60 protein-coding genes and 1 pseudogene (1 of these 61 cut by a window edge) are annotated in these 55,717 nt (G+C 69.1%); 42 read left to right on the top strand and 19 right to left on the bottom strand.

Going from position 1 to position 55,717, the window contains the following annotated elements; all coding sequences use genetic code 11:
* Positions 1-24, bottom strand: partial view of a helix-turn-helix transcriptional regulator gene (locus tag IRT45_RS24165; RefSeq protein WP_194808177.1) — the start only. It extends 321 nt beyond the left edge of the window; the window shows 24 of its 345 coding nt (coding positions 1-24); the start codon lies at positions 22-24; the stop codon falls past the left edge of the window.
* A 96-nt stretch (positions 25-120) separates the two neighbouring features.
* On the opposite strand from IRT45_RS24165, the gene IRT45_RS24160 reads away from it, so the two are divergent.
* The 9 genes from IRT45_RS24160 to IRT45_RS24120 all read left to right on the top strand — a co-directional run bounded on the left by IRT45_RS24160 (position 121) and on the right by IRT45_RS24120 (position 9,194).
* Positions 121-1,326 carry an MFS transporter gene (locus IRT45_RS24160; protein WP_194808176.1) on the top strand — a complete coding sequence of 402 codons (1,206 nt, stop codon included), beginning with the start codon at positions 121-123 and terminating at the stop codon, positions 1,324-1,326.
* A 132-nt stretch (positions 1,327-1,458) separates the two neighbouring features.
* Positions 1,459-2,805, top strand: a complete 1,347-nt coding sequence (locus tag IRT45_RS24155) for a pentapeptide repeat-containing protein (protein WP_194808175.1) — start codon at positions 1,459-1,461, stop codon at positions 2,803-2,805.
* Between the two features lie 298 nt (positions 2,806-3,103).
* On the top strand, positions 3,104-4,219 hold the full coding sequence (locus IRT45_RS24150; RefSeq protein ID WP_194808174.1) for an alcohol dehydrogenase catalytic domain-containing protein: 1,116 nt from the start codon (positions 3,104-3,106) through the stop codon (positions 4,217-4,219).
* Between the two features lie 186 nt (positions 4,220-4,405).
* Positions 4,406-5,161, top strand: coding sequence for a 4-hydroxy-tetrahydrodipicolinate reductase (dapB, locus tag IRT45_RS24145; RefSeq protein ID WP_375540146.1), 756 nt, complete (start codon positions 4,406-4,408; stop codon positions 5,159-5,161).
* The gene (locus IRT45_RS24140) at positions 5,158-5,646 is read left to right on the top strand and encodes a hypothetical protein (protein ID WP_194808173.1); all 489 of its coding nucleotides are present in this window, start codon (positions 5,158-5,160) and stop codon (positions 5,644-5,646) included. The genes dapB and IRT45_RS24140 overlap by 4 nt, the downstream gene beginning before the upstream one ends.
* A 30-nt stretch (positions 5,647-5,676) precedes the next feature.
* Positions 5,677-6,129 (top strand): flavodoxin family protein, encoded by a 453-nt coding sequence (locus IRT45_RS24135; protein WP_030513190.1) that lies wholly within the window; start codon positions 5,677-5,679, stop codon positions 6,127-6,129.
* A gap of 122 nt (positions 6,130-6,251) precedes the next feature.
* Positions 6,252-6,908: a response regulator transcription factor gene (locus IRT45_RS24130; protein WP_194808172.1), complete on the top strand. Its 657-nt coding sequence runs from the start codon at positions 6,252-6,254 to the stop codon at positions 6,906-6,908.
* Positions 6,872-8,173 carry a sensor histidine kinase gene (locus IRT45_RS24125; protein WP_194808171.1) on the top strand — a complete coding sequence of 434 codons (1,302 nt, stop codon included), beginning with the start codon at positions 6,872-6,874 and terminating at the stop codon, positions 8,171-8,173. Before IRT45_RS24130 ends, IRT45_RS24125 begins: the two co-directional genes overlap by 37 nt.
* Positions 8,163-9,194 (top strand): hypothetical protein, encoded by a 1,032-nt coding sequence (locus tag IRT45_RS24120; RefSeq protein ID WP_194808170.1) that lies wholly within the window; start codon positions 8,163-8,165, stop codon positions 9,192-9,194. The genes IRT45_RS24125 and IRT45_RS24120 overlap by 11 nt, the downstream gene beginning before the upstream one ends.
* A gap of 1 nt (position 9,195) precedes the next feature.
* Here the strand turns inward: IRT45_RS24120 and IRT45_RS24115 are convergent, their stop codons facing one another.
* Positions 9,196-9,642, bottom strand: a complete 447-nt coding sequence (locus tag IRT45_RS24115; RefSeq protein WP_039779530.1) for a hypothetical protein — start codon at positions 9,640-9,642, stop codon at positions 9,196-9,198.
* 147 nt (positions 9,643-9,789) lie between these two features.
* Here IRT45_RS24115 and dapA point away from each other — a divergent pair, with 147 nt between their 5' ends.
* The 4 genes from dapA to IRT45_RS24095 all read left to right on the top strand — a co-directional run bounded on the left by dapA (position 9,790) and on the right by IRT45_RS24095 (position 16,117).
* The gene (dapA, locus tag IRT45_RS24110; RefSeq protein ID WP_194808169.1) at positions 9,790-10,698 is read left to right on the top strand and encodes a 4-hydroxy-tetrahydrodipicolinate synthase; all 909 of its coding nucleotides are present in this window, start codon (positions 9,790-9,792) and stop codon (positions 10,696-10,698) included.
* Positions 10,695-12,752, top strand: coding sequence for a ribonuclease J (locus tag IRT45_RS24105; RefSeq protein WP_194808168.1), 2,058 nt, complete (start codon positions 10,695-10,697; stop codon positions 12,750-12,752). Before dapA ends, IRT45_RS24105 begins: the two co-directional genes overlap by 4 nt.
* A gap of 38 nt (positions 12,753-12,790) precedes the next feature.
* Complete coding sequence (locus IRT45_RS24100) at positions 12,791-13,414, top strand: TIGR03085 family metal-binding protein (RefSeq protein WP_194808167.1); 624 nt, start codon at positions 12,791-12,793, stop codon at positions 13,412-13,414.
* 114 nt (positions 13,415-13,528) lie between these two features.
* Entirely contained in the window at positions 13,529-16,117 is a 2,589-nt protein-coding gene (locus IRT45_RS24095) for a DNA translocase FtsK (RefSeq protein WP_063013929.1), read from the top strand.
* A 17-nt stretch (positions 16,118-16,134) separates the two neighbouring features.
* Here IRT45_RS24095 and IRT45_RS24090 read toward each other — a convergent pair whose 3' ends face one another.
* From IRT45_RS24090 to IRT45_RS24075, 4 genes are all read right to left on the bottom strand, one after another.
* Entirely contained in the window at positions 16,135-16,560 is a 426-nt protein-coding gene (locus tag IRT45_RS24090; RefSeq protein WP_194808166.1) for a TIGR03668 family PPOX class F420-dependent oxidoreductase, read from the bottom strand.
* A gap of 36 nt (positions 16,561-16,596) precedes the next feature.
* Positions 16,597-17,013, bottom strand: coding sequence for a nuclear transport factor 2 family protein (locus tag IRT45_RS24085; protein ID WP_194808165.1), 417 nt, complete (start codon positions 17,011-17,013; stop codon positions 16,597-16,599).
* A gap of 65 nt (positions 17,014-17,078) precedes the next feature.
* Positions 17,079-17,381 carry a YciI family protein gene (locus IRT45_RS24080; RefSeq protein ID WP_194808164.1) on the bottom strand — a complete coding sequence of 101 codons (303 nt, stop codon included), beginning with the start codon at positions 17,379-17,381 and terminating at the stop codon, positions 17,079-17,081.
* Between the two features lie 17 nt (positions 17,382-17,398).
* Positions 17,399-17,941 carry an amino-acid N-acetyltransferase gene (locus IRT45_RS24075; RefSeq protein WP_194808163.1) on the bottom strand — a complete coding sequence of 181 codons (543 nt, stop codon included), beginning with the start codon at positions 17,939-17,941 and terminating at the stop codon, positions 17,399-17,401.
* A 119-nt stretch (positions 17,942-18,060) separates the two neighbouring features.
* Between IRT45_RS24075 and pgsA the strand changes: the two genes are divergently transcribed.
* The 10 genes from pgsA to IRT45_RS24025 all read left to right on the top strand — a co-directional run bounded on the left by pgsA (position 18,061) and on the right by IRT45_RS24025 (position 25,327).
* Positions 18,061-18,723: a CDP-diacylglycerol--glycerol-3-phosphate 3-phosphatidyltransferase gene (pgsA, locus tag IRT45_RS24070; protein ID WP_375540145.1), complete on the top strand. Its 663-nt coding sequence runs from the start codon at positions 18,061-18,063 to the stop codon at positions 18,721-18,723.
* Complete coding sequence (locus IRT45_RS24065) at positions 18,720-19,256, top strand: CinA family protein (protein ID WP_375540144.1); 537 nt, start codon at positions 18,720-18,722, stop codon at positions 19,254-19,256. The genes pgsA and IRT45_RS24065 overlap by 4 nt, the downstream gene beginning before the upstream one ends.
* Before the next feature lie 147 nt (positions 19,257-19,403).
* Positions 19,404-19,772 (top strand): helix-turn-helix domain-containing protein, encoded by a 369-nt coding sequence (locus IRT45_RS24060; protein ID WP_194808162.1) that lies wholly within the window; start codon positions 19,404-19,406, stop codon positions 19,770-19,772.
* 219 nt (positions 19,773-19,991) lie between these two features.
* The gene (gene pspA, locus IRT45_RS24055) at positions 19,992-20,804 is read left to right on the top strand and encodes a phage shock protein PspA (protein ID WP_036503267.1); all 813 of its coding nucleotides are present in this window, start codon (positions 19,992-19,994) and stop codon (positions 20,802-20,804) included.
* 437 nt (positions 20,805-21,241) lie between these two features.
* Positions 21,242-22,033, top strand: a complete 792-nt coding sequence (locus IRT45_RS24050) for a hypothetical protein (RefSeq protein WP_194808161.1) — start codon at positions 21,242-21,244, stop codon at positions 22,031-22,033.
* Between the two features lie 213 nt (positions 22,034-22,246).
* The gene (locus IRT45_RS24045; protein WP_030513209.1) at positions 22,247-22,420 is read left to right on the top strand and encodes a hypothetical protein; all 174 of its coding nucleotides are present in this window, start codon (positions 22,247-22,249) and stop codon (positions 22,418-22,420) included.
* 137 nt (positions 22,421-22,557) lie between these two features.
* Complete coding sequence (locus tag IRT45_RS24040) at positions 22,558-23,268, top strand: PIG-L deacetylase family protein (protein ID WP_194808160.1); 711 nt, start codon at positions 22,558-22,560, stop codon at positions 23,266-23,268.
* Between the two features lie 108 nt (positions 23,269-23,376).
* Complete coding sequence (locus IRT45_RS24035; protein WP_194808159.1) at positions 23,377-24,540, top strand: glycosyltransferase; 1,164 nt, start codon at positions 23,377-23,379, stop codon at positions 24,538-24,540.
* 51 nt (positions 24,541-24,591) lie between these two features.
* Positions 24,592-24,786: a DUF3046 domain-containing protein gene (locus tag IRT45_RS24030; protein WP_194808158.1), complete on the top strand. Its 195-nt coding sequence runs from the start codon at positions 24,592-24,594 to the stop codon at positions 24,784-24,786.
* A gap of 67 nt (positions 24,787-24,853) precedes the next feature.
* The gene (locus IRT45_RS24025) at positions 24,854-25,327 is read left to right on the top strand and encodes a nuclear transport factor 2 family protein (protein WP_194808157.1); all 474 of its coding nucleotides are present in this window, start codon (positions 24,854-24,856) and stop codon (positions 25,325-25,327) included.
* A gap of 89 nt (positions 25,328-25,416) precedes the next feature.
* Here the strand turns inward: IRT45_RS24025 and IRT45_RS24020 are convergent, their stop codons facing one another.
* Complete coding sequence (locus tag IRT45_RS24020; protein ID WP_194808156.1) at positions 25,417-26,826, bottom strand: MFS transporter; 1,410 nt, start codon at positions 26,824-26,826, stop codon at positions 25,417-25,419.
* Between the two features lie 96 nt (positions 26,827-26,922).
* On the opposite strand from IRT45_RS24020, the gene IRT45_RS37835 reads away from it, so the two are divergent.
* The 6 genes and pseudogenes from IRT45_RS37835 (at position 26,923) to IRT45_RS23995 (ending at position 32,458) form a co-directional block, all read left to right on the top strand.
* On the top strand, positions 26,923-27,957 hold the full coding sequence (locus tag IRT45_RS37835) for an Lrp/AsnC family transcriptional regulator (protein WP_309241129.1): 1,035 nt from the start codon (positions 26,923-26,925) through the stop codon (positions 27,955-27,957).
* A 283-nt stretch (positions 27,958-28,240) separates the two neighbouring features.
* Positions 28,241-29,284 carry a recombinase RecA gene (gene recA, locus IRT45_RS24010; protein WP_025351561.1) on the top strand — a complete coding sequence of 348 codons (1,044 nt, stop codon included), beginning with the start codon at positions 28,241-28,243 and terminating at the stop codon, positions 29,282-29,284.
* A gap of 831 nt (positions 29,285-30,115) precedes the next feature.
* A pseudogene (gene recX, locus IRT45_RS38080) lies at positions 30,116-30,709 on the top strand (recombination regulator RecX); the annotation flags it as partial.
* A 237-nt stretch (positions 30,710-30,946) separates the two neighbouring features.
* Positions 30,947-31,306 (top strand): hypothetical protein, encoded by a 360-nt coding sequence (locus tag IRT45_RS38075; protein WP_375540148.1) that lies wholly within the window; start codon positions 30,947-30,949, stop codon positions 31,304-31,306.
* Between the two features lie 550 nt (positions 31,307-31,856).
* Positions 31,857-32,261: a hypothetical protein gene (locus IRT45_RS24000; protein ID WP_194808155.1), complete on the top strand. Its 405-nt coding sequence runs from the start codon at positions 31,857-31,859 to the stop codon at positions 32,259-32,261.
* A complete protein-coding gene (locus IRT45_RS23995) occupies positions 32,258-32,458 on the top strand; it encodes a DUF6186 family protein (RefSeq protein ID WP_194808154.1) in 201 nt (66 codons plus the stop codon). The genes IRT45_RS24000 and IRT45_RS23995 overlap by 4 nt, the downstream gene beginning before the upstream one ends.
* 220 nt (positions 32,459-32,678) lie before the next feature.
* On the opposite strand, the gene IRT45_RS23990 is transcribed toward IRT45_RS23995, so the two are convergent.
* The 4 genes from IRT45_RS23990 to IRT45_RS23975 all read right to left on the bottom strand — a co-directional run bounded on the left by IRT45_RS23990 (position 32,679) and on the right by IRT45_RS23975 (position 35,924).
* Entirely contained in the window at positions 32,679-33,584 is a 906-nt protein-coding gene (locus tag IRT45_RS23990) for an amino acid ABC transporter permease (protein WP_194808153.1), read from the bottom strand.
* Entirely contained in the window at positions 33,581-34,267 is a 687-nt protein-coding gene (locus tag IRT45_RS23985; RefSeq protein WP_094024387.1) for an amino acid ABC transporter permease, read from the bottom strand. Before IRT45_RS23985 ends, IRT45_RS23990 begins: the two co-directional genes overlap by 4 nt.
* 66 nt (positions 34,268-34,333) lie before the next feature.
* Positions 34,334-35,164 (bottom strand): glutamate ABC transporter substrate-binding protein, encoded by an 831-nt coding sequence (locus IRT45_RS23980; RefSeq protein ID WP_194808152.1) that lies wholly within the window; start codon positions 35,162-35,164, stop codon positions 34,334-34,336.
* 31 nt (positions 35,165-35,195) lie between these two features.
* Positions 35,196-35,924: an amino acid ABC transporter ATP-binding protein gene (locus IRT45_RS23975; RefSeq protein ID WP_194808197.1), complete on the bottom strand. Its 729-nt coding sequence runs from the start codon at positions 35,922-35,924 to the stop codon at positions 35,196-35,198.
* Between the two features lie 287 nt (positions 35,925-36,211).
* Between IRT45_RS23975 and miaB the strand changes: the two genes are divergently transcribed.
* Together miaB and IRT45_RS23965 are read left to right on the top strand one after the other, a co-directional pair.
* A complete protein-coding gene (miaB, locus tag IRT45_RS23970; RefSeq protein WP_194808196.1) occupies positions 36,212-37,831 on the top strand; it encodes a tRNA (N6-isopentenyl adenosine(37)-C2)-methylthiotransferase MiaB in 1,620 nt (539 codons plus the stop codon).
* A 127-nt stretch (positions 37,832-37,958) separates the two neighbouring features.
* Positions 37,959-38,543, top strand: coding sequence for a hypothetical protein (locus IRT45_RS23965; protein WP_194808195.1), 585 nt, complete (start codon positions 37,959-37,961; stop codon positions 38,541-38,543).
* Positions 38,544-38,554: 11 nt separating this feature from the next.
* On the opposite strand, the gene IRT45_RS23960 is transcribed toward IRT45_RS23965, so the two are convergent.
* Together IRT45_RS23960 and IRT45_RS23955 are read right to left on the bottom strand one after the other, a co-directional pair.
* Positions 38,555-38,956 (bottom strand): nitroreductase/quinone reductase family protein, encoded by a 402-nt coding sequence (locus IRT45_RS23960; RefSeq protein ID WP_194808151.1) that lies wholly within the window; start codon positions 38,954-38,956, stop codon positions 38,555-38,557.
* 92 nt (positions 38,957-39,048) lie between these two features.
* A complete protein-coding gene (locus IRT45_RS23955) occupies positions 39,049-40,557 on the bottom strand; it encodes a DUF349 domain-containing protein (protein ID WP_194808150.1) in 1,509 nt (502 codons plus the stop codon).
* A 198-nt stretch (positions 40,558-40,755) separates the two neighbouring features.
* Between IRT45_RS23955 and IRT45_RS23950 the strand changes: the two genes are divergently transcribed.
* The 7 genes from IRT45_RS23950 (at position 40,756) to IRT45_RS23920 (ending at position 48,195) form a co-directional block, all read left to right on the top strand.
* Positions 40,756-41,517, top strand: a complete 762-nt coding sequence (locus IRT45_RS23950; protein ID WP_194808149.1) for a hypothetical protein — start codon at positions 40,756-40,758, stop codon at positions 41,515-41,517.
* Positions 41,514-42,437, top strand: coding sequence for a tRNA (adenosine(37)-N6)-dimethylallyltransferase MiaA (gene miaA, locus IRT45_RS23945; protein WP_194808148.1), 924 nt, complete (start codon positions 41,514-41,516; stop codon positions 42,435-42,437). The genes IRT45_RS23950 and miaA overlap by 4 nt, the downstream gene beginning before the upstream one ends.
* A complete protein-coding gene (locus tag IRT45_RS37830; protein WP_194808147.1) occupies positions 42,434-43,264 on the top strand; it encodes an RNA methyltransferase in 831 nt (276 codons plus the stop codon). Before miaA ends, IRT45_RS37830 begins: the two co-directional genes overlap by 4 nt.
* 63 nt (positions 43,265-43,327) lie before the next feature.
* Entirely contained in the window at positions 43,328-44,209 is an 882-nt protein-coding gene (gene dapF, locus IRT45_RS23935; protein WP_194808194.1) for a diaminopimelate epimerase, read from the top strand.
* A gap of 94 nt (positions 44,210-44,303) precedes the next feature.
* The gene (gene hflX / locus IRT45_RS23930) at positions 44,304-45,905 is read left to right on the top strand and encodes a GTPase HflX (protein WP_194808146.1); all 1,602 of its coding nucleotides are present in this window, start codon (positions 44,304-44,306) and stop codon (positions 45,903-45,905) included.
* 77 nt (positions 45,906-45,982) lie between these two features.
* Positions 45,983-46,897: a lysophospholipid acyltransferase family protein gene (locus tag IRT45_RS23925; protein ID WP_228534882.1), complete on the top strand. Its 915-nt coding sequence runs from the start codon at positions 45,983-45,985 to the stop codon at positions 46,895-46,897.
* 152 nt (positions 46,898-47,049) lie between these two features.
* Complete coding sequence (locus IRT45_RS23920) at positions 47,050-48,195, top strand: acyl-CoA dehydrogenase family protein (protein WP_039779477.1); 1,146 nt, start codon at positions 47,050-47,052, stop codon at positions 48,193-48,195.
* Between the two features lie 67 nt (positions 48,196-48,262).
* Here IRT45_RS23920 and IRT45_RS23915 read toward each other — a convergent pair whose 3' ends face one another.
* The 4 genes from IRT45_RS23915 to IRT45_RS23900 form a co-directional block, all read right to left on the bottom strand.
* On the bottom strand, positions 48,263-48,874 hold the full coding sequence (locus IRT45_RS23915; RefSeq protein ID WP_194808145.1) for a UdgX family uracil-DNA binding protein: 612 nt from the start codon (positions 48,872-48,874) through the stop codon (positions 48,263-48,265).
* Between the two features lie 24 nt (positions 48,875-48,898).
* The gene (locus tag IRT45_RS23910; RefSeq protein WP_194808144.1) at positions 48,899-49,456 is read right to left on the bottom strand and encodes a type 1 glutamine amidotransferase domain-containing protein; all 558 of its coding nucleotides are present in this window, start codon (positions 49,454-49,456) and stop codon (positions 48,899-48,901) included.
* A gap of 29 nt (positions 49,457-49,485) precedes the next feature.
* The gene (locus IRT45_RS23905; RefSeq protein ID WP_036503210.1) at positions 49,486-49,749 is read right to left on the bottom strand and encodes a hypothetical protein; all 264 of its coding nucleotides are present in this window, start codon (positions 49,747-49,749) and stop codon (positions 49,486-49,488) included.
* A 444-nt stretch (positions 49,750-50,193) separates the two neighbouring features.
* Positions 50,194-50,841, bottom strand: coding sequence for an NAD(P)H-dependent oxidoreductase (locus tag IRT45_RS23900; RefSeq protein ID WP_309241128.1), 648 nt, complete (start codon positions 50,839-50,841; stop codon positions 50,194-50,196).
* A gap of 142 nt (positions 50,842-50,983) precedes the next feature.
* On the opposite strand from IRT45_RS23900, the gene IRT45_RS23895 reads away from it, so the two are divergent.
* From IRT45_RS23895 to IRT45_RS23885, 3 genes are read left to right on the top strand one after another with little or no spacing between them, the layout of a single operon-like run.
* On the top strand, positions 50,984-52,078 hold the full coding sequence (locus tag IRT45_RS23895) for an iron-containing redox enzyme family protein (RefSeq protein ID WP_194808142.1): 1,095 nt from the start codon (positions 50,984-50,986) through the stop codon (positions 52,076-52,078).
* A gap of 27 nt (positions 52,079-52,105) precedes the next feature.
* Entirely contained in the window at positions 52,106-52,756 is a 651-nt protein-coding gene (locus IRT45_RS23890; protein ID WP_194808141.1) for a HemK2/MTQ2 family protein methyltransferase, read from the top strand.
* A complete protein-coding gene (locus tag IRT45_RS23885; RefSeq protein WP_309241127.1) occupies positions 52,740-52,967 on the top strand; it encodes a CDGSH iron-sulfur domain-containing protein in 228 nt (75 codons plus the stop codon). Before IRT45_RS23890 ends, IRT45_RS23885 begins: the two co-directional genes overlap by 17 nt.
* Positions 52,968-52,981: 14 nt before the next feature.
* On the opposite strand, the gene IRT45_RS23880 is transcribed toward IRT45_RS23885, so the two are convergent.
* Positions 52,982-54,505, bottom strand: coding sequence for an MFS transporter (locus tag IRT45_RS23880; protein ID WP_228534880.1), 1,524 nt, complete (start codon positions 54,503-54,505; stop codon positions 52,982-52,984).
* A 168-nt stretch (positions 54,506-54,673) separates the two neighbouring features.
* On the opposite strand from IRT45_RS23880, the gene IRT45_RS23875 reads away from it, so the two are divergent.
* On the top strand, positions 54,674-55,105 hold the full coding sequence (locus tag IRT45_RS23875) for a hypothetical protein (RefSeq protein WP_194808140.1): 432 nt from the start codon (positions 54,674-54,676) through the stop codon (positions 55,103-55,105).
* Between the two features lie 41 nt (positions 55,106-55,146).
* Here IRT45_RS23875 and IRT45_RS23870 read toward each other — a convergent pair.
* The coding region (locus tag IRT45_RS23870) for an IS5 family transposase (RefSeq protein ID WP_194808139.1) at positions 55,147-55,717 on the bottom strand (571 nt) is incomplete at its 5' end.

The following is a 55,717-nucleotide window of genomic DNA, read 5'->3' as shown; positions in this document are numbered from 1 at the left end:
CACGGTCTTGTTGCTATCGCTCATGATCTTTCTCACGGGAAATTCGGTTTGATGGGAATCAAACCATCGCTACGGTGGTTGAGTTCGATCGCAATCAAACTTACCTGATGGAGAGAATCGATGGCCGCAACTGTCACGGTCGCACCGGCCCAGCGGACCACGCAGTCCTGGGCCTATGCACTGATTCTGGTCGCCAGTGGAGTAGCGCTCGGTGTGTCCGGTGTGCCCGCCCCGCTCTACGGCCTGTACCAGAAGGAATGGCATTTCTCGCCGCTGACCACCACCATCGTCTTCGCCGTCTACGCCGTCGCCGCCCTGGCCGCGGTGCTGGTATCGGGCAAGATCTCCGACGTGGTCGGCCGCAAGCCGGTGCTGCTGGGCGCGCTCGCCACGATGGTGATCGGGCTGGTCGTCTTCCTGTTCGCCGACAACGTCGCGATGCTGCTGGTGGCCCGGGCGCTGCACGGTGTGGCCGTCGGCGCCACCGTGGTCGCCGGGGCGGCGGCACTGCTGGATCTGCGTCCGCAGCACGGTGCGCGATCGGGACAGCTGACCGGTGTGGCCTTCAATGTCGGTATGGCCGTGGCCATTCTGGGTTCGGCACTGCTGGCGCAGTACGTCCCACATCCGCTGCGCACGCCGTATGTGGTGATCACGGTGTTCTGCCTGCTGATCGGCGTCGGCGTGGTGGTGATGACCGAAACTCACACCGCCCGGATGTCGGGTCCGATCCGGATCGCGAAACCCGCCGTGCCGCAGGAGATCCGGGCCGACTTCTGGTTCTCGGCGCTCGGCGTGATGGCGGCCTGGTCGGTGCTCGGTGTGCTGCTGTCGCTGTATCCCTCGCTGGCCGCGGAGAAGACCGGCGTGCACAATCTGGTCTTCGGCGGTGCCGTGGTCGCCTCCACCGCGACGGCCGGGGCGCTGGCTCAGCTGTTCGCGACCGCGATTCCGGCGCGTCGCGCGGCCGTCGGCGGTGACACCGGGATGGCGATCGCGCTGCTGCTGACCATTCCGGCGCTGGCGACCCACAACTGGGTGGTCGTCCTGCTGGCCGGGGTCCTGCTCGGCACCACCTTCGGCCTGGGCTTCGGCGGATCGCTGCGGCATCTGTCGAATGTGGTGCCGCAGCACAAGCGCGGCGAGACCATGTCCGCCTACTACCTGCTGGCCTATACCGCGATGGCGCTGCCGACCGTCCTGGCAGGCTGGGCCGCCACCCGGTGGGGGATGGGCACGATCTTCCCGTGGTTCGTCGTGGTGGTCGCGCTGGCGTGCCTGACCGCGGCCGCGATCGGTGTGCGGGGGAGTCGCGCGGCAAACTGATCGCCGCGAAACAGGTTGGCGGACAAGACGATGCGGCGTTCACCCGAACCGTGGGCGCCATACTGTCTGTATGCGGCCTCGGCCGAGTCGCATCAGGCTGTGACGAAGTGAAATTCTCGCTACCATGCGCACATGGCTCGACGGGGGACATTTCTGCAGCGGCAAGCTCAGCGGATGCAGCGCTCGGCGCTGTTGGTGTCGGTCGTCTCGGTTGTTCTGGGCGGCTTGGCGATTGCGGGAATCGTCTGGTGGGCACTGTGGCTGGTGCTCGGCGCGAAGGCCGATACACCGAACCAATTGGATCTGACCAAGATTGCGTTGTCGGTCTCGGCCGGCGTCGGCGCCGCTGTGGCCTTGGTGGTTGCCTATCGGAAGCAGCGCGATGACGAGCGCGGACGCTTCGCCCAGCTCTTCGGTGCGGCGGCCGCGCAACTCGGCAGCGCCGATGTGGCGGTGCGTATCGCGGGTGCATACGCTATGGCCGGCGTTGCTGACGAGTTTTCGACCGGTGGTCGGCGGCAGCAATGTATCGACGTGCTGTGCGGGTATCTGCGGTTGCCCTACGACCCCTCCGACGGTGGCACACATCTGATCTCGCGCAAGGAGAAGGTTGACGCAGCGGGTACAGAGGTAGAGCGGCTGTATCAGCTGCGTCAGAACGATCGCGAGGTGCGGCGCACGATCGTGGCGGTCATCGCGTCGCGGCTGCGCCGCCAGGCCGAAATCTCCTGGTCGACGTACAACTTCAATTTCGATGATGCCGTGCTGGAAGATGTGAACTTCCGTGGCGCGAGATTCGTCGGAAAACACACTCATTTCCGCGGCACTCGTTTCACCGGCAGCCGCTCGGCGGACTTCACCGAAGCCGAGTTCACCGGCCAGCACGTCACCTTCCATGCCGCGACGTTCGACAGTGATGCGGTGTTTCGGAAGGCTCGATTCGTTACCACAGCACATTCGGACCATAGCTCCAGAGCCGGAACGAGCTTCGTGGATGCCGTGTTCAATCGACGTGCCGACTTCAGGAAAGCCGAATTCGCCGGGCCGGAAACGAGATTCACCCGCGCGCGTTTCGCCGGGAAACTCACATCGTTCACCGGGGCCCACTTCGCGGCCGACACCACGACCTTCCGGGATACCCACTTCGCATGCGACCGGACGTACTTCGACGACGTCCACTTCGTGGGCGAGCGCACGAGCTTCGACGACACCGTGATCGGCGGGTCGCGGATCACGTTCACCAACACCCGTTTCGATGCCACCCGCACGGTATTCGACAACGCCCGCATCGGTAGCGAGCACGGTTCGGTGCACGCCGACTTCCGTGGCGTCACCTGTCGCGGCAGCGTGTCGACAGAGGGTGCTGCGATTCCCGGCTGCCCGTTCGGTCTTGCGGCGCCGGAGGAGACGCCGGCACCGGGGGACGCGCGAGATACCGACGGCGCCGGCCCGGTCGTGGCGGGACAACCGGACGCATGAGTAACTGCGCCGGTTCTCACCCCGTCCGTTCCGGCGCTCGGTTAACCGGTCCGGGTTGGTCCGGGCCCGGTGTTCGCGAGGCTTTCGCTGTCATCCGGCCCAGTGATCGATGCGTCCGGCTCCGACGGTGAATCGGAGGCACCGGTATCGAGACTGCCGCCGGTCGTGCGCATTCGCCGGACCCGAAGACGATTCCCGTGCAGGCGGGCCCCCGCCGCACCGTCCCCGCGGCGGCTCCGGACGGTGGGGTCGGGCCGACCGGTATTCGGCTCGGCGCTCGCCCGGTACCGTCGGTCCCATGAAGATTCGTGGTGCTGTGCTGGAGCGGATCGGCGACCCGGCTCCCTACGCCGATTCGACCCCCATCGTGATCGAGGATCTGGAGTTGGCGGAGCCGGGGCCGGGCGAGTTGCTGGTCCGGATCGAGGCGGCCGGGCTGTGCCATTCGGACCTGTCGGTGGTGGACGGCAACCGGGTGCGGCCGGTGCCGATGCTGCTGGGGCACGAAGCGGCCGGACGGGTCGAGCAGGTGGGCCCCGGCGACAGTGATCTGCGGGTCGGTCAGCGCGTCGTGATGACCTTCCTGCCGCGCTGCGGGCAGTGCGAGGGCTGCGCCACCGAGGGCCGCACCCCGTGCGTCCCGGGCAGCGTCGCCAACAACGAGGGCGAGTTGCTGGGCGGCGGGCGGCGGCTGCACGATGCGAACGGGCCCGTGCACCACCATCTCGGCGTCTCCGGATTCGCCACTCACGCCGTGGTCGATCGGCGCTCGGTGGTGCCGGTCGACGACGATGTGCCCCCGGAGGTCGCCGCCGTCCTCGGCTGCGCGGTCCTCACCGGCGGGGGAGCGCTGCTGAATTCGGCCCGGCCCGGTGCGGGAGACCGCATCATGGTCGTCGGTCTCGGTGGCGTCGGTATGGCCGCCGTGCTGGTGGCCGCATCGCTGCGGGACAGCCTCGGCGCCGAGGTCATCGCCGTCGACACTGTGCCCGAAAAGCTCACGCTGGCAAAGGAATTGGGCGCCACGCAGGTCTACACCCCGGCGGAGGTGGCCGAGCGGGGAATCGCGGCGGAGGTCGTGGTGGAGGCCGCGGGCAATGTGCGGGCCTTCGAGACCGCGGTGGCCGCCACCGCGCCCGGCGGCACCACGGTGACCGTCGGGCTGCCGAATCCCGAAGCGCGCGCGACTATTTCACCGCTCGGTCTGGTCGCACAGGGACGGTCGATCGTGGGCAGCTACCTCGGCTCGGCGGTTCCGGCGCGCGACATCCCCGAGTACGTGCGGATGTGGCGGGAGGGCCGGCTGCCCGTCGAACGGCTGGTGTCCTCGCGCATCCGGCTCGACGAGATCAACCATGCCATGGACGAGCTCGCCGCCGGGCACGCCCTGCGTCAGGTGATCATCTTCGACTGACGCGCCGGACGCTGCGGCTCGCCGATCGGGTCGAGACGACGACACGCCCGCGCGGCTGCCATCGGCTCTCGGTGGTCGCGCCGGGTGACGCACGCGACTTCCGGGTGACCGGTGTGGTGGCGGCCCGCACCCCTGCCGATAGGCTCTGAGCGCAACGGGCATCGAACGGTATGTGAGGAGTTCACGGTGGCGACGAACCGGATCCGGGTGGGCGTACTCGGCGCGCAGGGCAAGGTCGGGCAGGCGATCTGCGCGGCGGTCGAGGCCGCCGACGACCTGGAGCTGGTCGCCGGCGTCGACAAGGACGACGCGCTGGATGTTTTCACCGAGGCCGGCACCCAGGTCGTGGTCGACTTCACCCATCCCGATGTGGTGATGCCGAATCTGAAGTGGTTGGTGGAACACGGTATTCACGCCGTGGTCGGCACCACCGGATTCGACGAATCCCGGCTCGAACAGGTGCGCTCCTGGCTGGCCGGCAATCCCGAGGTGGGCGTGCTGATCGCCCCCAACTTCGCCATCGGCGCGGTGCTGTCGATGCGGTTCGCCGAACAGGCCGCGCGCTGGTTCGATTCGGTCGAGGTCATCGAACTGCATCACCCGAACAAGGCCGATGCCCCCTCCGGCACCGCCTATCGGACCGCCGGCATCATCGCCGAGGCCCGCAAACAGGCCGGCGTGGGCCCGAGCCCCGACGCCACCACCACCGAACTCGACGGCGCGCGCGGGGCGAGCGTCGACGGAGTGCGGGTGCATTCGGTGCGGCTGGCCGGGCTGGTCGCGCACCAGGAGGTGCTGTTCGGCACCCAGGGCGAGACACTCACGATCCGCCACGACTCGATCGACCGCACCTCCTTCGCCCCGGGCGTGCTGCTGGGTGTGCGGCAGATCGGCGCCCGCCCGGGACTCACCGTCGGGCTCGATCCACTGCTGGACCTGTGAACGAGCGCGACCGCGGGCGGCAGGTGCTGCGCATCGTCGCCTTCATCGCCTTCCTGGTCATCGCGCTGGCCTTCTACTTCCTGCTGCTGGGGCGCATCGCGATCGAACTGATGACCTCGGGCAAGGCGGCCGCCGTCGCGATGGGCGTGGGCGTGCTGATCCTGCCGATCCTGGGGGTGTGGGTGGTGGCTACCAGCATTCGCGCCGCCCTCGCCCACCAGCATCTGGCCCGGCGTATTCACGACGAGGGCCTCGAACTCGACGTCTCCGAGCTGCCTCGCCGCCCCTCCGGACGGCTGGAGAAGGCCGCGGCCGACGAGCTGTTCGAGCAGGTCAAGACGGAGTGGGAAGCCGACCCCGACAACTGGCGCACCAACTACCGCGCCGCCCGCGCGTACGACTACGCCGGCGACCGCTCCCGCGCCCGCGACACCATGCGCCGCGCCGTGGAACTCGAGCGCGTCGAACGCCGGACCGGGTCCTGACACCCCGTCGGCCCCACTAGGCTCGCCTGGGTGCCGACGTTGCTGATCATCCACCACACGCCTTCGCCGTTCCTGCAGGACATGTTCGAAGCGGTGGTCGCGGGCGCGACCGACCCCGAGATCGAGGGGGTCGAGGTGGTGCGGCGGGCGGCGCTGGCGGTGACCGCGAGCGATGTGCTCGCCGCCGACGGCTACGTCCTGGGCACGCCGGCCAATCTGGGCTACATGTCGGGCGCGCTGAAACACGCCTTCGACACCTTCTACTACCCGTGTCTGGACAGCACCCGCGGCCGGCCGTTCGGGGTGTACATCCACGGCAATCAAGGCACCGAGGGGGCCGAGCGCAGCATCACGACCGTGACGACCGGGATGGGATGGCAGCAGGCCGCCGCACCGGTGATCGTCACCGGTCAGCCCGGCAAGGACGACCGGGAGAAGTGCTGGGAACTGGGGGCGACGATCGCGGCGCAGTTGACCGCGTGAGCCGATGACCCGATTTCTGGTGTCTCACACGGATATCACCGGCACCGTCATACTCGACGGCAGGACGTCGCGCTCCCGGGGGCGCGATGTGGTGTTCGGGTTTCGGGAAGGGTGAGGACCATATGACGCCATCGCGGCGGATCGGTCTGGTCGAGGACCACGAGTCGGTCGCGCTCGGCCTGGCCAGCATGCTGGCCGGCGAAAGCGATCTGGAACTGGTCATCACCGCCGCAACGGTATCCGAATTGCTGTCGGCGGCACCGGAATTGGATCTGGTGATCCTCGATCTGCGGCTCGCCGACGGTTCCACCCCGCAGTCCAACGTGCAGGCCCTGCGCGAGCGCGGGCTCGAGGTGCTGGTGTTCACCGGAGCCGACAATCCGTTCCTGGTGCGCTCGGCCGCGCGGGCCGGGGTGCTGGGCGTGGTGCGTAAATCCGAGGATGTGCAGACCGTGGTCGCCGCGGTGCGCGCCGCCGCGAGCGGTGAACAGGTGGTCACCACCGATTGGGCCGCCGCCATCGACGGGGATCCGCAGCTGCCCGATGTCGGCCTGAGCCCACGCCAGCAGGAGGTGCTGACCCTCTACGCCTCCGGCGAGAAGGCTTCGCGGGTGGCGCGGTTGACCGGGCTCTCGGAACAGACCGTCAACGACTACCTGGGCCGGATCCGCCAGAAGTACGCCGACGCCGGTCGCCCGGCGCCCACCAAGACCGACCTCTACAAACGTGCGGTGGAGGACGGGTGGCTGCCGGTGCCCGAGCGCAACAACCAGGCATGATCGCGGTCGACGCACCCGGAGTCTTCGCCCGCACCGCGGCCGCGGCCCGCATCCGGGTTCCCGGCCGAGCCCAGGTGCGCACCGGCACTCCCGCGGTGGAGCGCGTCATGCGCCGGCTCGGGCTCTCGGTCGGCGCGGGCGGAGTCATCATGGGCCTCGCCGACGTTCCCGAGATCACCGAGCAGGCGCGGTTCACCCCCGCCTGGTGGACGCCGGCCGCCGGCGCGCTCGCATTCGGACTGTTCCCGGTACTGGCCCTGCTCTCGATCCGGTCGAGCCCGCGCACCATCCGGCTCGTGTCGGGCTGCGCCGCGGTGGCCTTCCTGTCCGCGGTGGCGACCATGCTGATCGGACTGGACACCCACAGTATCGGCGCGAATTCGGTATGGCTGTACCGGATGCTGCCGCTCGGGGTGCTCGCGGCCACGTTGGCGTGGCCGGCGCTGGTCGCGGTGGCCTATCTGCTGATCGGGTCCGCGGCCGTCGCGTTGACGAATATCTATCTGGCGGAACAGTTCACGGCAGGGTCGGTGCTCAGCGCGTTCGCTCGCGCGGTCGGGTTGTCGGCGCTGTTCCTGTGGTGTGTGGTCTCGGCGCTGTCGGCCGCGGCCCGGGTGGATCGGGAATCGGTGGCGGCGAGCAGACAGGCCGCCGAAGCCGCCGCGGCCGCGGCGCGCGACAACGAGAGCGCCCGCTTCGCCGCCCTCATCCACGACGCCGTCCTGTCCACGCTGCTGGACGCCTCGCGCGGTAGCGAACCCTCGGACGTGTTGCGACGGCAGGCCGAACGCACCCTGGACCAACTCGACGAGATCCGGGTCGAATCGCGCGAACCCGATGTGCTCGACGCCCGTGCGGCCGTGAACTTCCTGCGCGCCTCGGTGCACGAGGTGAACGCCGGCATTCGCTTCACCACCAGGACCTGGCCGGGCTTCGACGACCTGCGCATGCCCGCCGCCGCCGCGCGCACCCTCGCGGCCGCCCTGGCCGAGGCGGTCCGCAACAGTCTGCGCCACGCCCCGGTGCCCGGTCGCGCGGTGACGCGCACGGTGACCTGCACGATCAGTGCGGGCAGCATCCGGGTCGTCTTCGCCGACGACGGTGCGGGATTCGATGTGAACGCGGTCTCCGCGGACCGGCTCGGCATCTCGGTGAGCATTCTGGGCCGCATGCGCCAGCTGGCCGGCGGCGCCGGATTCGTGGAATCGCAACCGGGGGAGGGCACCGCGGTGACGCTGGTCTGGGGTGGTGACGGTGCGCACTGAAACCGGCCGGGAGCAAGCGTTCGGGTTGCGCGAGCTGCTGGGGCTGCGTGGTGGTACCGCGTGGCTGTTCCTGGTGCTGCTCGAAGTGACCATCACCCTCTACATGGTCCGCAACCTCGACACCACGAATGCGCTGCCGGCGGTGACCGCGCTGATCGTGATGGTGGTGGCCGGTGCGCTGGTGCTGGTGGCCCCCGGTGATCCGCTGCCGTGGACCGTGACGATCTTCGTCGCCGCCGCCGGGCCGGTCGCCACCGCACTGACCTCGGCCGATTCCGGCACACCGGAAACCGGGCACATGGTGTGGACCACCTTCGCGACCTCGTATGTGCTGGCCCTGCTGGTACTGCGGGGCCGGATGGGCACGGCGTGGCTGGGCGTGGCCGGAGTCGCGGTTGTCATCGGTGTCGACGGCGCGCGGGCCTGGCTGAGCGCGAGCGCGATCGTCGCCGCGATCGTGCCCATCGGCACCGTCATCGCCATCTCGGTGTTCGCGCAGATCATGCGGCCCACGCAGCGTTCGCTGCGGATGTTGCGCGAGGAGGCGAGCGCCCAGGCCGCCGCCGAGGCGACGATGGCGGCCGCCGACGGCGAACGCACCCGGCAGCTGGAGCGCCTGGACCGGGTGGCCCGCCCGATTCTGGAACGCATCGCCGACGGCGCGGTCCTCACCGTCGGTGAACGCGAACAGTGCCGGCTGCTGGAGGCGGAACTGCGCGACGGACTGCGCGCCCCGCAGCTGATGACCGAGGAACTCAGCGGGGCCGCGCGGGGTGCGCGAGCGCGCGGGGTGGAGGTCGTGCTCCTCGACGACGGCGGTTTCACCGATGCGCCGAAATGGTTGCGCGAGCGCGTCATCGACGTCGCCACCAGGGAATTGGACGCGGCGAACGCCGGCTCGTTGACGGTGCGCATCCTGCCGCCGGGGCGGCGGGTGCTGTCGACGGTGCTCGCGCAGGCGCCCGATCGGGACCGCCGCATCGAGATCGGTCCCACCGGCACCGTGACGGTGATGGACTGACTCAGCTGTCGCAGCGGCCGGGGCCGCCCTTGCGCATCTGGTCGCGCAGGGCGCCTTGTACGGCACCGGCGAGCCAGGAGTTCAGCGACTGACCGCTCTGGGTGGCGGCCTCCTCGGCGCGGGCCTTCAAATTCTCGACCATGCGCAGTGTGACGCGGCTGATGTCGCCGGTCATCTCCTCGAAGGTCGGATGCGACTCCTCCGACGCCGTGCGGCGCACCTCCACCTGGGCGTCGGTCCCCGACAGGGAGACGTGCACGGTGCGATCGTCGAGGGTCGCGTTGACCTCGTCCGCCAGATCCGAGAGCGCGGCCAGCAACGTCAGCCGCAGCGAATTCTCGGTGGCGGCGGCCAATGCGGCGGCGGTGGCCTGGGTCTTCTCGTCGCCCAGGGCGGCCGCGGCGATCAGATCGTCGCGCAGCCGGGCGGTGTACTTGTTGAGATCCATGACATCATTATGGCGTCATATATGACATCGCGCAAGCATCGGAATGCCGTCACTGTTGCTGTCATTGCTGGAATGTGACCGGAATGTCCGCCGATTCCACGGACGACGGTTCGGTGTCGTATCCGTGACCGGGTAGCCTTTCTGACCATGACGAACGGTGAATCGACGCGAAGAGAGCTGCGCGCGTCCGGCACGGTCGGTGTCGCGATGGTGACCCCCTTTACCGCCGAGGGCAAGCTCGATGTCGATGCCGGCGTCGCCCTGGCCGCACGCCTGGTCGACCGCGGTGTCGACCTGCTCGCCATCTCCGGTACCACCGGAGAATCGCCGACCACCACCGAATCGGAGAAGTTCGACCTGCTGCACGCCGTCGTCGACGCCGTGGGCGACCGCGCCACCGTCATCGCGGGCGCGGGCACCTACGACACCGCGCACAGCATCGAGCTCGCCCGCAACGCCGAGCGTGCGGGTGCGCACGGTTTGCTGGTGGTCACGCCGTACTATTCGCGCCCGTCGCAGGAAGGTCTGTTGGCGCATTTCACCGCCGTCGCCGACGCGACCGATCTGCCGGTGACGCTGTACGACATTCCGCCGCGCTCGATCGTGCCGATCGCCCCGGATACGCTGCGGCGCCTGGCCGAACATCCGAACATCGTCGCGGTGAAGGACGCCAAGGGCGACCTGGGCGCGGGAGCGGAACTGATCGCCGACACCGGGCTGGCCTACTACTCCGGCGACGACGTGCTCAATCTGCCGTGGTTGTCGGTGGGCGCGGTCGGATTCATCAGTGTGATCGGCCATCTGGTGCCGGAGCGGCTGGTGCAGTTGCGCGATGCGTACGCGGCCGGTGAGGTGACGCTGGCTCGCGACATCAATGCCGGTCTGTTGCCCGTCAACCGTGCCATGGCCCGTGTCGGCGGCGTGGCCCTGATCAAGTCGTCGTTGCGGCTGCTCGGAATGGAAGTCGGCGAGCCGCGGCTGCCGCAGCTGATGCCCGTAGGTGTGAATCTGGAATCGATCGTCGCCGAACTGCGGCTGGCGGGGGTGCTTGCATGAGTGAACCGGTGAACCGTCGTCCGCGCCGGACCGCGAGCCGAGCGGCGGGAGCTCCGGCTCCGGCGCCGCCGCCCGCGCCTCGGGTGGAGCCCGAAACGCCTGCGGTGCAAGAGGTTTCGCCGCCGGAGCCCGCGCGTGCCGAACCGGCCGCCGAGCGTCGCGCTGCCACCGAACATCGTGAGACCACGTCCGCGGCACAACGTGAAACCGCTCCCGCGGCGCGCGAATCGGCGCCCGCCGCCCAGCGTGGCGAATCGGCTGCCGCCCAGCGTGGTGAACAGGCCGGCGACCGGAGCCGTTCCCGCCGTTCCGGCCGGGGCCGCCAGTCGGGCAGCCGTGGGCGTGCGGAACAGTCCGCGCCGCAACCCGTTTCGCCGGGATTGCCGGCCGGCCTGCCGCCCAAACTGCCGAAGCAGGGCCTGCGCGTCTACGCGCTCGGCGGCATCGGTGAAATCGGCCGCAATATGACCGTGTTCGAATACGGCGGCGCGATGCTGATCGTCGACTGCGGTGTGCTGTTCCCCGAGGATCAGCAGCCCGGCGTCGACCTGATCCTGCCCGACTTCCGGCCCATCGAGGACCGGATCGACGAGGTCGCCGCCGTGGTGCTGACCCACGGTCACGAGGACCACATCGGCGCGGTGCCGTTCCTGCTGCGGCTGCGTCCCGATATCCCGGTGGTGGGTTCGAAATTCACCCTCGCGCTGGTCGCCGCCAAATGCCGCGAACATCGCCTGCAGCCCAAGCTGATCGAGGTCACCGAGGGCCAGCGGACCACCCACGGCCCGTTCGACTGCGAGTACTTCGCGGTCAACCACTCCATTCCCGACGCGATCGCGGTCGCGGTGCGCACGCCGGCCGGGCTGGCCCTGCACACCGGTGACATCAAACTCGATCAGCTGCCGCTCGACGGCCGCCTCACCGACCTGGCCGGGTTCTCCCGCCTCGGCGACGAGGGTGTGGATCTGTTCCTGGTCGATTCGACCAATGCCGAGGTGCCCGGCTTCGTCACCCCGGAACGCGAGATCGGCCCGGTCCTCGACAGTGTGATCGGTAAGGCCAAGGGCCGCGTCATCGTGGCCTCGTTCGCCAGCCACGTCCATCGCATCCAGCAGGTCGTCGATGTGGCCCAGCGCTACAACCGCCGGGTGTGCTTCGTCGGTCGTTCGATGGTCCGCAATATGCAGATCGCGCAGGATCTCGGGTATCTGAACATTCCCGAGGGCATCGTGGTCGATCTGGATCAGGCCGCGAATCTGCCTGTGCACAAACTGGTGCTGATCTCGACCGGCTCGCAGGGCGAACCGCTCTCGGCGCTGTCGCGGATGGCGCGCGGTGACCATCGCCAGATCAACATCCGCGCCGACGATCTCGTGGTGCTGGCCTCCTCGCTGATCCCGGGCAACGAGAACGCGGTGTTCGCGGTGGTCAACGGCCTGGCCCGGCTGGGCGCCACCGTGGTGACCCAGCAGAGCGCGAAGGTGCACGTCTCCGGGCACGCTTCGGCCGGCGAGCTGCTGTACCTGTACAACGCGGTCCGCCCCACCAACGCCATGCCGGTGCACGGGGAGTGGCGGCATCTGCGGGCCAACGCCGCGCTGGCGGTGGCGACCGGGGTGCCGGAGGAGCGGGTCATGCTCGCCGAGGACGGTGTGGTGGTCGACCTGGTCGACGGAATCGCCTCGATCGTCGGCCGCTACCCGGTCGGGCAGGTGTACGTCGACGGATTGTCGGTCGGCGACGTCGGCGAGTCGACGCTGTCGGATCGCCTGGTGCTCGGTGAGGGCGGTTTCATCGCGATCACCGTGGTCGTCGACGAGACCACCGGTAAGGCGGTCAGCACGCCGGAGGTCAGCGGCCGCGGTTTCTCCGACGATCCGGGTGCGCTGCTGGGTGCTCAGGAGCTGGTGGAGGCCGAACTGCTGCGGCTGGCCGGGGAGGGCGTCACCGATACACATCGCATCGCGCAGGGTGTGCGGCGCGTGGTGGGTCGCTGGGTCGCCGACACCTACCGCCGCCGCCCGATGATCGTGCCGACCGTGATGGGCGTCTGAGACTGCCGGATGTGGCCCCGACCCATTACGCTCGGCCCATGAGTATGGCTCAACGGGAACGCCGGGCTCTGGTCTCGACCATGACGGCGGTCGGTCCCGACGCCCCGACCCTGTGTGGCACGTGGACGGTGCACGACCTGGCCGCGCATCTGGTGGTACGCGAGCGCCGTCCCGCGGCCGCACCGGGAATCCTGCTGAAACCCCTTGCGGGATACCTGGATTCGGTGCAGGCGAAGGTGTCCGAGCAGCCGTTCACCGGACTGCTGGAGCAGATCCGCACCGGGCCGCCGTGGTGGTCGCCGCTGAAGCCGGTCGACGCCGTGGTCAACCTGACCGAGATGTTCGTCCACCACGAGGACGTGCGCCGCGCCGACCCCGAATGGAAGCCGCGCACATTGCCGGCCGAGGACGAGCGCAAGTTGTGGTCGGCCACGCGGCGGATGGCGCGGATGGCGTATCGCAAATCGCCGGTCACCGTCGTGCTGGCGACGCCGGAGGGCGAACGCGTGACGGCGCACAACGTCGGCGGCGATGCGGTGGTACTCACCGGCCGGCCCTCCGAACTGCTGCTTCACGCGTTCGGCCGCAACGAGGTCCGCGTCGACGCCGCCGGCGGCGTCGACGATGTGGCCGCGGTCTTCGCCTCCGATCGCAGCGTCTGAGGCGGTCGCGCGCGTCGTTTCCGGCCGCTGACGGCGTTGTGAGGTCGGCAATGATGTGGTTGGGATGGGTGTTGCGGATGGTCGCGATGGGGCTGTTGCGGCTAGCCTGAGGTCATGGCAGGTAAGTCCCGCGGCACCACGACGTCGAGTTCGCGGGCGGGATCCACCCGGGGGCGGGCTCCGGCGCGGACTCGCTCGGGAGGCTCGCGCGCCCGATCGGCGCCGCGCGGCCGCACCACCGCGACCCGCCGGCCGGTGCGCCGGTCACCGCAGACCGCACCGCTGGCGGTGATCGGCCGGGGAATCGGCAACGGCTGGTCGGTGCTGGCACGCGGATTCGGCGCCACCACTCGCACCATCAGCCGCGCGGGGGAGATCGAACACGGTCACCGCCGCGACGGAATCGCGTTGGCGCTGGTCGCTTTCAGCGTCGTCATCGCGGCAGCGGTCTGGTTGTCGGCGGGCGGCCCGGTGGGGCACTGGGTCGACACCGCGGTACGGGCGATCGCCGGATCCGCCGCGGCCGTGCTGCCTTTCGTGGCTTCCGGTATCGCGGTGGTGCTGATGCGTACCGAACCTCGGCCCGAGATCCGGCCTCGCCTGGTCCTGGGCGGGTTGCTGGTGGGTCTGCCGGCGCTGGGAATCTGGCACATTTTCGCGGGCGCGCCGGCCGATGCGCACGGGCGCGCCCATGCGGCGGGTTTCGTCGGTTATGTGCTGGGCGGGCCGCTGCGCAACGGGCTCACCGCGTGGCTGGCGGTGCCGCTGCTGTTGCTGGCCATGCTCTTCGGACTGCTGCTGGTGACCGGTACGACCGTGCGTGAGGTTCCGCATCGGCTGCGGGAACTGTTCGGCCTGCCCGATGCCGAATTCGCCGACGACGACGGGCAATACGGGCTCTACGACCCGGAAAACTATGACGCCGACGGCTTTCCGGTGCACAAGAGCCGTTCGTCGCGGCGCGGCCGCACCCCGGAGGAGAACTACCCGGCCGACGAATTCGGCGGCGCCGACGCGGTCACCGAGGTCCTCGGCGAACCGCCGCTGCGCGATGCGAAAGATATCGCCGAGGCGGACGAAACACCGCCTCCCGCAGCCAAACCCAAGACGCGTAAGGCACCCAAGGTCGTCGATCAGACACCCGAGCCGCCGCCCGCGCAGCAGCTGGAATTCGTCACCGATCGCGAGGTCGACGGCGACTATCAGTTGCCGCCGCTGACGCTGCTGACCGACGGCGATCCGCCGAAGAAGCGCAGTGCCGCCAACGAATCGATGATCGAGGCGATCACCGAGGTGCTGGTGCAGTTCAAGATCGACGCGGCGGTCACCGGTTTCGTCCGCGGTCCGACGGTCACCCGATACGAGGTCGAACTCGGGCCGGGTGTGAAGGTCGAGAAGATCACCGCCCTGGCCCGCAATATCGCCTATGCGGTGGCCACCGAGAATGTGCGTTTGCTCGCACCGATTCCGGGCAAGTCGGCGGTCGGTATCGAGGTGCCCAACGCCGACCGCGAACTGGTCCGGCTGGCGGATGTGCTCAAGGCGCCTTCCACGCGAAACGACCACCACCCGTTGGTGATCGGACTCGGAAAGAACATCGAGGGCGAATTCGTCTCCGCGAATCTGGCGAAGATGCCGCATCTGCTGGTCGCCGGTTCGACAGGTTCGGGTAAGTCGAGTTTCGTCAACTCGATGCTGGTCTCGCTGCTGGGCCGCGCCACGCCGGATGAGGTGCGGATGATCCTCATCGACCCGAAGATGGTGGAACTCACGCCGTACGAGGGCATTCCGCATCTGATCACGCCCATCATCACCCAGCCGAAGAAGGCCGCCGCCGCGCTGGCCTGGCTGGTGGAGGAGATGGAACAGCGATATCAGGACATGCAGGCCAGCAAGGTCCGCCATATCGACGATTTCAACAAGAAGGTGAAATCGGGCCAGATCACCACACCGCTGGGCAGCGAGCGCGTGTACCGGCCCTATCCCTACATCCTGGCGATCGTCGACGAGCTCGCCGATCTGATGATGACCGCGCCGCGCGACGTCGAGGACGCCATCGTGCGCATCACCCAGAAGGCGCGCGCGGCCGGTATCCATCTGGTGCTGGCGACCCAGCGGCCCTCGGTGGACGTGGTGACCGGCCTGATCAAGACCAACGTTCCCTCCCGGCTGGCGTTCGCGACCTCGTCGCTCACCGACTCGCGGGTCATCCTGGATCAGCCGGGTGCGGAGAAGTTGATCGGTATGGGCGACGGCCTGTTCCTGCCGATGGGCGCGTCCAAGCCGACCCGGTTGCAGGGTGCGTTCATCTCCGACGAGGAGATCCAGGCCGTCGTCGACTTCGCCAAGAACCAGGCCGAACCCGAGTACCAGGAGGGCGTCACCACGGCGAAGGCCGGGGAGAAGAAGGACGTCGACCCGGATATCGGCGACGATCTCGATGTCTTCCTGCAGGCCGTCGAACTGGTCGTCACCTCGCAGTTCGGTTCCACCTCGATGCTGCAGCGCAAACTGCGCGTCGGATTCGCCAAGGCGGGCCGCCTGATGGATCTGATGGAGACCCGCGGCGTGGTCGGCCCGAGCGAGGGCTCCAAGGCGCGCGACGTGCTCGTCAAGCCCGATGAGCTGGACGGGCTGCTGTATTCGATCCGCGGCGGGGGAGAGGCGGAGGAAGCCGCCGAACCCGATGCGATCGACGCCTAGGCTTCCGGCGTAGGCCCTCAGCCGGTGAAGGCCCAACCGGTGACGGTCCGGATCTCGACGCGGATGACCGGTCCGCGCGGGGCGTTGTCCCGGTACTGCGGGTATTTCGCGGTGAGCCAGGCGATCGCCTCGGCGCGCTCGGTGTCGGTGGTCGCGACGGCGGCGATGCCGTCGAGCCGGACCCACCACAGCCGGGTCCAGTCCTCGTCGTAATCGTCGGCCAGCACCGAAACCCGGTTCTCGGCCGCGATATTGCGCAGCCGCCGCAGGTCGGTCGTCGATTTCGGCTTCTGATCGACCGCGGTCACCAGGATCCGGCCCGAGGGCGAGAGCGCGAAGGTCACTGGCACCAGATGGGGCCGGCCCGTGGGGTCGGTCGTACCCAACCGGGCCACGCGGGCCGCGCGTGCTCGCGCCAGCGCGGTGTCCGGATTCAATCGCACCGGTTCACGGTAGATCGCCGGCCGCGGCGGCGTGGCCTACAGCGTCGCGTTCTCCCGCTCGATCTGCTCGGCCGCCTCCGCCTGGATGCGCTCGAATTGCGCACCCATCGCCGCGGCCAGGGCATCGGCCGCCGAGAGCGGGCGCACCATCACCATCAGATCGTCGATCCGGCCCGACTCGTCGGTGTGGATGAAGTCGGCGCCGGTCACATGCTTGCCGTCGATCGTCGCCTCGAAGATCAGCGTCGAGTCGTGCCCGCCGCCGTCGGTGATCTCGCGGATGTAGCGGAAGTCCTCGAACACCCGCAGGACGCCGCGCAGAATCGCCGCGGTGATGGCCCGGCCGGGATAGGGCTTGAACGCCACCGGACTGGTGAACACGACGTTCTCGGCGAGCAACGCCTCGATCGCCGCGCTGTCACGTGCCTCCACGGCCTGTCGGAATGCCTGCATCGCCACCTCGCATATGCAACTGGTTGACTATGCCGAGCATCGTAGCGGGCGCTCGCGGCCCCTGCCTAGGGGTTCGGCGCCGCCTGTGCCGAGAAGGCGCCCATCACCGGGGTCCACTCCAGGAATCGCCTCGCATCGATCAGCCCCTCCTGCGCGAAGGGATCGGAGGCGAGCAGTTCGTCCAATGCCGCGGCATCGTCGGCGCGAAACAGCAGCAGCGCGCCGGATCCGTCGGCATACGGCCCGGTCGTGAGGACCACACCCCGCTCGACCAGATTCGACAGCCATTCCCGATGCCGGGGCCGATGCTCGTCGCGCCCGGCGACGGTGGCATCGGAATAGGTGTAGTGGACGGCGAAGATCGGCACGGGCGCTCCCGAAAGGTTCAGAGGGTCAACAGCATTCGAGTATTGCCGAGGGTGTTCGGCTTGACGTAGCTGAGGTCGAGGAATTCGGCCACGCCGGTGTCGTAGGAGCGGCACATCTCGGCGAAGACCTCGGCGGTGACGGGCGTGCCGTCGATCTCGGCGAACCCGTGCCGGGAGAAGAACTCCACCTCGAAGGTCAGCACGAACAGTCGCTGCAGCTGGAGTTCGCGGGCGGTCGCGATCAGCTGGTCCACGATCAGGCGCCCGACGCCGCGGCCCTTGGCATCGGGGTGGACCGCGACGGTGCGCACTTCGCCCAGGTCGGCCCACAGCACGTGCAATGCGCCACATCCGACGAGGTTCTCGTCGACCTCGGCCACCCAGAATTCCTGCACCGACTCGTAGAGCGTGACGAGATTCTTCTCCAGCAGGATGCGGCCGGCGTAGGCGTCGACGAGGCTTTTGATGGCGGGCACATCCGAGGTGCGGGCGCGTCGGACTCGCACGGTGCCGGGGTCGGTGGCGCCGATCGAATCACTGTGATGTGCCCGCGTGGTCATGGGGTGCACAGTAGTCGGGTCGTTAACCGATAGTCTGGTGGAGTGCCGCACATCTCGTCCGCCCGCCTGCCTCGATCCGCCGGGGGCCGCGGCTGCGTGCGTTCCGGCCGGGGGTGCCGGTGAGCGTGCAGAGCGACGATATGGACCGGACCTGGGCCGAGGCCGGCAGAGCGCGGGCGAATCTCGTTCCGCCGCAACCTAACCGGACGGTCGAGCCCTCCGCGGTGCCGCTGATGAACATCGCCAACATCCTCACGGTCCTGCGCATCCTGATCGTGCCGATCTTCCTGCTGGCATTGTTCGCCGGGGGCGGCCACGACACGGGATGGCGGATCGCCGCGGCCGCGCTGTTCGGCATCGCGGCGGTCACCGACCGCATCGACGGCCAACTCGCGCGCAAGTACGGACTGGTCACCGACTTCGGCAAATTGGCCGATCCCATCGCCGACAAGGCGTTGATCGGCGCGGCCCTGATCGGGTTGTCGGCACTGGGCGATCTGCCGTGGTGGATCACCCTCGTGATCTGTGCCCGCGAGATCGGCGTGACGTTGCTGCGGCTGGCCGTGGTGCGCCGCGGCGTGATCCCCGCCGGCCGCGGTGGTAAGGCCAAGACCCTGGTGCAGTCGGTGGCGATCGGCGTCCTGCTGCTGCCGCTCGCCGACGCGTGGGCGAGCGCGGGCATGGCGCTGATGTACGTCGCGGTGGTGCTGACGGTGGTGACCGGACTGGATTACGTGGTGCAGGCGGCCCGGTTGTGGGCGCGGCCGGTCGAGCGGCGGTGACCCCGCTGGGCACCGACGTGGCCGCCGCCGATCCGCTGAGCGCTGCTCCCGAGGCCGTCGAACTGGTGGCGAGGCTGACCCGCACCGGACAGACCGTGGCCACCGCCGAATCGCTGACCGCCGGTTTGCTCGCGGCCACGATCGCGGGAGTGCCGGGAGCCAGCGTGGTGTTGCGCGGCGGACTGATCGTCTACGCCACCGACCTCAAACATCGCCTGGCCGGCGTGACCGAACACACGCTGGCCGCGGACGGGCCGGTCGCGGCGGGGACCGCCGAACAGCTCGCCGTCGGCGCGCGCACGCAGTGCCAGGCCGACTGGGGGATCGGGCTCACCGGTGTCGCCGGGCCGGACGCGCAGAACGGCTGCCCGGTCGGCACCGTCTTCCTGGGGCTGAGCGGCCCCGGAGGGACCGAGGTGATGCGGTTGCGGCTCACCGGGGATCGGTGGACGATCAGGATGAACGCGGTGCGCACGGCCGTCGCGGAGCTGTTGCGCCGCGTCGGTGGCGGCGACCCGAACGGCACCGGCTGACGACGGCTGCCCGATGGATGCCGATCGGTTCCCGCGGGCGGGAACCAACGGGGTGGCATGCGACGTTGGCACTGTAGACGGAGGGGTGCGTCACGCTCGACGGCGGTCGCGCTCGGCCCGGTGAGGCGAGAACGTGAGGAGAACGAGATGACGCTGCTTCGAGAGGCCATCGGCGAGAGTCTGCGGCGCGCTCGGATCGCCCAGAGCCGGACCCTGCGCGAGGTGTCGACGTCGGCACGCGTGAGCCTGGGCTATCTGTCCGAGGTCGAACGCGGCCGGAAAGAGGCCTCGAGCGAACTGCTGGCCGCGATCTGCCAGGCGCTGGACGTGCCGCTGTCGCAGGTGCTGGTCGACGTGAGTGCCACCATGGCCGACGCCGACACCCCCGCACCCGCGCCGGAGACGGCTGCCGTACCTGCGGCGAGCGTGTCGGCGCGCGCCGCGATCGCCGGAGACACCCGGATCGTGATTCCGGCCCCGAAGGCCGAGAAACTGGTCTTGGTGCAAGCGAAGTGACTCGCCGCGAACCGGCGATAACGACTGCCGGCGCCGGATCGGCGCCGGCAAGGCTGTACGACGGAGCGGAAACCGATAGATTCTCTGTAAGCGTCGGTTACGGGTGGTTCGGCAGCCCGGATCCGATGCTGTGGAGGATAGGGACACAGGGGTGCGTGACGGTCGCGCACCGCCGCCGTGCTGGGGCGCGGCGTAGTCAGATGGAGGCGGGATCAATCGATGGCTAATCCGTTCGTGAAGGCCTGGAAGTACCTGATGGCCCTCTTCGATTCGAAGATCGAGGAGCATGCGGATCCGAAGGTGCAGATTCAGCAGGCTATCGAGGAAGCCCAGCGTCAGCACCAGGCCCTGTCGCAGCAGGCGGCGTCGGTGATCGGTAACCAGCGCCAGCTGGAGATGAAGCTCAACCGTCAGCTCGACGAGGTCGAGAAGCTCAACGCCAACGCCCGCCAGGCCGTGCAGTTGGCCGACCAGGCCAACGCCGCCGGCGACACCGACAAGGCGATCCAGTACACCAACGCCGCCGAGGCGTTCGCCGCCCAGCTGGTCACCGCCGAACAGTCCGTCGAGGACCTGAAGGTGCTGCACGACCAGTCGCTGCAGGCCGCCGCCCAGGCCAAGAAGGCGGTCGAACAGAACGCCATGCTGCTGCAGCAGAAGGTCGCCGAGCGCACCAAGCTGCTCAGCCAGCTCGAGCAGGCCAAGATGCAGGAGCAGGTCTCCGCCTCGCTGCAGCAGATGGATTCGACGCTGTCCGCCCCCGGCAGCACCCCCAGCCTGGACGCGGTGCGCGAGAAGATCGAGCGTCGCTACGCCAACGCGCTGGGCGCCGCCGAGCTCGCGCAGAACACCGTGCAGGGCCGCATGATGGAGGTGCAGCAGGCCAGTGTGCAGATGGCCGGCCACAACCGTCTCGAGCAGATCCGCGCCTCCATGCGTGGCGACGCGCTGCCGTCGGGGGACTCCGCCGGTCAGTCCATCGCCAACCCGGCTCAGCCGCAGGTGAACAAGGGCCAGGCCGCGCAGCAGTAAGCGCGTCGCGGGTCGATCGGAAGGCTGAGCAGATGGGGCGAACGCGGGCAGGTAACGAGCCCGCGCCGATCCGTGCGCGGCCCTGGTCGCGATCTGCTCGCAGCGCCGCGTCCGCGCCGCCCGCCTCCGCCGCACCGTCGGCCGATGCGGCGCGGACGCCACTGTCGACCACTCCACCCGTCGCCGACGCCGCCGCATGGCAGTCGATCGCCGAATCCATTGAGCGGCATCGTATTTCCCGTACGGTCCCGCCTTCGCCGGCTCCCGCGGAAAGCGCTGCGCCCGGAGGCGAGGACCCTCCATCGCCCCGCGAATCGAACAGCGGGCCCGCTGCCCGGTTACACACCGGATCACGCGACGCCGGTGGAAACCCGCGCGAGCGCCGTCGTCCGTCCGGCCCGAGCGCGTTCCGGGAACCGTCGACGCACAGCCCGACCGTGGACGATCAACTCGCACGCGCCAGGCGGGTTCCGGGTGCGTTGCGCGACGCCGGGGAATTCGCCTTACATGCGGTCCGGAAATGGGCCGACCCGCGGGAGCGGGAACTTCGCCGCCGGCGGCGGGTGCGGCGGCGCAGCCTCCGCTGGAGCGCGGCCTCGGGCGTGACCGCGCTGGGAACGGCCGGACTGGTGGCGATCTCAGCGCCCGTGTGGGCGGTTGTCGTGGTCGGTGGCGGTGCGGCCGCCCTCGTGACCGGCGCGGCGGTGAGCACCCGCCGATACCTGGAGTTGCGTCGAAACCCGTTGCCGCCCGCGACGTTCGTACCGCGTCGGCTGCCCGCGGTGCAGTCCGCGGCGCGGGCGCCCATCGCCCGGCTGGTCCGGGCGGAACGGGCCTTTCACGCTCTCGGCCGTCAGATCGAGGCGAGCGGCCGAGTGCCGGCCGACGATTTCGCCGACACCGTGGCGACCGCGGAATCAGGGGCGGCCGCCCTGCACGCTCTCGCCGGGGACATCGCCGCGATGGAGAAGGCGCTCGAAGTGGTCGCGACCTCGCATGCCGGGGCTGGCTTGCGGCAGCAGGCGGGTGCGATGGTCGACCGGCTGGAAGCCGGCGTGACCGAATACGAGCAGATCGTCGCCGCCGCCGGGCAGATGCTGGCGGCCGGAGCGAGCGCAGCCGAGACACCGGCGGACGACTTCGGCTGGGCCATGTTCACCGTGCGCGAGGCGGCCGACCGCCTGGACGGCTGGGCCCAGGCGCTGACCGACCTCGCCGACCGGCACTGAACGCCGCCGCCTCGGCGGCATCCGGTCCTTCGCGCACCGCACGGGAGCGATATCCGGTTCGCGGACCGATCCTCGCGGGTGATCCGGCTAGGGGTTCACCCTGAGATTTCCCGGATATCGGTCGTGACCTGGTGATTTTCCGGCGCCGAGTTGACAGTATGGAGGAGTCGGATCGCGCTGACGGCGGTTCGGAAACCTTCGGGAGGAATGGACATGTTCTGGAAGATTCTGGGCGTCGTCGCGCTCGTGTGGCTGGCGCTGATCGTGATCGGCGCGCTGGTCAAGGCGCTGTTCCCGATCCTGATGATCAGCGTCGTGGTCTTCGGCCTGTACCTGCTGTACAAGGCCGTCTCCGGCTCGAACAAGTCGACGGTCACCAAACTGTAGCGAGCCACAACCCGGGCCGTTCGGTACGAAAGCCGAACGGCCCGTTGCTGTTTCGCGGTGGATGAGCCGAGAACCCGCTCGTGTTAGCGTTTCGGAAAACGGTGCACCTCGAACCCGCCGGAGCGAAGCGGAGGCGAATGTTACATCTACCCGAGGATTGGGAGCGCGGTCTGGTGATCGTCGCCCATCCCGACGATATCGAGTACGGTGCCGCGGCCGCGGTGGCTCGCTGGACGAAGCAGGGTAAGGCCATCCGGTATCTGCTGGCCACCAGCGGTGAGGCCGGGATAGCGGGCCTGCCGCCGGCCGAGTGTGGCCCGTTGCGGCAGCAGGAGGAGATCGCTTCGGCACGCGCGGTCGGTGTCGAGGAGGTGGAGTTCCTGGGCTATCCGGACGGGCGGATCGAGGGTGGGCTCGGTTTGCGCCGCGATCTGGCCGCGGCGATCCGGCGGCATCGTCCGGAGATGGTGGTGTTGTTCAATTTCGGCGACACGTGGGCGCCCGGATTTGCGAACAGCGCCGACCATCGCGCGGTGGGGCGCAGTGCGCTGGACGCGATCTCGGATGCGGGCAACGAGTGGATCTTTCCGGAGCTGGCCGAATTGCCGATCTGGACGCCGCGCTGGGCCGCGGTGGTGGGTCCGGTGGTGACGCATGCGGTGGATGTCACCGATACCGTTCGGGCGGCGGTGGATTCGCTGATGCAGCACAGCCGCTACCTGAGCGCGCTCAGTGACGAGCCGGTGGCGGAACAGGCTCGCGCCATCGTGGATCGGGCCACGGGGCCGCATGCCGGTTTCGCTGCCGAGCGGGCGGTCGGGTTCGAGCTGTACCACTTCGCCGACTGATCGCCGGTACTGTGAGCGGCCACGATCGGCTCGGACGGCGTTCATGACCGTCGGGTAGCTGTGCCCGCCCGGCATCGGGTGGTAGCGGGGTATGGCAGGGTGGGGCGCATGCGAGTGGCTGTCGTCGCGGGTCCGGATCCGGGTCACGCGTTTCCGGCGATCGCGCTGTGCCTGCGGTTTCTCCAGGCGGGCGATGATCCGGTGTTGTTCACCAGTCCGCGCTGGTTCGATGCGGCGCGCGAGGCGGGGATCGCGGTGCGGCGGTTGAAGGGTTTGGCGCCGCGCCCGCAGGACGACGACGCCGACGCGGGTGCGCGTATCCATGACCGAGCGGCTCATATCTCCACGGAGATCCTGCCCGATCTCAGTGCGATGTTGCCGGAGCTGGTGGTCTCGGATGTGCTCACCGCCGGCGGCGGGATGGCCGCGGAACGGCTGGGGGTGCCGTGGGTCGAGCTGTCGCCGCATCCGCTGTATCTGCCGTCGAAAGCGTTGCCGCCCATCGGTAGTGGGCTCGCGCCGGGTGAGGGTTTGCGTGGGCGGATGCGCGATACGGTGCTGCGCGGGTTGACGGCGCGCGCGATCACCCGCGGCGATCGGCAGCGGGGGGCGGCGCGGGCGAGCGTGGGGCTGCCGGAGCTGGATCCGGGCCCGGATGCCCGGTTGATCGCCACACTGCCCGCTCTGGAGGTCGATCGGCCAGATTGGCCGGAGGACGCGCACGTGGTGGGGCCGCTGCTGTGGGAGCCGACGTCGGAGGTGCTGGCGCCGCCACCCGGCGACCGGCCGCTGGTCGTGGTCGCGCCGTCCACGGCCCGGACCGGATTCGGTGATCTGGCCACCGGTGCGCTGGAGGCGCTCGCGGACAGCGATGTGCGCATGGCGATCTCGATGCTCGATACGCCGCCGGGGGACCTTCCGCCGTGGGCGACGGCCGGGCTGGGACGGCAGGACGAACTGTTGCGCCATGCCGCCGTGGTGGTCGGCGGCGGAGGGCACGGGTTGCTGGCCAAAACTCTGCTCGCCGGCGTGCCGATCGTGACCGTGCCCGGTGGTGGCGATCAATGGGAACTCGCCAATCGTGTGGTCCGCCAAGGAAGTTCGCTGCTGGTGCGGCCGTTCACCCCCGAATCGCTGCGTGCTGCGGTGCACACCGTCCTCGGCGACGAGTCCTACCGCGAGGCCGCTGCGGCGGCCGCGGCCACCGCCTCCGATGTCGCCGATCCGATCGACATCTGTCATCGCACGCTGGACCGGGCGCGCGCGAGCTGACCGCGCCACCGTCGGCGGTGCGTAGGCTGGGCGACCGGTACCCTCGGCACGGTGCGGTTGACTGAATTTCAGGAACTCTTGCATACCGAATTCGGCGTAGCCCGCGGCGACCTGCTGCTGGCCGATCATGTCCTGCCCTCGATGAACGGCCGTACCGGCGCCCAGGCGATCGAGGACGGCATCGACCCTCGCGAGGTCTGGCGTGCCCTGTGCGCCGAATTCGACGTACCGAAGACCCGCTGGTGACCGGTAGCGGTCGACTGCGTCACACCGGCCTTGACCTCGAGCTCGCTCGAGGTTGCAGGGTGGTCGCATGGATACCGAGATCACCGAGAACAGGATTCGGGAACTACTGGACCGGTCCGAGATAACCGGCCTCCTCGACCGCTACCTGCGTTCGCTCGACGACGGTGTGTTCGACGACCGGTGGGCGCGGACCTACTACACCGAGGACGCGACCGCGGAGATGCCGATCGGCACCGTCCACGGCCGCGACGCCGTGCTCGCGCACATCCGGCGCGGGATGGCGCTGTTCGACCGGACCGTTCATCTGGGAACCAACGCGGTGATCGAACTCGACGGCGACCGCGCCACGGCGCGCGGCGCTCAGCTCAGCACCCACGTGCTCGCCGGTGGTTCCGAGGCGGTTTTCATCTCTGCCGGCCATGCCGACACCGAATTGGTCCGGACGGCCGAGGGCTGGCGGATCCGGGCGTCGTCGCTGCGCATCACCTGGACTCAGGGCACCCCGCCGCGTCTTCCGGCGGGGCTCGGACCCCAAGGGTGAGCGCGCCTTTCCGGGAATCGGTACTGCGCGGCGCGGAATCAGCACTGCGCCGCGGCGCGGAATCGCCACTGCGCCGCGGCGGCGCCGATTCAGCCGACCGGGATCTCTGTGGCGGCGGGTTCCGCGGTCTGGGCGGTCCGGGTACGAGGACGGAACAGGGCGAAGGCGATGAGGCCGAGAACGATGCCCACCCCCGCTGCCACCGCGACGGCGGCGTCCAGTCCGGACACGAACTGCGACACCGTCATCCGGCCTTCACCCGCCGAGCTGCGGAATACCGTGCCGAGTACCGCGACCCCGAGTGCCAGGCCCAGTTGACGGGCGGTGTTCACCGCTCCGGCTGCCGTGCCGCTCTGCTGCGGGGGCACCGCGGCCATCGCGACCGCCACCAGCGGCGGTGCGAGCACGCCGATGCCTACACCGATGACCACGTAGCCGAAAAGTAGTGCACTCCAGGTCGATCCGGCATCGATCACGCCCAGCAGACCCGCGCCGATGCCGGTGATCACCAAGCCGCCGCCGATGGTCCAGCGGGGCGCCACGTCGTGCAGCCACCGCCCGAACGCGCCCGAGACCACGAACGCCGTCGCCGCCATCGGCAGCATGGACAGACCCGCGCGCAGGGGGCTGAGCTGCAACGACTGCTGCAGCCACAGGGAGATGAGGGGGCTGCTCGCGAAGGCGGCGAAATTGAAGCCCGCCGCCGCCACCAGGGTGGCCGCGAACTCCCGGTTGCGCAGCAGTGCGAGCGGGAACATCGGTGTGGCGCTGCGTGCTTCGACGAGGACGAAGCAGCCGATCGCGATCGCGCCGAGGATCAGCGTGCCGACTGCCGCGCCGTCGCCCCACCCGTCCTCCCCGCCCCGGATGATGCCGTAGGTCAGCGCGGTCGCCGCGACGGCGAAGGCGGCCATTCCGGCGAGGTCCGCGCCGCGGCCGGGGCGGCGTGGCGAGGGGCCGAAGGCGTACAGCGACAGCGCGATGGTGACGGCCGCGATCGGCAGGTTCACCAGGAAGATCCAGCGCCACGACAGCAGGTCGGTCAGCACCCCGCCGAGCACCACACCGATACCGGCGGCCGCACCCGCGACCGCACCCCAGGCGCCGAACGCGGTGCCGCGATCACGGCCGGTGTAGGTGGCGTGCAGTAGCGACAGCGTGGTCGCGAACATGGCCGCACCGCCGATGCCCTGCACGGCCCGCGCGGCCACCAGCAGGGTCGAGGACTGGGCCAGTCCGCAGGCCAGTGAGGCGGCGGCGAAGACCGCGAGGCCCGCGAGATAGGTGGGTTTGGCGCCGAACCGATCGGCGAACGAGCCCAGGACCAGCAGCAGTGCGGCCAAGCCCAGCGCATAGCCGTCGACGACCCACTGCAGGCCCGACAGTCCGGTGCCGAGATCGGCGGCGATGTCGGGGAGTGCGACGTTGACGATGGTGACGTCGATGAGCAGCATCAGCGTGCCGAGGCACGCCGCGAACAAGGGGAGCCATTTCCGCATGGCGACCTCCGGGTAGGGCGAACGATATCGACGCCAAGCGTGCGAGATGTTTGAATATCCATCCAGCTACCCGGCCGTCGATGTGAGATTCCGCCTGTGAACCCCGAAGACGAACTCGAATCCTCCGTTCTCGATCCGCTCGACAAGCAGATCGTGCACGGCTTGGTCACTGATGCCCGCATCCCGTTCGCCACCCTGGGCACGATCCTCGGTGTCTCCGAACAGACCGTGGCCCGCCGCTATCGGTCGATGCGCCAACGCGGCATCCTGCACGTCTCCGGCCAGGTCAACGCCATGCCGCTGGGGAATACGCGCTGGATGCTGCGGGTGCGGTCCACCCCGGACAAGGCGCTGCGGCTCGCCGAATCGCTGGCGCGGCTGCCCGACGTGAGCTGGGTGGCGCTGCTGTCGACCGGTTCGGAGGTCACCTGCGTGAGCCGCCCACGCTCGATCGAACAGCGAGACGCGTTGCTGCTCAACGTCCTTCCGCGAGCCAGTCAGGTCACCGGATTGATGGCCTACGAGATCATCCACCGATTCCCGCTCGCGGAGGAGTGGCCGCGCTACAGCCGGTTGCTGACCGCGGAACAGTTGCGACAGCTGGGGCCGAGGCCCGCGATGAACGATCGACGCGGGCCCGACGCGCCGATGGAGCTGTCCGCGGCCGACGAGGCGTTGCTCGCCCTGCTGGCTCGCGACGGGCGCGCCTCCTATGCCCGGCTGGCGGCCGAAACCGGCTGGAGCCCAACCCGGGTCGCGCGGCGGATGTCCGAGCTGACGGCGGCGGGCGTGCTGTACTTCGATCTCGATTTCGCCGTCGAGCGCATGGGATACGCGGTGCGGGCGTCGCTGTGGGTGCGGACGCATCCGGCCGAACTCGACGCCATCGGCCGGGCGATCGCGACCCATCCGGAGACGGCGTTCGTCGCGGCCACCACCGGGCCCACCAATCTGGTCTCCTCCATCGTCTGCCGCGACAGCTCGCACCTGTACCGCTACCTCACCGAGCGGCTGGGGGCTCTGGCCGGGATCGTCGACGTGGAGGTGACGCCGACACTGCGGATGCTGAAACAGGCGCAGGCGCTGATGCAGACCGACCGGATCGCGGTGGTGCCGACGGCGACTCGGTGATCGTGGCAGAGCGGCTCGGTGCCGCGCGTCCGGCGAGATCGCGGCCGCGCCGCCGGGGTGATCACAGCCGCAGCTCGAGGCGATCGCGGCGTGTGAGCGGCCGGATAACGCGGCGATTGCCGGGCACGGGGTGCGGCTGCGCGGTCGCTGTGCGTGTCGGCGGGCGCGTCGCTTGCCTCGAACACGTGTTCGTCTAAGCTTGCCATCAGAACTTGTCGGTGCCGCCCTCTACCGTGGGGGCCAACCACACAACGAGACTTACCCGTCAGAAGGGGAACAGACGATGGCACCACAGGCCTACGACCGTGACAAGGCGCTCGAGCTCGCTCTGGCGCAGGTCGAGAAGAGTTTCGGTAAGGGCGCGATCATGCGCCTGGGCGAGGAGGCGCATCAGCCCATCTCGGTCATTCCGACGGGTTCGATCGCGCTGGACGTGGCGCTGGGCATCGGCGGTCTGCCGCGTGGCCGCGTCGTGGAGATCTACGGTCCGGAATCTTCCGGTAAGACCACGGTCGCCCTGCACGCCATCGCCAACGCGCAGGCCAACGGCGGACTCGCGGCCTTCATCGACGCCGAGCACGCGCTGGATCCGGAATACGCCCGCAAACTCGGCGTCGACACCGACGCCCTGCTGGTGTCGCAGCCCGATACCGGTGAGCAGGCTCTGGAGATCGCCGACATGCTGGTGCGTTCCGGCGCGCTGGACATCATCGTCATCGACTCCGTCGCGGCCCTGGTGCCGCGCGCGGAAATCGAGGGCGAGATGGGCGACAGCCACGTCGGTCTGCAGGCCCGCCTGATGAGCCAGGCGCTGCGCAAGATGACCAGTGCGCTCAACAACTCCGGCACCACCGCCATCTTCATCAACCAGCTGCGCGAGAAGATCGGCGTGATGTTCGGCTCGCCCGAAACCACCACGGGTGGTAAGGCATTGAAGTTCTACGCCTCGGTGCGGCTGGACGTGCGCCGCATCGAGACGCTGAAGGACGGCAGCGACGCGGTGGGCAACCGCACCCGCGTCAAGGTCGTCAAGAACAAGGTGTCGCCGCCGTTCAAGCAGGCCGAATTCGACATCCTCTACGGTGCAGGCATCTCCAAGGAGGGCTCGATCATCGATATGGGTGTCGATCAGGGCTTCATCCGTAAGTCCGGTTCCTGGTACACCTACGAGGGCGATCAGCTCGGCCAGGGCAAGGAGAACGCCCGCAAGTTCCTGCTGGAGAACACCGACGTGCGCGACGAGATCGAGAAGAAGATCAAGGAGAAGCTCGGCATCGGTGCCGACGTCACCGCAGACGCGGGTGCCGAGGCGCCCGTCGACTTCTAACCGATGCCGCACCGGGAAGCGCCGGGGTCCACACCCCTCCCGGACCCTGGCGCCTCTCGGCTCGACGCCGTCGAACGCCTGCGGCGGCAACTGGAAGACATCGAATCCCGCTCCCGGCACACCGGCGACCCGGACGACGAGTCATGGTCGAAACCCGTTCGCCGACAGAACCGTTCGCCCCGTCGTCGCCGATTGAAGCCGGAAGCGGGGGATTCGCCCACTGGCGTATGGCGTTCCGATGACGGCCCGGTGCCCCAGCATGATTCGGTCGATGACACGGACACATCCGCACCCGTGGACCGGCCGGTATTCGAGCCCGAGCTTCCGCCCCGCATCGAGTCGGAGGTGCGCTCCGGTTCCGAGCCCGATGCTCGGCGTCGTGGTGCGCCTGAACTTCGCTCCGGCTCCGAGTCCGAGGTTCGGCGTGGTGGGCCGGAGGTGCGCTCTGGCTCCGCGCCCGATGCTCGGCGTCGTGGGCCGGAGGTTTCGTCCGGTTCCGAGCTCGACGCTCGGTGTCGTGGTGGGCTAGAGGCGCGGGACGGTTCCGGGCCTGAGGGGCGGACACAGGCGGGTGTCGAAGCCGCGATCTCCGGTCGTCCCGGTGAAGGGTCTGCGACACAGGACTCCCAGGCGCGCAATCGAATTCGCGCACTGCGGGCCGAGGTCGACGCGCTACAGCGGGGGTGGGACGAGCGTGCCGGCGGGGATCGTCGGCCCGGCCGCACCCACCGGGCGGAGGGGCAGCCGCTGGGTGGTGACAGCGGCTCGTTCAATCCGGACGACAGCCCCGTGGCGTATACGCGGTCGGACGACGGGGCGAACGACCGCGGCTTGAGAAGACGGTCACGCGGAGACGGCGCCGACGGGGGAGGGCGCCGGGGTTCGCGGCGTCGATCCGACACCGACGGCGGGAAGCGTTCCGACGCCGCGCAGTCCGCCGCGCCGAAGGCGGGGACCGAGGCACAGGCCAAGGACATCTGCCTGCGCTTGCTCACCGATCGGGCGCGCAGCCGCGCCGAACTGGCGGACAAACTGGCGGCCAAAGGGTTCGCACCCGAGGTCGCCGAACGGGCACTGAACCGCCTCGCCGAGGTCGGACTGATCGACGATGCCGCCTTCGCCGAACAGTGGGTGCATTCCCGCCACACCTTCTCCGGCAAGGGGAAAAAGGTTCTCGCGCAAGAACTTCGACGTAAAGGAGTGTCCGACGCCGATGCCGGGCCCGCACTGGCCGCCATCACTCCCGCCGACGAAAGCGCCCGCGCCGCCGAACTGGTCCGCCGCAAACTCACCACCCTGCCGCCGGACCTCCCCGCCGACAAAACGATCAACCGGCTGGTCAGCATGCTCGCCCGCCGCGGCTACAACCAGTCCATGGCCTACGCCGTCGTCAAGGACGAACTCGCCGCAGTTGCCACCGAGAGCTGTGGACCCGACGGCTCCCAGCACACAGATCACGTCGCGGGCGACGAACCCGCCGACGGCTCCCATCCCCTTGTAGTGGAACAACATTCACCAAAGGGCCGGAGCGGGGAAGGAGCCGGCTCCACCGCGACCGGCTCGGCGTCGCGGCAATCCGCACCAGCCGGCGCCGAGCACGCCGCGCAGCTGGTACGGAAAAGGCTCGCATCGCTGTCCCGTGATATCCCGCAGGACAAGGCCATGGCGCGGCTGGTCGGCATGCTCGCCCGCCGCGGTTACCCGCAGTCGATCGCGTATGCCGTGGTGAAAGACGAAATTGCCGCGACCGCGCAAACCTTTGCGCCACAGCCGAACCGGGCCGAGAAGGCCGACGTCGCCGAGGACAGCGCCGACGCGGATATGGTAGCGGCTGATTCCGACGACGAGGCGGAGCGAGCCGCGGAACTGGTACGCCGCAAACTGCGCACGATGCCGCGAAACCTGTCCGAGGACAAGGTGGTCAACCGCCTCGTCGGCATGCTGGCCCGCCAGGGATTTCGCCAGTCGACCGCCTACGCCGCCGTACGCGCCGAACTCGCGCACGGCTACCCGCCCGACTGAACCCGCAGCCCGCCCCTCGCTCGCAGTGACCGGTGTGAAGTCGCCCCCGCGCCCGAGCGGGTAATCCTGCGGCTGCCGCCCGCCCATCGACTTCCTGGCGAGCCAATGGCTCAGCACGTCGGGTCGCACGTGCCGGAACGAGCTTCACCGCGACGGTGCTCGGCGACGTCTTGCCGCGCCGATACCCGTCGATCCGAAAGACGACGGCGAGGGTCGCGGGCTTGCTCGGCAGTCGACTCCGAAAACCTTGTCGCCGTAGCCAACTGGCATCCGTCCGCGACTGTTCCGGCCCGGAGTCGCCAGGATCATGGACGGCGTCACATCGGCACCCCGGCGGGCTCCCTCACCGCGCCGGCCGTGAAGCGGCCGCTCGCCGACGATACCGGGATGCCGGTTCGCGTGCCGGGCGCGTTTTCGATCGCCGCGCAGGTCAACCACCGTAGGCCTCGATCCGGTCCCGAATTCGATTCGGCGGCACACCGCGCTCATGCCGAAAACGCCGAGGGCATTCGGCTCGACGGGTCTCCAGCACAGGTCCTATGCTGCGCTGATGACCACCGACGTGCGTGGCAACGGATGGCGACGCGTCGGTCCGGCGGCCGTCTGGGTCGGGGTGGCGGTGGCGGGGTCGTTCACCCGCCCGTTCAGCATTGCCGCGACGGTGCTGGTCGCCGGTGTCGCTGTCGTGGTCGCAGTCCGCGCTGTTCGTCTCGGGACACGGCGAATGTCGTTCACGCCGCCGGTTCGGCGCGCGGTTGTGGTGTGGTCGACCCTGCTGGCAGCCGTCCTGGCATGGGAGCTGTACGCCTGGCTGTCCCAGCCCGCACTGCTCGTGCCGGACCCTGCCCATCCGAGCCTGTCGACATTGCTCAGCCCCGCGCTGGAGGGTGGGCCGGGACGCTTCATCGGTTGGCTGATCTGGTTGGGCGCGGGATGGTGGCTGGTGCGGAAATGACTGATCGTGCACTGGTGATTACGGGGTTCGCGGTCCTGGCCGTCATCGTGACCGGTACGGCGATAGCGGCCCGTGTGGGCCGCCTGTCGTTCGCCGGCCTCGGCGACACCGTGCGCTTTCTGACCCGAACCCGAACCGCCCGCCTCGTCGCGGTGATCCTGTGGGCATGGCTCGGCTGGCATTTCCTGGCCAGGTAGCCCGCGGGAAGGCCGCCGCCGATTGGACACCCATCCCCGGCCGCCGTGAGTGGCGTGGCCCGGCGACCGGGGTGGTGCGCGTCCCAGGATCGAACATCCAGCCCTCGGGTGCGAGGGTTGCGCTCGGTGCGAGCACAACCCTGCCCGCGGAGGACGACGACGACACCGCCGCCGCGTCCAGCCTGCGCCCCCACATCCGCCGCTCGTGCCGGACTGCCGGTTACGAGGACGCGGTCCGGTTCAGCGACAGATCCACGCCCGGCGCGGCATCGGTGAGAACCGAGTTCACACCCAGCACCGTCCGTCCTCGGCGGCGCGACCGCAGCCGCTGCTCCACCCTGGTGGCGAGGAAGGTCAGCGCCCAGTTCAGGGCGATCATGATGACGGCGACCACGATCAGCGCCGGCACGGTGTTCTGTTCGGCCGCGCCCAGCTGCTGACCCTGGCGCACGATCTCCTGATAGGTGATCTGGTAGCCCAGCGCGGTGTCCTTGAGCGCCACGACCATCTGCGAGATCAGCGCCGGCAGCATCGCCGTCACCGCCTGCGGCAGCAGGATCATTCGCAGCATCTGACCTTTGCGCAATCCCAGGGCCTGCGCCGCCTCGGTCTGCCCACGCGGCAGCGACCGAATGCCCGAGCGCACGATCTCGGCGATCACCGACCCGTTGTACACGGTCAGCGCGATCACCACGGCCGCCAGCGCCAGCTGGTCGGAGGCGAACAGATTGTCCTTGGCGAACCAGTTGTAGAGGAAGATCATCAGGATCAGCACCGGGATGGCCCGGGCCACCTCGACGATCGTCCCCGCCACCCACCGCACGACGCGATGGTCGGACAGGCGCAGCAAGCCGAAGATCACGCCGATCACCATCGCGAACACGATCGCCAGCGCGGCCGCGACCACGGTGCCGCGCAAGCCGGGCAGGATATAGGTCTGCCAGACTTCCGACTCTACGAACGGCTTCCACTTCTCGGCGGTGAGCTGGCCCTTCTCGTCGAACGCCCGCCACACCAGCCAGCCGAGCACCACCAGAACCGCCAGCACCAGCACCGAATACATCGCATGCCGCCGGCGCGCCTTCGGGCCGGGGACGTCGTAGAGGACCGAGGCGTTCGCACTCATCGCTTCACCTCGAATCGCTTGGCCAGCCAGCCGAACAGCAATCCGGTGGGCAGTGTGAGAATGACGAAACCGAGGGCGAAGATCGCGCCGATGGCGAGAATATCGGCCTCGGTCTCGTTCATGGATGCCATCAGCGCCGCCGCCTCGGCCACGCCGATCGCCGAGGCGATGGTGGAATTCTTCGTCAACGCGATCAGTACGCTGCCCAGCGGCGCGATCACCGACCGAAAGGCCTGCGGCAACACCACATGTCGCAGATTCTGGCCGAAGGTCAGGCCCAGTGACCGTCCCGCCTCGGATTGCCCCAGCGGCACGGTGTTGATTCCCGCGCGCAGCGATTCACACACGAACGACGCCGTATACACACTCAAGCCGAGGACGGCGAAGCGAAAGTTGTTGGTGGGCAGGAAGTCCAGTCCCGAACTCTCACTTGCGAGCTTGATGCCGAGGGTGGTGTAGAGGCCGAGTGAACAGAACACCAGAATGAGGGTGAGCGGGGTATTGCGGAAAATGGTCACATACGCCGTCCCGATCCACCGCGCCACCGGAATCGGCGACACCCGCATCGCCGCCACCAGGGTGCCGATGATCAGCGCCCCGATCGCGGAGAACACGGTCAGTTTGATGGTCACCCAGAAGGCGTCCCACAGCTGATTGTCGTATCGGGAGATCAAGTCGAACACGGTGGACGCGCCCTCCTACTTCTCTGTGCCGGACGGGGTTCCGGCGCTGCCGGAACCCGTGCCGAATCAGTAGCGGTCGACCTGCGGCGGCGACGGGATCGGGAAGGCGTTGCCGAAGTTCTTCTCCAGCGAGGCCTTCCAGGACCCGTCGTTGATCATCGACTCGATCGCATTGTTGATCTTGTCGCGAGAGTCCTTGTCGCCCTTCTTCAGGCCGATGCCGTAGTTCTCGGTCGTGAACGGCTGTCCGACCACCTTCAACTGGCCCGGCGACTGCGCGGCGTAACCGGCCAGAATGATGTTGTCGGTGGTCACCGCGTCCACCGCCCCGGATTTCAGCGCCTCCACACACAGCGAATAGGTGTCGTATTCCTGCAGCTGCACATCGTTGGCGAAATTCTTCTGAATGTTCTGCGCCGGCGTGGATCCCTTCACCGAGCAGAGTTTCTTGCCGCCCTTCAGCGATTCCGGACCCGTGATCTCGGTGTTGTCGGCGCGTACCAGCAAGGATTGGCCCGCAACGTAATACGGCCCGGCGAAGTCGACCTTCTGCTTGCGCTGATCGGTGATCGAATAGGTGGCGACCACATAATCCACCTGCCCGTTCTGGATCAGCGTCTCGCGTTGCGCGGACGGCGCCTCCTTGAAGGTGATCTTGTCCGGGCTCACGCCGAGTTTCCCGGCGACGTAGGTCGCCACGTCCACGTCGAATCCGGAGAACGACCCGTCCCGATTGCGCAGGCCCAGACCCGGCTGATCGAATTTGATGCCGATGGTGAGTTTGCCTTCCGACGCGTGTTCGGTGGCGGTTTTATTGCTGCCGCCGCCGCATCCGCCGGCGACGACCGCGATGGCCAGCGCGCCGATGCCGAATCGCAGCGCTCGGGTGATCCTCATCGAATGCCTTCTCTCTCGTCGTGAACAGCGATCAATGGCTCAGAATTTTGCCCAGGAAATCCTTGGCTCGCTCGGAAGCGGGTGCGGTGAAGAAGGTTTCGGGCGCGGCGTCCTCGACGATCCGGCCGTCGGCCATGAACAGCACGCGGTCTCCGGCGCGGCGGGCGAATCCCATCTCGTGCGTGACCACCAGCATCGTCATGCCCTCCTTGGCCAGGGCGACCATCACCTCCAGCACCTCGTTGACCATTTCCGGATCCAGGGCGGAGGTGGGTTCGTCGAACAGCATCACCTTCGGATTCATCGCCAATGCCCGGGCGATGGCCACGCGCTGCTGCTGACCGCCCGACAGCTGCGCCGGATACTTGTCGGCCTGATCGGCGATGCCGACCCGATCGAGCAGTTCCAGCGCCCGCGCGCGGGCCTGCTTCTTGTCGATGCGGCGGACCTTGACCGGGCCGAGCATCACGTTGTCCAGAATCGTCTTGTGCGCGAACAGATTGAACGACTGGAACACCATGCCCACGTCGGCGCGCAACTTCGCCAGGGCGCGACCCTCGGCGGGTAACTCGACGCCGTCGACGGCGATGGTGCCGGAATCGATCGGCTCGAGCCGATTGACGGTGCGGCACAACGTGGATTTGCCGGACCCGGACGGGCCGAGAACGATCACCACCTGGCCGCGCGGCACTTCCAGATTCACCTCACGCAGCACATGCAGATCACCGAAGTGCTTGTCCACGTTGCGCATCGAGATCATCGGCGGAACGGTCGGCGACGCGGTGGCAGCGCCCGGGTCGGAGGTGTTCCCAGCGCTGGCAATGCCGGGTGTTGCGTCGGCAGCATCGGTCATGACAGTCGACCCTAGAGCGGTCCTGCGCGAAATGCGCACTTTTAGCGCGTGCGTCGCGCCGTCGCCGCCTGCGCTTAACCCGGTGGTGACCTGGGCGCGCGGCCGAGTGACCGGCGTCACGACGTCCCGATCGTGGCGACCGGGGTGGGCGTCCGAATTCGCACAGCGTCTACCCTGGACCCGTGAATTCGTCCATGCAGGTTGCAGCACATTCGGCTGCGGGACGCGCCCCCGGTTCGGCCACCGATCCGCAGTCGCCGCGGACCTACGAGGTGCGCACCTACGGCTGCCAGATGAACGTGCACGACTCCGAACGGTTGTCGGGCCTGCTCGAGGACGCCGGATACACCAAGGCCACGGGCGGGCAGACCGCCGATCTGGTGGTGTTCAACACCTGCGCGGTGCGCGAGAACGCCGACAACAAACTCTACGGAACGCTCGGACATCTGGCGCCGATCAAGGCCGAGCGGCCCGGTATGCAGATCGCGGTCGGCGGCTGCCTGGCGCAGAAGGACCGCGACACCGTCGTGCGCAAGGCGCCCTGGGTGGACGTCGTCTTCGGCACCCACAACATCGGCTCGTTGCCGGTGTTGCTCGAACGTGCCCGCCACAACGAGCGGGCGCAGGTCGAAATCCTGGAATCGCTGGAGGCGTTCCCGTCCACGCTGCCCGCTCGCCGCGAATCCGCCTACGCCGGTTGGGTGTCGATCTCGGTGGGGTGCAACAACACCTGCACGTTCTGCATCGTGCCCTCGCTGCGCGGCAAGGAGGTCGACCGGCGGCCCGGCGATGTGCTGGCCGAGGTGCAGGCGCTGGTGGATCAGGGCGTGCTCGAGGTGACGCTGCTCGGGCAGAACGTCAACTCCTACGGTGTGAACTTCGCCGAACCCGCACTGCCGCACGGACATCCGGCCGACTTCTCGCCCGAACACCGCGATCGCGGCGCCTTCGCGAAACTGCTGCGCGCCTGCGGCAGCATCGACGGGCTCGAGCGGGTGCGGTTCACCTCGCCGCATCCGGCGGAATTCACCGACGACGTCATCGAGGCGATGGCGCAGACCCCGAACGTATGCCCGCAGCTGCACATGCCGCTGCAATCGGGTTCGGACCGGGTGCTCAAGGCGATGCGCCGGTCCTACCGCAAGGACCGCTACCTCGGCATCATCGAGAAGGTGCGCGCCGCGATGCCGCATGCCGCGATCACCACCGACATCATCGTCGGTTTCCCCGGGGAAACCGAGGAGGATTTCCAGGAGACCCTGGATGTGGTCCGGGAAGCCCGTTTCACCAGCGCCTTCACCTTCCAGTATTCGATCCGTCCCGGCACGCCCGCGGCCACCATGGCCGATCAGGTGCCCAAGGCGGTGGTCCAGGAGCGCTACGACCGGCTGATCGAGCTGCAGGAACAGATCTCCCTGGAGGCCAATCGCGCGCTGATCGGCACCGAGGTCGAACTGCTGGTCGCCGAGGGGGCCGGCAAGAAGAACGCGGCCACCGCGCGGATGAGCGGCCGGGCGCGCGACGGCCGCCTGGTGCACTTCCGGCCCGGCGAGGCGGCGATCCGGCCCGGCGATATCGTCACCGTCGACATCACCGAGGCGGCGCCGCACCACCTCATCGCCGACGGCCCGATCCACAGCCACCGACGCACCCGCGCCGGCGACGCGCACGAACGCGGTGTGCTGCCCAAGACCGCACCGATCGGAGTGGGTTTGGGGCTGCCGCGGATCGGCGCGCCGGAACCGCTGCCGGCGGCCGCCGGTTGTGAGACGCTGCCGGCGACGGCCGGTTGTGACACCGGATGCGGGGTCTGACATGGCCGAACGCGGGAACGAGGATGCCGATCGCGATGTCACGCCGGAGCGCTCCGGCGACGCCTCGCCCGCGCCGCAGCAGCCGGCGGACGAGCCGAACGACGCGACCGAGCCGAATGAGGAGAGCATGAACCCCGCCGAGTCGAAGGTCTTCGAACAGTTCCGCGGCGACCTCGAGGCCGTCGAACGCAAGATCGCCGGCGAGATCGACCCCGGGACGCGCGCCATGGTGGTCGCGATCGCGGTCTTCGTGCTGCTGCTGTCGCTGATCCTGCCGCACGCCGGCGCCGCCCGGGGCCTCGACGTGCTGGCCTTCGACACCCACGCGCAGGACGAGCACATCGGGCTGCCGTCGCGGGTCTTCGAATGGTTCGTGGTGATCTTCGGAATCGGATTCTCGTCGCTCGCGCTGGTCACCCGCCGCTGGGCGCTGGCGTGGGTGGCGGTCGCCGGATCCGCGGTGGGCAGTGTGTTCGGAGTTCTCTCGATCTGGCACCGCCAGACCCCCGGCCTCGGCAACTACCACGGCGCGGGACCCGGCATCGGACTGATCCTGGCCACGATCGCGATCGTCGTGCTGACCTTCCACTGGTTACGCGTGGTGTGGAGCCGCACCGCGCTCCAGCTCGAGGCCGAGGAGCGCCGGCGTATCGCGGCCGCCGAAAAGGAAGAGCAGGACCGTCGCCGGCTGTTCGGCGACGACGACAAATAGCTCGCCGGCCGTCAGCGCTGCAGCGCCACCACGGGGATGGTGCGCTCGGTCTTCTTCGCGTGCTCGGCGAAGAACGGGTACAACGCGGTGAGCTCGGTCCACGCCCGGTCGTAGTCGGGGCCCCGCAACGGTAGGGCGGTGGCCGGATAGGTCTCCCGGTCGACCTCGACCGTCACCGCCGGATCGGCGACGAGATTCAGATACCAGTCCGGATGCTGCGGGGCGCCCACGTTCGAGGCGACGACGAGCAGCCGGTCGCCGTCGGGATGGAACATCATCGGCGTGGTGTGGGGCGTCCCGGACCGGCGGCCGGTGGTGGTGAGCAGCACCAGACGCTCCCGGTGCATCCCCTCGATCGGGCCCCCGGCCCGGAACTGCTCGATGACGCCTCGATTGATCTCGCGGACATCCATGGTCGGCTCCTCGTCCGGATCGCTGCGGGCAGATGCGGCTCACACCGGCCGGTCGGCGGCGAACTCGACACCGCCGACCGGCGACGAACGTCTCAGCGCCGGCTGACCGCGCCCTCCGCCGCATCGGCCCATTCACGCCATTGCTTGGCCTGTTCGAGCGCCTTCTCGGCATCGCGCGGGCGGCCCGCGGCCTCGGCCTTGGCTGCCTGCTCCTCGAACTGGGCGACCCGCTCACGGAACTGCGCCGCGCGCGCCATCGCTTCGGGATCGGTGCGCCGCCACTGGGCGTCCACCGCCTCGCGCACCCGCTTCTCCAGCGACCGCAGTTTGCCCTCGAGTTCGTGCATGCGCTCGCGCGGCACCTTGCCGATCGCGTCCCACCGCTCCTGCAGTTCGCGCAGGGCCGCGCGGGCGGAATCCAGTGTCGCGGAGTCGGGTTCGATGTGCTCGGGGATGCGGTCCTCGTAGTGGTGCAGCAGCTCCTCCTTGGCCGCCGCGTTCTGCCCGAATTCGGCATCGCGTTCGGAGGCGGCGGCATTGCGGGCGGCGAAGAACACGTCCTGGGCGCTCTTGAAACGCCGCCACAGCTGTTCGTCGGCCTCGCGGGGGGCGCGCCCGGCCGCCTTCCATTCGGTCAGCAGATCGCGGAAGACCGCGGCCGTGCCCACCCAGTCGGTGGAATCGGACAGCTCCTCGGCGCGCGCGCACAGCTCCTCTTTGCGAGCCTTCGCCGCGGCGCGTTCGCGATCGAGTTCGGCGAAGTGCGCGCCCCGGCGGCGGTTGAACGCCTCGCGCGCCTTGGAGAAGCGACGCCACAGCGCATCGTCGACCTTGCGGTCCACCCCGCGGATGGACTTCCACTCCTCGAGGATTTCGCGCAGCCGGTCACCGGCCGCCTTCCACTGGGTGGATTCGGCGGCGATCTGCTCGGCCTCCGCGCACAGCGCCTCCTTGCGCTCGGTGTGCTCGTGCCGGGTGCGTTCCTTCTCCTCCTTGGCGTGGGCGGCCGCCTCGTCGGAATGTTCGATGATCGCCTGCAGGCGCTGCGCCAGACCGTCCACATCGCCGATCACGGCCGCGGTGGGCAGGGAGTCGGCGAGCGCGACGGCCGCGGCCTTGGTCTTGCGGGCGTCCGTGCCGGCCGCGAGGCGAGCCTCGAGCAGCGCGACCTCGGTGGCCAGATCGTCGAAGCGACGCCCGAAATGCGCGAGCCCCTCGGCGGCGTCACCGGCCTGCCACGAGCCGACGACGCGTTCGCCGCCGGCGGTCTTGACCCAGGCGGTGCCGTCGTCGTCGACCCGGCCCCATTCGCTGGGATCGCTGACGGTAGGCACGACCACCGGATGCGGATGCTCATGCGCGGGGCCGGGGATGGGAGCCGGTTTGACGTGATGCGTTGCCGCGGGTTTCGCCGCCGGTTCGGTTCGCTGCGCCGCGGGGGGTTTGGGTGCCCCCGGCTTGGGTACTCCGGGGCGTGGCGCCGCGCCGGGTTTCGGGGCGGCATCGGCCGGAGTCGGACGCTTCGCGGCGGGATTGCTGGACTGCTGCGCCGCGCCGGTTTCCGGATGCACTGCCTTCTCGGTTCCGCTGTTGTCGGTCATCGCTCCTCATCCCTGCCGCGCGTCACGGCTGCCTGGTTACGCCCTAGCAGATCCCATTCAACCAGCCAATAGACAGAATTGCCCTCTCTTGCGAACGGTGGCGTGCAGCGAGTGACGGTTGAGAGTGGTGGGAACACGCTCACCCGCGGTGAGCGACGGCCTCGGCTGCCGTTTCCCGGCGGCCGCTACCGTTGACGGGTGTTTCGTGTCGCCGCGTTGATTCCCTCGCCGCTCGTGCTGATTCCCGAACTGGGCGGTGCGACGCCGCTGACCGACTCCACCCATCCGGCCGCGCAGGTGCCGCAGCTGCGCGAGGCCGTGCTGACGGCCGGGCGGATGCTGGCCCGGCAGGCCCGGCACTGGACCATTGTCGGCGCGGGGACCGAGCCGGCGACCGGTGTGGGTAGTGTGCGGGGCTTCGGCGCGGACGTCCGGGTCACCTTGTCGGCGGCCGGACCCGGCGGTGAGCCGCGACTCGACTGGCCGACCGCACTGCTGGTGGGCGCTTGGCTGCGCGGCCGGATCGCGGCCGAGGACGGCGAGGACATCGAGGCGCGGGCGCTGCCGGTCGATCCCGACGCCGAGCCGGCGCGCTGCGTGGAACTGGGATCCCGGCTGCGCGGTGAGCTGGACACCGACCCGCATCCGCACGGCGTGCTGGTCGTCGCCGACGGCGCCGCCACCCTGTCCACCACCTCACCCGGATATCTCGATCCCCGGGCCGAGGGCGAACAACGGCGGATCGACGACGCCCTCGACGCCGGTGACCGCGCGGCACTCGGTGCGCTGGACACCCGGCTGTGCGCCGAACTCGAGGTGGCCGGCCGTCCCGGCTTTCAGGTGCTGGCCGGTCTGTTCGGCATCGACACCGCCGATCCGAAGGTCGAAACCCTGTATCGCGCAGCGCCTTTCGGTGTCGGATATCACGCGTCGGTCTGGTATCCGGCGGGGGCGCGATGAGGGCGCCCATCGCCGTCATCGGCCCGACCGCGACCGGAAAGTCCGATCTGGCATTGGAATTGGCGACTCGCCTGGACGGCGAGATCGTCAACATCGACGCCATGCAGCTGTATCGCGGTATGGATATCGGCACCGCCAAATTGCCGCCGCAGCAGCGCCGTGGCATCCCGCACCACCAGCTCGACGTGCTGGAGGTGACCGAAACGGCCACCGTCGCCGCCTATCAGGCCGCGGCCTCCGCCGATGTCGAGGACATCCTCGCCCGCGGGCGGGTGCCGGTCATCGTGGGCGGTTCGATGATGTACGTGCAGGCGCTGCTCGACGAGTGGGAGTTCCCGGCCACCGACATCCGCGTTCGCGAGAAGTGGGAGGGGGTCCTCGAACGCGAGGGTGTCGCGGCCGTCCACGCCGCCTTGCGGGCCGCCGATCCCGTTGCGGCGCAGATCATTCTGCCGACCGACGGCCGGCGGATCGTGCGGGCGCTCGAGGTCGTCGAACTCACCGGCCGCCCGTTCGCCGCCTCCCAGCCGCAACGCGGTACGCCGCGTTGGAACACCACGATCATCGGCGTCGACCGGGAGACCGCCGAACTCGACGCGCGCATCGAGACTCGCACCGCGACCATGTTCGCGCAGGGGCTCGTCGACGAGGTGCGAGAACTGATCGGCCGCGGCCTGCGTTCGGGCCTGACCGCCCGCCGCGCCATCGGATACGCACAAGTCCTGGCTCATCTCGACAACGAATACGACCTGAGTCATGCGCGTGAGCGCACGCTGATCGGCACCCGCCGCTACGTGCGCCGGCAACGCTCGTGGTTCCGCCGCGACCCGCGTGTGCACTGGGTCGACGGCGCCGATCCGCGGCTCGCGGATTCGGTACTGGCCCATGTGCTCGACGAACAGGAATCGATTCGGCAGTGACCCGCCCATCGACCACCCGCAACGCCTCCGTCGGGGAGTGGCGCGCCTATCTCGGCAACCGTGCCCGGCGCCGGACCGACGGCCGCTTTCTCGTGCACGGCCGGGAATCGATCACCGCGGCGGTGGCGAACGGGTGGCCGCTGGAAGCGGTGCTGTACCGCCTCGGCGCACCGCTGCCGCCGTGGGCGCGCGAGGTGCTCGACAACGACGCGGTGCGGGCGATCGGACTGGTCGGCGACGCCCTCGACGAACTCGCCGAACCCGATACCGGCACACCGGAACTGGTGGCCCTGGCGCACACTCGCGGCCGGGACCCGTCGCACGTTCGTCTCGATCCGGCACATCCGGTGGTCGTGGTCGATCGTCCGTCCTCCGCGCTGCGGCTGGGCAGCGTGCTGCGCACCGCGCAGGCCTTCGGTGCCGCCGCGGTGGTGATCAGCGGATCGGGCGCGGACGAATACGACCCGCGGTGTGTCCGCGCCTCGGCCGGGGCGCTGTTCGCGGTGCCGGTGGTGCGGGTGTCCGGGCCGGCGGCCGTCGCCGAATTGCGGGCGGGCGCGAAAGTCCCGGCCCGGGTGGTCGGTGTCGGGACCGAACCCGGTGACCGGCCGGTCGACGAGCACACCTTCGCGGATGCGACGATCATGGTGTTCGCCGACGACGGCGAGCTGGATGCGCGGTGGCGCGACGCATGCGACGAGATGGTGCGAATTCCGGCGGGTGCGATGCCGGTCACCCCCTGCGCCGTCTCGGTCGTGCTGTACGAAATATCCCGGCAGCGCCGGGTGTCGGTAACGAGGGTGAACGCCGGCGCGGTCGGCGAATAGTGCGGGACGGGTGGAGGATCGACGTCGATGAGCGAGCAGCAGCGGGTGTCCGGCGCGGCCGATATCGAGTTCAGCAAGGGCCACGGGACCCAGAACGATTTCGTGGTGCTGCCGGACTCCGACGCGCGCCTGCGCCTGGTGCCCGACACCGTCGCCGTGCTGTGTGACCGGCGCCAGGGCATCGGCGCCGACGGTGTGCTGCGCGTCGCCCGGGCGGGTGCGCTGGTGGAGCGGGGCGAGCTCGCCGGCCTGCCCGACGGTGTGGCGGCTGCGGACTGGTTCATGGACTACCGCAACGCCGACGGGTCGATCGCGGAGATGTGCGGCAACGGTGTCCGGGTCTTCGCCCACTATCTGCTCGCCACCGGCTGGCAGCGGGAGACCGAATTCGTGGTGGGCACCCGCGCGGGTGCGCGTTCGGTGGTCGTGCACTCCTTCGACGAGGTGCTCGGCGAGGTGACCGTCGGTATGGGCCGGGTGCGGATGCTCGGCGATTCCACCGCCACCGTCGCGGGCAGCGCGCTGCCCGGAGTCGGGGTCGACGTCGGGAATCCGCATCTGGCCTGTGTCGATCCCGGACTCACCGCCGAGGGTCTCGCCGCACTCGACCTCACCGTGCCGCCCGGATTCGATCCGGAGCTGTTCCCGCAGGGCGTGAACGTGGAGATCCTGACGGCGCTCGGCGAGGACGGCGCGGTGGACATGCGGGTCTACGAACGCGGCGTCGGCGAAACCCGCTCCTGCGGCACCGGCACGGTCGCCGCGGCCGCCGCGGCACTCACGCGTGCGGGGACCGATCCGGCGACGGAGTCCGCGCAGGTGCGGGTCCGGGTGCCCGGCGGCGCGGTCACCGTGGGCATCGAACACGGGCAGGCGTGGTTGCGCGGCCCCTCGGTGCTGGTCGGTTCCGGACACCTCGCCGGTGAGTGGTGGGCCGGCGCCTGAATCCGTGTGAGCCGCGCCGTATGGGGCCGTGCCCGGCCGGGACCGGAAATATCCGAGTGCGCCCGGTCGTTGTGGCGTGGGACCATGGAGGTGTATGAGGAAATCACAAACGTACGAGTTCACCCCGATCGAGCAGCTCGACTCGGAGACGGACGGCTACGCGGACCAGGACTACAGCATCGGCGATGACGACGCCGATACCGGCGTGACCGATTACGACGCCGACGACACCGAAGGCGGCGGTTACTCCGGCAACGGCTGGGCCGCCGAGCCCACGGTCGGTGAGCTGCAACTCGACGAACGCAGCGCGCTGCGTCGTGTCGCCGGTCTCTCGACCGAGCTCACCGACATCACCGAGGTCGAGTACCGGCAGCTGCGACTCGAGCGGGTCGTGCTGGTCGGCGTGTGGACCGAGGGTAGCGCCGCGCAGGCCGACGCCAGCATGGCCGAATTGGCCGCGCTCGCCGAAACCGCCGGCTCCCAGGTGCTCGACGCCCTGATCCAGCGCCGAGACAAGCCCGATCCCGCTACCTACATCGGCTCGGGTAAGGCCGACGAACTGCGCTCGGTGGTGCTCGAGACCGGCGCCGACACGGTGATCTGCGACGGCGAGCTGACCCCCGCGCAGTTGAACGCGCTGGAGAAGGTCGTCAAGGTGAAGGTCATCGACCGCACCGCGCTGATTCTGGACATCTTCGCCCAGCACGCCACCTCCCGCGAGGGCAAGGCGCAGGTGTCGCTGGCACAGATGGAGTACATGCTGCCGCGACTGCGCGGCTGGGGTGAATCGATGTCGCGGCAGGCCGGTGGCCGGGCCGGTGGTGCGGGCGGCGGTGTGGGTACCCGTGGCCCCGGTGAGACCAAGATCGAAACAGATCGCCGCCGGATCCGCGAGCGCATGGCCAAACTGCGCCGCGAGATCAAGGAGATGAAGACCGCACGCGACACCAAACGGTCGCGGCGCACCTCCAGCGGCATTCCGGCGGTCGCGATCGTCGGCTACACCAACGCCGGAAAATCCAGTCTGATGAACGCCCTGACCGGTGCGGGCATCCTGGTGCAGGACGCCCTGTTCGCCACCTTGGATCCCACCACCCGGCGCGCGGCGCTCGACGACGGCCGTGAGGTCGTCTTCACCGACACCGTCGGATTCGTCCGGCATCTGCCGACCCAGCTGGTGGAGGCGTTCCGGTCCACCCTCGAGGAGGTCACCGGCGCCGATCTGCTGCTGCACGTGGTCGACGGTTCCGACGCGCTGCCTGATCAGCAGATCAAGGCCGTGCGGGAGGTGATCACCGATGTGCTGCGTGAGCAGGGCGAAGGCTCCGGACCGCCGGAGTTGCTGGTGGTGAACAAGATCGACGCGCTGGACGCGACGCAGCTGGCGCATCTGCGTGCTCAGTTGCCCGGCGCGGTGTTCGTCTCGGCCCGCACCGGACGTGGCATCGACCAGTTGCGTGAACGGCTGGCCGAGATCCTCGGCGGGCTAGATGTCGAGGTGAGTGTGCTGCTCCCGTACACTCGTGGTGATCTGCTCGCACGCATCCACTCCGACGGCCGCATCATCAGCTCCTCGCACGAGGAGGGTGGGACGCGGGTGCGGGCCCGGGTTCCCCGGGCGCTCGCGCCGACCCTGTCGCAGTATGCGCATGCGGGCACCATCGGCAGTGCGGAAGCAGCGGGGCCTTCGCGCTGAAGCTTTCGTAGTCTGTGTGCCACAGTCGTTTTCGGTAGAATCGCGTCTTTCACCGAACGGCTGCAGGGAGGGTGCAAATGTCCGGGAACGAGTTCACGCCCGTCGATGTCATGCCCGACGACTCCACCGCCGAGCGCTCGGCGGTGGAGTCCGTACGGCAGCTCAGTGACGGCGCGCCGTTGCGAATGACGGTGCCCCCCATTGATCTTCGGATTTTCGACGCGCTGTCGACACCGGTGCGGCTGTGGAACAGTCCGGTCTTCCACGGCCTGGACAACATTCCCGAGACGGGTCCGGTCATGCTCGTCGGCAACCACACGCTCCTCGGCGGCGTGGACGCGCCGCTGCTGGTGCACGAGATCTACCACCGCACCGGCCGGGTGGTGCGTGGCCTGGCGGAGAACGTGCTGATGCGGGTACCGCCGGTGCGCGAGCTCGTGCACCGGATCGGCAGCGTGCGCGGCTCGCGCGACAACTGCCGCACCCTGCTCGACAACGGCGAGGCGGTCATCGTGTTCCCCGGCGGCGGCCGCGAGGCGATGCGCCGCAAGGGCGAGAAGTATCACCTGAAGTGGGAGGGTCGCACCGGCTTCGCGCGGATGGCGATCGAGGCCGGCGCCCCCATCCTGCCGACCGCGATGATCGGCGCCGACGACGTATTCGACGTGGTCTTCGACGGAGATCATCCGGTGATGAGCCCGCTGCGCTGGACCGTCGAGGCGCTCGGTATCCGCGGCAACCTCACCCCGCCGCTCATGCGCGGCATCGGCCCCACCGTCGTGCCGCGGCCCGAACGGTTCTACTACTCGATCGGCACGCCCATCGAGACCACGCCGTGGCAGGACGCCACCGATCTGGACGCCGCCGCCGAGGAATTGCAGCAGGTGGTGCACAAGGCGCTGGAGGAAGAGATCACCGCTCTGCTGGCCGAGCGCGATCGTGACCGCGGCCGCACGCTCTGGGGCCGGGTACGCGGCGCCGTGGGGCTCTAAAGGTTTACCCGCGTTCAGGGTGCGCAGAGACCGCCTGCCGAAGCTTTTCGCACAGGTAAGCGACTTTTTTCGGATCTGAAGTGAACCGCGATTCCCCTTCCGGGTACCGTATGTGGCAGGCGAGTTGCCGATGTGGTCACTAGGAGGTTGGCGTGGAGCGCACCCTTTTCGAGCCCGAACACGATCTGTTCCGGGAGTCCTACCGTAAATTTCTGGATCAGCATGTCGCGCCGCACCATGCCGAGTGGGAGCAGTCCGGGGTCGTGGATCGGCAGCTGTGGCTGGAGGCCGGTAAGCAGGGATTCCTCGGCATGGCGGTGCCCGAGGAGTTCGGCGGCGGCGGCGTCAAGGATTTCCGCTACAACGCGGTGATCACCGAGGAGACCACCAAGGGCCAGTACTCGGGGTTGGGCTTCTCGCTGCACAACGACGTGATCGCGCCGTATCTGCTGGAACTGGCCAACGACGAGCAGAAGCAGCGCTGGCTGCCCGGGTTCTGCTCCGGTGAGATCATCACCGCCATCGCCATGACCGAGCCGGGCACCGGTTCGGATCTGCAGGGCATCAAGACCCGCGCGGTCAAGGACGGCGACGACTGGGTCCTCAACGGCGCCAAGACCTTCATCACCAACGGCATCAACTCCGACATCGTGATCGTGGTCGCGCAGACGGATCCCGAGAAGGGGGCGATGGGCTTCTCGCTGCTCGTCGTCGAGCGCGGCATGCCCGGCTTCGAGCGCGGCCGCAACCTGGACAAGATCGGTCTCAAGGCGCAGGACACCGCCGAGCTCAGCTTCACCGACGTACGGGTTCCCGGCAAGAACCTGCTCGGCACCGAGGGCATGGGCTTCATCCACCTGATGCAGAACCTGCCGCAGGAGCGGATGTCGATCGCCGTGATGGCCGCCGCCGCCATGGAAGGCTGCCTGGAGACCACCATCCAGTACGTGCGCGACCGCAAGGCCTTCGGCAAGCCGATCGGCGCCCAGCAGAACACGCGGTTCGTCCTGGCCGAGCTGGCCACCAAGACCACCGCGGTGCGCGTGCTGGTCGACCGCTTCATCGAGGCCCTCAACGCCGGCACCCTCTCGGCCGAGGATGCCGCGATGGCCAAGTGGTGGAGCACCGAGGAACAGCTCGATCTGATCACCAAATGCCTGCAGCTGCACGGCGGTTACGGCTACATGCGCGAATACCCGATCGCCAAGGCGTACATGGACGCGCGCGTGCAAACCATCTACGGCGGCACCACGGAGATCATGAAGGAGATCATCGGCCGCTCCTTGAAGCTGAGCTGACGCATCTGGGCTGACCGTCTCCGGCAGCAACGGCCGCCGCCGGACGACCGGCGGCGGCCGTCTCGTGTCACAGTGCGGTGGCCGCCTCGGTGAGGTCGGCGACCAGACCGTCGTAGGCCTCGGCACGATCGGGAGCGCGCAGCGCGGCGGCCGGATGGATGGTGGCCAGCGCACGGAGATCGTCGTGCGCGATCAGCCGCCCGCGGTCGCGAGTGATCCGGAAGTCGGGGCCGAAGACGGCCTGCGCCGCCACCGCACCCAGGCAGACCACCAATTGCGGGCGGATCGCGTCGAGTTCGGCGGTCAGCCACGGCGTACACGCGACGACCTCGGTACGCCCGGGCTTCTGATGGATGCGGCGTTTACCGCGCTCGGTGAATTTGAAGTGCTTCACCGCGTTGGTGAGATAGACGGCGTCGCGGTCGATTCCGGCATCGGTGAGGGCGCGGTTCAGCAGCGCCCCGGCCGGGCCGACGAACGGATGTCCGGCCAGATCCTCGCGGTCGCCGGGCTGCTCGCCGATCATCACCATCGGAGCGTGCGGCGGGCCCTCACCGAAGACGGTCCGGTTCGCATGCTTGTACAGATCGCAGCCGTGACATTCGCGGGCGGCCTCGCGCAGTCGCGCGAGATCGGTGGTGTCCGGCACGAACTCCGCTGCGCCCGGGGCTTTCACCATGACCGCGCCTTCATCTTTCTCTCGTCACTTCGCGCCCACTTCGGTCTCGATCGCGGAACAGAACGCGTCCAGATCGCGCGGATTGCGGGAGGTGATCAGCGTCCAGCCGTCCTGCGTCCGGACCACCTGCTCGTCGACCCACTGCGCGCCCGCGTTGCGCACATCGGTCTGCAGCGACGGATACGAGGTCATGGTCTTGCCGCGAACCAGGTCGGCCTCCACCAGCAGCCACGGGCCGTGGCAGATCGCGGCGATCGTCTTTCCGGCGTCGGCGAATCCGCGCGCCAGGTCGACGGCCTCCTTCGTGGTGCGCAACTTGTCGGCGTTGACGGTGCCGCCGGGCACCACCAGCGCGTCGAAATCGCTCACGGATACCGAGGCCAGATCGGTGTCGGGGTCGACGGTGGTGTCGGCGTCGGTGTCGTGAACGAAGGTCTGCACCGCGTCGGTGGACGGGGCGGCGTGGGTGACGCGAATACCGTTGTCGCGCAACTGCTTCAGCGGCTCCAGCAGCTCGTCACGTTCCACACCGGTCTGCGAGGTCACCACCAGGACGGCGGGCTCTCGGTTGGGTCGGCTCATCTCGTCTCCTCTTCGGGTTCGGGGCACGTTCAGGCGCCCTGCAGGCGGATCAGCGTGTTGAGTAGTTCGGCCTGTTCGGCCAATTCGTGCTGATCGGGGTGGTTGCCGATGCGGTCGGCCAATTCGGGCCGCCGGATCAACTCCAGTCCGTCCTCGCCGCTGTCGGTGGCCAGCCGTACCCGGCCCTCCGACAACACCAGGCGGGTGCCGGGGCTGCCCGCGTCCAGCAGCATCCGCAGATCCTCGGCGGTGACCTGCGGATGCGTTCCAGGGGTCTGCTCATCGGATGTCATGTCCGGCGGGTGCCCGGCCGGCAGCGGGCGAAACACCGGCCTGGGGAACCGGGGGCCGCGGGTCGCGGCCGGGTACATCCGGGCCGGGATCGGGTGCGGGTCCGGGGATGGGCCGGCCGGGATCCGGAGGGGGATCGGGCGTCGGTTCCGGCGGGACCGGCCGTCCGGGATCGGGCGGCGGATGACCGGGAATCGGATCGGGGCTCGGACCCGGAATCGGCCGGCCCGGTTCGGGCGGGCGGCCCGGCACGGGATCGGGCTCCGGAATCGGCGGGCGCGGATCCGGGGACGGGATCGGATGTTCGGGTGTGGGATCCGGAACCGGCTGCGGCGGAACCGGTTCCGGAATCGGAGGCTCGCCGGCACGCGGTCGCGGTCCGGCGTGGTCGGTATACATGTCGACTCCTCGAACGGATGGTGATCGGCCGCGCGGTGGCCGGCGCGCTACGACGACGGATAGGCCGGGTAGGGCGCGGCCTTCAGGGTCCGCGCCAGGTGAGCGGCATTGCGCGCCACACCCGCGGTGGTCGTCGCGACGGCCTCGGGAGTGTTGTCCAGGTCCAGATAGTCGACGCCGCTCATGGCCTCGCCGTTCCAGTAGGTGCAGCCCTGCGCCGGCACGGTGAAGCCGATGTCGTTGAGCGCCTGGAACGTATCGGCGCAGATCTTGTGCGCGCCGTCCTCGTTGCCGACGACGGCGGCGATACCCACCTTGCCCACCATGGCGGGCCGGTTCTCGTCGTCGGTGACCGAGAGTTCGGCGTCGAGGCGTTCGAGCACGCGCTGGGCGACCGAGGACATGTGGCCCAGCCAGGTGGGCGTGGCGATCAGCACGATATCGGCGGCGCTGATCTGCTCGCGCAGCTGCGGCCACTGATCGCCGTCGCCTTCGTCCGTGGTGATGCCGGGGCGGATATCGAGGTCGACGGCACGCACGGTCTTGCCCGTGACGCCGTGGTCCGACAGTTCGCGCAGGACCTGCTCGGCGATCAGCTCGCTGCTCGATCGATCCGGCGACTTCTTCAACGTGCAACTGATCGCGATGGCGGTGAGGTCGTCCCCGGGAGCTCGGGAACCGGTCGGGTCGTTCACAATGTGCTCCTTTCGACGGGCGACAGGATGCTCTGTTTCGCGCATACCCGCCGATCCGCGGTCGAACCTGGGCAGCCGGCGCCACCGATCGCACCGGCGCGGGCCGCCGATTGAGGCGCCAGCCACCGGGTATGCGGCGCTCATGGAGATTCCGCACCCCGACGTGCGCCGAACATCCGGCCACCGCCCTCTCTCGGCGTCCCGGCATCGGCCCACCCCGGCGCCGGTGACGGCGAATACCGGCGCGCCGCCGCTGCCGCAGCCGCGCGGCGAACTCTCCGCAGGCATCTGCGCCCTGCTCGGTGGCACCGCCTGCCATGTCGATTTCGACACCGCGAACACCGATCCGTACGGTGAGGACCTGCAGCTGGCGTTGCACCTGTGCTACGAATTGCATTACCGCGGTTTCGATTCCGTCGATCCCCGGTGGGAATGGGACCCGAAGTTGCTGCGCATGCGCGCCCACCTCGAGGACCGGTTCCTGGCCGCGATGCGACGCGACGTGCCCGGCGGCGACGACCTCGACGGTGAACTCGACGATCTGCTCGTCGAGCCGGTCGAGGGCGCGGGCGTCGGGCATTTCCTGAACGAGCAGGGCCAGTGGTGGCAGGTGTGCGAATACTTCGCGCATCGCTCGATCTACCACCACAAGGAGGCCGACCCCTACGCGTGGGTGATTCCCCGGCTGCGCGGTCAAGCGAAGGCCGCACTGGTCGCGGTCGAATACGACGAGTTCGGCGCCGGTCGTGGTGAGGACGTCCACGCTCAGCTGTTCGCCGACCTGCTGGCCGGCGCCGGCCTCGACGACACCTACCTGCACTACCTCGACGCCGTCCCCGCGCCGATGCTGGCGCTGGTGAACATGATGTCGCTGTTCGGTCTGCACCGGCAGTTCCGGGGCGAGTTGGTCGGCCATTTCGCAAGCGTGGAGATCAGTTCGCCCCCCGCTTCGCGCCGGATGGTCGACACGCTGCGGCGGTTGGACGCGCATCCGGCGTGCGTGCGCTTCTACGCCGAGCATGTGGAGGCCGACGCCGTGCACGAGCAGGTGATGCGCCGCGACGTCATCGGGGATCTGTCGGCGCGCGAGCCCGAGCTGATCGCACCGATGGTCTTCGGCATCCAGGCGACGACCTTGCTGGAGAACGCCATCGAGCGGCACATGCTCGACAGCTGGTCGGCCGGGCACAGTTCGCTGCGCGACCCGGAGGCGATTCCGCGAGATCGCGCGGGTTGATCATCGGAAGGCGGGTATTCGGCGATCATGAGACTGTTCCGCGCACCGGGTGTCTACGCCCCGACAGCCGATACCGGACTGCTGATCAGAGCGCTGGGGTCCGCCGCCATCCCGGAGGGGTCCAAGGTGGTGGACGTGTGTACCGGCACCGGTGCGGTGGCTATCGAGGCGGGACGGGCCGGTGCGTCCGCGGTCACCGCGGTGGACATCTCGCGCCGCGCGCTGGCCTCGGCGTGGCTCAACAGCAGGCTGCACGGGGTACCGCTGGAACTGTTGCACGGCGATTTCGGTCGGGTGCTGCGCCGGCGGACCTTCGACGCGGTGCTGGCGAATCCGCCCTATGTGCCGGGGCCTTCGGTCATTCCGGCCCACGGCCGGGCGCGGGCCTGGGAGGGCGGACCGCACGGGCGGGCGCTGCTGGATCCACTGTGCCGGCTGATGCCGGAGCTGTTGCGGGCCAAGGGAATCGCGCTGATCGTGCATTCGTCGCTGTGCGATCCGGATCTGACCGTGCGTCAACTGCGCGACGGTGGGCTCAAGGCCGCGATCGTCGTCCGCGAAACGTGCGAATTCGGGCCCGTTCTGCGCCGGCGCGCGGACTGGCTGGAGCAACAGCGCCTCATCGAACCGGGGGCGCGGCAAGAGGAGCTGGTGGTGATCCGTGCCGATCGAGAATGACGACCCTACGTCCGGCCCGGGCCGCCGCACCCGGGTGACGCTGACCAAGGACGGCCCGGCGCTCGTCGAGGGTCCGGTGGAGCTGGTGACCGACGACGGCCGCGTCGTGCGCTGCGATCGGTTCGTGGTCGCGGTGTGCACCTGCCGCCGCTCCGGAATCTATCCGCTCTGCGACACCACCCATCGCCGTCATCGCCGCAAGCGCGGCTGACCGCGCACCGGGCGTCAGTGCCGCGATGTCACGCTGGTGTGCCGCGGGATCAGGATCGCGGTGAGGACCGCGACCGCCGCCACCACCCCCGCGGCCGCGTACGAGGTGATCGTGAGCGCGGAATCGAATGCCGCCGAGGCCATCTCGTGCACTCGGGCCCCGAGTTCGCCGCCGATGTCGCCGGCCACCGCGATGGCGCCGCCGGCCGATTCACGAGCCGTCTCGCCCTGAGCACCGGCTAGCGGAACGTCGCTCATGTAGTGGGTGAACAGCGCGCCGTGCACACTGCCGAGCAGCGCCACCCCCAGTCCGTTGCCCAATTCGTAGCTGGTTTCCTCGACCGCGCCGCCCTGCCCCGCGCGTTCGGCCGGCACCGAGGAAACCAGAACCGCCGCGGCGGCGGTGACCGCGATCCCGTCGCCGATGCCCAGGCAGACCAGCACCAGCGCCACCACGGCATAGCTGGTGGGCTCGGGCGAGATCGCCAGCACCGCGAACCCGGCGGCGAGGATGAGCAGGCTCGTGACCATCACCCCGCGTACCCCGGTCCGGCGCAGCAGCGCCGGCGTGGTCAGCGAGCCGATCAGGGTCGCGACCGCGGCGGGTGCCGTACGGATACCGGCCTCGGCGGGGGAGTAGCCGTGAATGTATTGCAGCCACAACGAGATCAGGAACAGGGCGGCGCCGATCGCGATCATCGCCATGAGGGTCGCCAGGGCCGCGGCGAGGAAGACCGGGCGCCGGAACAATCGGATGTCGAGCAGTGGATCGGTCAGCCGTAGTTGCCGTCGCGCGAACCAGAACAGCATGGCGAGTCCGGCGAGCAGGACGCACACGTTCATCACGATGTCCTCACCGCGCGCGAGATGTTTGACGCCCCAGACGAATCCGACGATGCCGAGCACCGACAGCGGGACACTCGGCCAGTCGAACGGAGTGGTCGACGGCGCCCGGTATTCGGGCAGCAAACCGAGGCCGGCCGCCAGCGTCAGCACCACCACCGGCACATTGATCCAGAACGCCGCCGCCCAGCCGAAATGTTCGACCAGAACGCCACCCACGATCGGACCCACCGCCGCGCCGACCCCGGCGATGGCCGCCCAGATCGCGATGGCCCGGGTGCGTTCGTGCGGATCGTCGAAGATGTTGCGGATCAGCGAGAGCGTCGAGGGCATCACCATCGCGCCACCCACCGCCAGCAGCACACGCCCGCCGATGAGCTGAGCGGTGACCTGAGCGGTGGCCGCGACCACCGAAGCAACGCCGAACAGCGCGAATCCCGTCAGGAACAGCCGCTTGCGGCCGATCCGGTCGCCGATCGCGCCGAAGGTGATGAGCAGGCCGCCCAGGACCAGACCGTAGATGTCGACGATCCACAACTGGGCGACCGCGCCCGGCTGCAGATCCTCGATCAGCGAGGGGAGCGCGACGTTGAGCACGGTGGCGTCCATCGCGACGAGGAGCAGGCTCGCGCACAGCACCGCCAGCATTCCCCAGCGGCCGCGTACCGGTGTCGCCGTCCGGTTCCGGTCGATCATCGGGCCTCCCGATTGCTGAAGCAGCTCCTGCTACTTTCCGGCAATCCTACAAATCCGGCATCGATGACCAAGGTCCCGCTCGGTGGGGACTTTCGGCTCTGATTCGGCGATCGCGCGGCTGTTGAGCTGAGGGGCCGACAGGGAGACGGGTGAGGTGGCGCGACGCTCATGATGTTCGCCGACGTCCACAACCCGGACGGCATCCGCTCGGTCTACGCCGAACGCGGACTGCCGGTCACGATGATCGGTCCGCGGCCGCATCTGGTCACCGGTGGCCGATTCGGTCTGGTGGCCATGCCGAATCATTTGGGGCACAGGGTGATCGACGCCCTGCCGGTCTGCGGTCCGGTACTGGGGCAGCCGCGGTCGCGGCGCCTGGCTTTCGTGGTGGCATCGCCCGCCCTCGACCCGCCGCTGGCGCTGCTGCATCTGCTCGGGCTGCACGGTGTCGTGGTGGTCGCACCGGGGCGCTGCGTGGCGCTGCCCCGCCACGACGGCGCCGGCCGGTCGGTGCTGTGGGTGAACGAACCGCGCCGGGATGCCGTGGCGCCGCGCGAGGCGGTGATCATCGATGTGGCTCTGCGCCTGGGGCAGGGCTAGGTTCTGTCTCGAAGTGTTGAGGGCGGGTCAGCGGCCTGCCCTCAGGAGTGCCGCAGCCACTGGTTGATCACCGCGATGTGGATCGTGGCCTGGTAGCGGACTGCGAGTTTGTCGAACCGGGTAGCCACCGCCCGATGCTGTTTGAGCTGGTTGATGCCACGCTCGACGGCATTGCGGTCCCGGTAGAGCACCGGGTCGAACGCCGGGGGCCGGCCACCGCCACGACCGCGGCGGCGCCGATGCGCGGCCTGATCGGCAGGGACCGGGATCGTCGCCCGGATCCCGTGACGACGCAACCACTCCCGATTGGCGCGACTGGAATACGCCTTATCGGCCAGCACCCGCTCCGGGCGCACCCGCGCCCGGCCGCCACCGAGTTTCGGCACCTCGATCCCGTCGAGCACTGCGGTGAACTGCGGACTGTCACCGACCTGACCAGCGGTGAGCACCACCGACAACACCCGGCAGTCCCGGTCGCAGGCCACATGCAGCTTGCTGGTCCACCCGCCCCGCGAACGTCCCAGCCCGTGATCGGCCGGCTCGTGCTCACCGGTCCCGGCCGGTGGTTCGGCCTGCCGGTCACCGTCGCGGCGGGCGCCGGCAGCGTGCGGG

The sequence above is a fragment of the Nocardia sp. BSTN01 genome (assembly GCF_015354405.1).
In the GTDB taxonomy this organism is placed as follows: Bacteria; Actinomycetota; Actinomycetes; order Mycobacteriales; family Mycobacteriaceae; genus Nocardia.
Note: the sequence above shows the minus strand (reverse complement) of the source record. Positions and strands in the feature narration are given on the sequence as shown.

Excerpts from the sequence above, each read along its gene's own strand:
- IRT45_RS24160 (WP_194808176.1), top strand. The coding sequence starts at position 121 with ATGGCCGCAACTGTCACGGTCGCACCGGCCCAGCGGACCACGCAGTCC.
- IRT45_RS24155 (WP_194808175.1), top strand. The coding sequence starts at position 1,459 with ATGGCTCGACGGGGGACATTTCTGCAGCGGCAAGCTCAGCGGATGCAG.
- IRT45_RS24150 (WP_194808174.1), top strand. The coding sequence starts at position 3,104 with ATGAAGATTCGTGGTGCTGTGCTGGAGCGGATCGGCGACCCGGCTCCC.
- IRT45_RS24130 (WP_194808172.1), top strand. The coding sequence starts at position 6,252 with ATGACGCCATCGCGGCGGATCGGTCTGGTCGAGGACCACGAGTCGGTC.
- IRT45_RS24115 (WP_039779530.1), bottom strand. The coding sequence starts at position 9,642 with ATGGATCTCAACAAGTACACCGCCCGGCTGCGCGACGATCTGATCGCC.
- dapA (WP_194808169.1), top strand. The coding sequence starts at position 9,790 with ATGACGAACGGTGAATCGACGCGAAGAGAGCTGCGCGCGTCCGGCACG.
- IRT45_RS24105 (WP_194808168.1), top strand. The coding sequence starts at position 10,695 with ATGAGTGAACCGGTGAACCGTCGTCCGCGCCGGACCGCGAGCCGAGCG.
- IRT45_RS24100 (WP_194808167.1), top strand. The coding sequence starts at position 12,791 with ATGAGTATGGCTCAACGGGAACGCCGGGCTCTGGTCTCGACCATGACG.
- IRT45_RS24095 (WP_063013929.1), top strand. The coding sequence starts at position 13,529 with ATGGCAGGTAAGTCCCGCGGCACCACGACGTCGAGTTCGCGGGCGGGA.
- IRT45_RS24085 (WP_194808165.1), bottom strand. The coding sequence starts at position 17,013 with ATGCAGGCATTCCGACAGGCCGTGGAGGCACGTGACAGCGCGGCGATC.
- IRT45_RS24075 (WP_194808163.1), bottom strand. The coding sequence starts at position 17,941 with ATGACCACGCGGGCACATCACAGTGATTCGATCGGCGCCACCGACCCC.
- IRT45_RS24060 (WP_194808162.1), top strand. The coding sequence starts at position 19,404 with ATGACGCTGCTTCGAGAGGCCATCGGCGAGAGTCTGCGGCGCGCTCGG.
- pspA (WP_036503267.1), top strand. The coding sequence starts at position 19,992 with ATGGCTAATCCGTTCGTGAAGGCCTGGAAGTACCTGATGGCCCTCTTC.
- IRT45_RS24045 (WP_030513209.1), top strand. The coding sequence starts at position 22,247 with ATGTTCTGGAAGATTCTGGGCGTCGTCGCGCTCGTGTGGCTGGCGCTG.
- IRT45_RS24040 (WP_194808160.1), top strand. The coding sequence starts at position 22,558 with ATGTTACATCTACCCGAGGATTGGGAGCGCGGTCTGGTGATCGTCGCC.
- IRT45_RS24035 (WP_194808159.1), top strand. The coding sequence starts at position 23,377 with ATGCGAGTGGCTGTCGTCGCGGGTCCGGATCCGGGTCACGCGTTTCCG.
- IRT45_RS24025 (WP_194808157.1), top strand. The coding sequence starts at position 24,854 with ATGGATACCGAGATCACCGAGAACAGGATTCGGGAACTACTGGACCGG.
- IRT45_RS24020 (WP_194808156.1), bottom strand. The coding sequence starts at position 26,826 with ATGCGGAAATGGCTCCCCTTGTTCGCGGCGTGCCTCGGCACGCTGATG.
- recA (WP_025351561.1), top strand. The coding sequence starts at position 28,241 with ATGGCACCACAGGCCTACGACCGTGACAAGGCGCTCGAGCTCGCTCTG.
- IRT45_RS38075 (WP_375540148.1), top strand. The coding sequence starts at position 30,947 with ATGGCGCGGCTGGTCGGCATGCTCGCCCGCCGCGGTTACCCGCAGTCG.
- IRT45_RS24000 (WP_194808155.1), top strand. The coding sequence starts at position 31,857 with ATGACCACCGACGTGCGTGGCAACGGATGGCGACGCGTCGGTCCGGCG.
- IRT45_RS23995 (WP_194808154.1), top strand. The coding sequence starts at position 32,258 with ATGACTGATCGTGCACTGGTGATTACGGGGTTCGCGGTCCTGGCCGTC.
- IRT45_RS23990 (WP_194808153.1), bottom strand. The coding sequence starts at position 33,584 with ATGAGTGCGAACGCCTCGGTCCTCTACGACGTCCCCGGCCCGAAGGCG.
- IRT45_RS23980 (WP_194808152.1), bottom strand. The coding sequence starts at position 35,164 with ATGAGGATCACCCGAGCGCTGCGATTCGGCATCGGCGCGCTGGCCATC.
- IRT45_RS23975 (WP_194808197.1), bottom strand. The coding sequence starts at position 35,924 with ATGATCTCGATGCGCAACGTGGACAAGCACTTCGGTGATCTGCATGTG.
- miaB (WP_194808196.1), top strand. The coding sequence starts at position 36,212 with ATGCAGGTTGCAGCACATTCGGCTGCGGGACGCGCCCCCGGTTCGGCC.
- IRT45_RS23965 (WP_194808195.1), top strand. The coding sequence starts at position 37,959 with ATGAACCCCGCCGAGTCGAAGGTCTTCGAACAGTTCCGCGGCGACCTC.
- IRT45_RS23960 (WP_194808151.1), bottom strand. The coding sequence starts at position 38,956 with ATGGATGTCCGCGAGATCAATCGAGGCGTCATCGAGCAGTTCCGGGCC.
- IRT45_RS23955 (WP_194808150.1), bottom strand. The coding sequence starts at position 40,557 with ATGACCGACAACAGCGGAACCGAGAAGGCAGTGCATCCGGAAACCGGC.
- miaA (WP_194808148.1), top strand. The coding sequence starts at position 41,514 with ATGAGGGCGCCCATCGCCGTCATCGGCCCGACCGCGACCGGAAAGTCC.
- hflX (WP_194808146.1), top strand. The coding sequence starts at position 44,304 with ATGAGGAAATCACAAACGTACGAGTTCACCCCGATCGAGCAGCTCGAC.
- IRT45_RS23925 (WP_228534882.1), top strand. The coding sequence starts at position 45,983 with ATGTCCGGGAACGAGTTCACGCCCGTCGATGTCATGCCCGACGACTCC.
- IRT45_RS23915 (WP_194808145.1), bottom strand. The coding sequence starts at position 48,874 with ATGGTGAAAGCCCCGGGCGCAGCGGAGTTCGTGCCGGACACCACCGAT.
- IRT45_RS23910 (WP_194808144.1), bottom strand. The coding sequence starts at position 49,456 with ATGAGCCGACCCAACCGAGAGCCCGCCGTCCTGGTGGTGACCTCGCAG.
- IRT45_RS23905 (WP_036503210.1), bottom strand. The coding sequence starts at position 49,749 with ATGACATCCGATGAGCAGACCCCTGGAACGCATCCGCAGGTCACCGCC.
- IRT45_RS23895 (WP_194808142.1), top strand. The coding sequence starts at position 50,984 with ATGGAGATTCCGCACCCCGACGTGCGCCGAACATCCGGCCACCGCCCT.
- IRT45_RS23890 (WP_194808141.1), top strand. The coding sequence starts at position 52,106 with ATGAGACTGTTCCGCGCACCGGGTGTCTACGCCCCGACAGCCGATACC.
- IRT45_RS23880 (WP_228534880.1), bottom strand. The coding sequence starts at position 54,505 with ATGATCGACCGGAACCGGACGGCGACACCGGTACGCGGCCGCTGGGGA.
- IRT45_RS23875 (WP_194808140.1), top strand. The coding sequence starts at position 54,674 with ATGATGTTCGCCGACGTCCACAACCCGGACGGCATCCGCTCGGTCTAC.